The sequence below is a fragment of the Salinispora sp. CH2A1_6 genome (assembly GCF_056820975.1).
Map to the genome: position 1 here is coordinate 1 of NZ_JBXEDG010000001.1, position 57671 is coordinate 57671.

Genomic DNA, 57671 nt, shown 5'->3' on the forward strand with positions numbered 1-57671 from the left:
AGGTGAGAACGTTCGTTCTCACTTGCGTTGGGTAGTACGTTAGAGAACGAACGTTCCCCTGCGCCACTCGGGGCAGCGTGACCGTCACCACACTTGACCCGGGACAAGAGGAAGCCATGCCCCCCACCACCCGAAACCGGACCACATCCCAGACCGAGCAGATCCGCGAACACATCCTGATCACCGCTGACCGGCTCTACTACAGCCGCGGCATAAACGCCGTGGGCATGGACGCTCTACGCAACGAGTCCGGCGTCTCTCTGAAACGCCTCTACCAGCTGTTCCCCTCCAAGGAGAACCTCGTCGAGGCCGTCCTGCACCGCCGGCGCGGTATCTGGAACAGCCTCGTCGAAGCCGCCATCGCCACCGGCAGCGGCACACCCCGGGACCAACTACTCGCCGTCTACGACGTGCTGGCCCGCTGGTTTGACGAGGACGACTTCCGCGGCTGCGTCTTCATCAACACCTTCGGCGAGCTCGGCGGCACCGCACCCCACATCGCCACGCTCATCCGCGAGCACAAGGCGAGTTTCCAGGCACGCCTGGCCGAACTGGTCGCGAATGCCGGCGCCCCCGCCGCACTCGCCCACCAACTCGCCATCCTCGCCGAGGGAGCCCAGACCACCGCCGCCATCGCCGGCACCAACGACGCCGCCCACCACGCCCGCGCCGCCGCCACCACACTCATCGACACCGCACTAGCCACGGACCGGCCACAAGCCACCACGACGGGGTAACCCCCGGGCACCACCTGACCGGGCTCAGAGGAGGCTCACCCCGAGCAGCAGGGTGCCGGCGGTGAGGCTGGCGCCGCCAGCGACGGTGAGCCAGATGAGTTTGTTGGGCTTCGTGTCCCGGGGCCGGACCACCGAGAGGAAGAAGCCGAGCGGCATCAGGATCGGGGCGGCGACGAAGAGCAGCCGGATCAGCGTACGGGTGCCGTCCCCCACGTCGGCCTGTTCGATGTAGGGGAGGGCAACGAGGGCGAAGAGGACCAGCACCCCGGCGTGCGCGTGCCCGGCGGTCCAGAGGCCCCGGCGGACCGGATTGTCCAGATAGCCGGCCGTGCGCCCGGCGAGGTGCCGGAGCAGGGCCAGTCCGCCCAACCCGATCGTCACGACGGTGATCAGCAGGATTCCGGCGGTGTTCAGCGTTGACGGGGACATGCGGACACCTCCAACTAGTCAATGTAAAGATGAACCTCCACCCGAATCTTGTCAACATCTAGATTTCCCCGACGGGCAAGCTCTCAGCGGTCGCCGGCGTCAGAGGTAGGGGAGGTGACCGGTGTCCGAACGCATTGACGGGGAGTTCACCACGTTCGTCAACGAACGGGGTGGTGTTCTACTGCGGGCCGCCTATGCCCTGGCCGGCAGCCAGCACGGCGCCGAGGACCTGCTCCAGACCGCGCTGGCCAAGGCGTACGCCCGCTGGCCACGGATCCGGGGGGACGCCGAGCCGTACGTACGCCAGATCCTCTACCGGGACCAGGTGTCCGGCTGGCGGCGCCGTTCCCGCCGGCCGGAGTTCCCGGTCGCCGTGCCGCCCGACCGGGTCGGCGGACCCGACCGCGGGCACGAGGTCGACCTGCGGCTGCTGCTGCGCGAGGCACTGCTGGCGCTGCCACCACGGCAACGCGCGGTACTGACCCTGCGCTACCTGGAAGACCTGAGTGTCGAGCAGACCGCCGAGCTGCTCGGCTGCCGGGCCGGCACGGTCGCCAGTCAGGCGTCCCGGGCGTTGGCCCGGCTGCGGCAGCTGGTTCCCGCACTCGACGGACACCGCACCGAGGAGCGGAGATGAACGGACCAACCGAACAGGACCTGCGGACCGCCCTGCGGGAACTAGCCGACGAGGCCCGCCCGACGACCAACCTCGCCGACGCCGCGCGAAGCCGGGGCCGACGGCTGCGGCGCCGACGGCGACTCGCCATGACCGGTGGCGCGCTGGCGACACTGGTCGCCCTGGCCGCTCCCTTCGTCTGGCTCCGGCCAACCGCCCCCGAGCCGGGCCCGGCCGCCTGGGTTCCGCCGTCGAGCTCAGCGGCACCGAGCCCATCCCGGATACCGGCACCCACCGGAGACTGGACCCAGCGGCCCCTGCCGCTGCCCGGCGGATGGCTGCTGGTCGGTGCCACCCCAACCGGCACGTCCCACACGCCGGACGGCGAGCGCATCATCCAGCAGGGGTACGCGTTGGACCGCACCCAGGACCAGTACGTCAGCACCGACGAGTACGACGAGATCTGGACCTCGCCCAGCGGTGCGGTCGCGGGGGTGGTGGACTACGACCGGCCGGGCGAGTTCGGGTTACTCGACCTGGACAGCGGCGCGGTCCGCTGGGTGCGTACCGGTCAGCACACCATGACGCCACAGTGGTCACCCGACGGCAGCCGAATCGCCCTGACCATCGGACGACACACGGCCCTCGGCGTGCTGAGTGCCACCGGCGAATGGCAGCTGTTCCCGGTGGACACCGAGAGGTACTTCTGCACCGACTACTGCTACTTCACCTGGACCCGGGACGGCCGGGAGGTGGTGTGGCAACAGACCGACCCCACCGCACCCCGCTCCGAGGCGGCGCCGCACATCCGGCGGGGGGTACAGCTCTTCTCCCCCGACGACGGCCGTCCGACCCGGTTCCTCCCGATCAAGGGGGACCCCACCGGACCGTGGTCCTGGTCGCCGGACGGCGAGCGGGTGGTGGTCAAGGGCCCGCAGGGGCCGGAGATCGTCGAGGTGGCCACCGGGCGCGTGTTCGGGCCGACGGCGAGCGCGGAGGCGGCGTGGGGCCCCGACAACCGATTGCTGTACCAGGACCGGCTGACCGGGGAGATGGTGCTGATCGACCTGGATGGTCGGGAACTCATCCGGCAGGCCCTTCCGGGCGAGGTCGGGCGGCAACTGATCGCTCTGGTGGCACCCCGTTGACAGCGGGCTACTCGACGATTCCCTGCTCGCGGGACCAGCGCAGCAGCTCGGCCTCGGCCTCGTCCCGCCCCAGCGGGCCCCGCTCCAGCCGTACCTCCTTGAGGTGTTTCCAGGCCTGCCCGACGACCGGACCCGGCGGTACGCCGAGCAGCTCCATGATCGCGTTGCCGTCCAGGTCGGGGCGGACCCGGGCCAGATCCTCCTCGGCCGCGAGCCGGGCGATCCGCTCCTCCAGCGCGTCGTAGTCGGCGGCGAGCCCGGCGGCCTTGCGCCGGTTACGGGTGGTGCAGTCGGAGCGGGTCAGCTTGTGTAGCCGCGCCAGCAGGTCACCGGCGTCGGTGACGTACCGGCGCACCGCCGAGTCGGTCCACTCGCCCCGGCCGTACCCGTAGAACCGCAGATGCAGCGCGACCAGTGCGGTGACCTTCGTGGTGGTCTCCCGGGGGAAGCGCAGCGCCTTCATCCGGGCCTTGGTCATCCGGGCACCGACCACCTCGTGGTGGTGGAAGCTGACCCGACCGTCCGGCCCGACCGCCTTCGTCGCCGGCTTTCCGACGTCGTGCATGAGCGCGGCCATCCGGAGGATGAAGTCGCAGCCGTCCTCCTCGTACGAGATGGCGTTGCGCACCACGGTCAGCGTGTGCTCGTACACGTCCTTGTGCTGGGCGTGTTCGTCGATCTCCAGCTTGAGGCCGGTCAGCTCGGGCAGGAAGCGCTCGGCCAGCCCGGTGTCGACCAGCAGCCGCAGGCCGGCGACCGGGTCGGCGCCGCAGAGCAGCTTGGTGAACTCGTCCCGGATCCGCTCCGCCGTGATCCGGTCCAGGTCGGCGGCCATCCGGACCATCGCCGCCCGGACGTCCGGGTGCACGGCGAACCGCAGCTGCGCGGCGAACCGGGCCGCCCGCAGCATCCGCAGCGGGTCGTCGCGGAACGACTCCTCCGGCGCCGCCGGGGTACGGACCACTTTGGCCGCGAGATCTGCCAACCCGCCGTGCGGGTCGGTGAAGCGATGCTCGGGCAGGCTGACCGCCATCGCGTTGACGGTGAAGTCCCGCCGCTTCAGGTCCTCGGCGAGGCTCGTGCCGTACTGCACCACCGGGTTGCGGCTGACCTGGTCATACACCTCCGCACGGAAGGTCGTGATCTCCAGCCGCAGACCGTCGCGCTGCACTCCGATGGTGCCGAACTCCCGCCCGGTCTCCCAGATCGCCTCAGCCCAACCACGCACGATCCGCAGCGTCTCGTCCGGCTGCGCGTCGGTGCAGAAGTCCAGGTCGTCGCCGAGGCGGCCAAGCAGTGCGTCGCGGACTGACCCGCCGACCAGGTGCAGTTCGTGACCGGCGCTCGCGAAGCGGCGGCCTAACTCGTCGGCGACCGGGGAGACCCGGAGCAGTTCGGCCACGGCGGTGCGCTGCGCGGCGGTGAGTTCGCGGCGGTCGGCGGCGTGCGGTGCGGAGTCGGACATGGGAGGGCCAGCCTATCGGTCCGACCGGGCCCGGCGTCCGCCGGGCGCGGATGATGCTCGGCCGACGACTAGTCTGTGTCGAGGCCCTCGCCCACGGACCCATGGTCGGTGCTGGGCACCGACCAGACCCTGGAGGCGACAACGATGAGCGGCCGGCTCTACCGCAGCGCCAACGCGCTGGGCGACGGTGGCCGACCGACGGGTGACGACGCGATCTTCATCTCGGCTGAGCCGCTGAACCAGCCGGCCGCCGAGGCGGTCGCGCCCCCGGATGAGGCGGTGGCTGAGGGGAGCGCCGCGGCGAACAGCCTGGTGATGGCCGCGGGCAGCCTGGTCAGTCGGGGCACGGGTTTCATCCGGAACCTGATGATCGGCGCGGCCCTGGGCAACCTGGTCGGTAACGCGTACACCACGGCGATCTTCCTCCCCAACCAGGTGTACGAGTTCCTGCTCGGCGGAGTGCTCACCAGCGTGCTGGTTCCGGTGCTGGTCCGGCGACGCAAGACCGACCCGGACCGGGGCGAGGCGTACGCCCAGCGGCTGCTCACCCTGGCGGTGGTGGCGCTCGCCGCCGCCGCCCTGATCGCGGTGGTCCTGGCTCCGGTGCTGACCGGCATCTACGCCGGCGGCAAGGACGAGGACTACCGGGGCCTGGTCACCAACCTGTCGTACCTGATGCTGCCGATGTTGTTCTTCACCGGCATCAGCGCGCTGATCGCCGCCGTGCTGAACACACGCGGGCACTTCGCCGCTCCGATGTGGGCGCCGATCCTGAACAACCTGGTGGCCATCGGCACCTTCGGCCTCTACATCTGGGTCTACGGCGCGCAGCCGCTCCAGCCGGGCCAGGTCGGAACGGACCGGATCCTGCTGGTCGGCGGCGGCACCCTGCTCGGGGTGGCGGTGCAGGCCGCGGGTCTGCTGCCCGCGCTACGCAAGGTCGGCTTCCGGTGGAAGCTTCGCTTCGACTTCCGCGCGTTGGGGCTGCGGGAGTTGGCCCGACTGGGCGCCTGGATGTTCTGCTACGTCGCGGTCAACCAGCTCGGGCTCTTCGTGGTGGTCAACCTGCTCACCCGGGTGGCCGGCGAGGACGACGCCGGCCTGCTGATCTACAACAACGTCTTCCTACTGCTGATGATGGCGCACGGCATCATCGCGGTCTCGATCATCACCGCGCTGATGCCCCGGATGAGCGCCGCCGCGGCGGACGGCCGATTCACCGACCTCACGGCCGACCTGTCCCGGGGCACCCGGATGGTCACGGCCGTCCTCGCCCCGGTGGCGGTCTGCTACGCCGTGCTGGCCGCGCCGATCTCCGTGGTGGTGTTCCGATACGGCGCGTTCACCGGGGAGAACGCCACCGCCACCGCCACCGTGCTGCTGGTCGCCGCGATCGGCCTGGTGCCCTTCGCGGTCAGCCAGCTCCTCACGTTCGCGTTCTACGCACTGCCGGACACCCGTACGCCCGCGCTGGTCAACATTCCGGTGGTGGCGCTGCGGGTGCTGCTCCAGGTCGGGCTCTTCGTCGCTCTGCCCGCCACCTTCGCGGCGGCCGGCATGATGCTCGGCAACGCGATCTCGTACCTGGCGGCGGTGGTGCTCTCCGCGCTGCTGCTGCGGCCCCGGGTCGGCCGGATCGGACTGGGCGGGATCATGCGTACGGTGGGCAGGGTGCTGGTCGCCGCGCTCGGAGCCGCGCTGGTCGGCCTCCTGGTGGTCCGCCTGCTGCCGGGCCGCCCGGAGGAGCTCGGGTGGTTCGCGGCGGCGGTCCAGCTGCTGATCGGCGGGGCGGCGATCGGTCTCAGCTACCTCGGGCTCGCCATGCTGCTCCGGATCGGGGAGGTCACCGAGGTGGTCACCATGGTCCGCCGCCGACTCGGTCACTGAGCGTCCCGTTCTGACCGTTTCTCGGGGCGTGGACGATCGGAGCTGCCACCGACGGGAGTGCACTCTGCGTGAACGAGGATCACCAATCTGGGGATACGGCTGTGGATAACTCCCGCCCGGCCGCTCAGTTGCCGCGGAATCCTGTGGATAACCAGCCGGGCGGGGAGGCATGTCCGGGGCGGACCCGGGAACCTGCCCCAGGTGCCCCGCCACCTGACCCCAGCCCCTGCGGCAACTACTAGCGGTCAACCTCTAGATTGGCTAGTACATGCGCCAGCGACACCGCCGACAACGGATATAACCGGACAAGTAACCCGAGCCCGGCAGCCGCTACCGGTGCGGCGGGCAGATGACATGCTGGGGAAGGCCGGGAACCCAGGTAAGGTCACTCTCGACGGGTGTGGCAAGCGTCGGCGCGGGCGCCGACGACGGCCGGCCGGTTCGTGGAGGGCAGAGCGGAAGCCACCATGCCCAGCAACGCTGGTCCATCGATCGACACGATCACCGAGGGAGGACGGGTGACCCAGGTCGGCGAGGGTCAGGAGGCGGACGAGAACGCTCCGCCGATCATGACCTTCGGTGCTCCGATCGCCGGTGATGTACTCGCCGAGCGGTACGAGCTCGTCGCGCACATCAACAACGACAGCGCTGGCCGGCTGCTCTGGCGCGGGGTCGATGTCGTGTTGCGCCGTCCCGTCGCCGTGGTGCTGCGCTACCCGGGCGGCGACTCCGCCACCGAGATGCTCCAGGCCGCCGTCGCGGCCAGTCGGGTCATCCACCCCAACCTGGTCGGAGTCTACGACGCGATCGACGAGGGCGAGCGGGCCTACGTGGTCCGCGAGTGGGTCGACGGACAGTCGCTGCGGGAAATCGTGGCCGCGGGGGCGCTGGATCCGGCTCGGGCGACCGCCGTCGGTAACGCCGTCGCGAGCGCCCTGGCCGCCGTGCACGCCACCGGGATGGTGCACGGCAACGTCCACCCCGGCACGATCATGATCAGTGACGACGGTCGGGTGGTGTTGGCGGACGCCCGCACCGACGGGGCCGACAGCCAGGCCAGCGACATCCGCGCGGTCGGCGGTGTCCTCTACTTCGCGCTGACCGGCCACTGGCCTCACGCCGAAGTCCCGTTACACGGTGCCACCGCCGGACACGGGCGGGCGGCGACCCCGGACGCGGTCCGCGGCCCGGAGGGTGCGCTCGCCGCGCCGCGCCAGGTGCGGGCCGGGGTTCCGGCGTACCTGGACGACCTCGCCATGGATCTGCTGGACGGCTCGCTCCCGCCCCCACCGTCGGATGTCCTCGCCGCGGAGCTGGCCCGGCTGGACGTCCCGGCCGATGAGCACTTCCTGGAAAGCAACGGCCCGCTGCGGTTCACCGCCGAGACCGGAGACGAGCCGTCACCGCTGGCCGCAGCCGGCGGGCGCAAGTTCGCCGTCGGGATCGCCAGCCTCCTCGCCGTAGCGCTCGTCGGCCTCCTGATCGGCATCAGCGTGCTCAGCGGTAGCGGGGACAGCGACCGGGACCCGACGACGGCCGCCAACCCTTCCCCCACCACGACGGCCGGTGAAGACCCGTCCGACCCCCCAGCAGCCGAACCGCCGACCATCACCGCTGCGAAGATCATTGACCCGGACAGCGGGGACCGCGCCGAGGTTCGCGACGCCGAGAAGGTGTTCGACGGCAGCGTGGATGAGGGCTGGGAGACCCAGACCTACAAGGGGCACCCGGATTTCGGCCGGATCAAGCGGGGCATGGGCGTCTGGCTCGATCTCGGCGAGCCTCGCACCCTTACGTCCCTGCAGGTCCAGCTCTCGGCGCGGGGCGCGTCGGCCCGGTTGTTCACGGGCACCAACGAGCACCCCTCCTCGAGCGCGGGCGACAATGCGCTCTTCGAGGAGTACGAGCAGAACCCGATCGGGCCGGCCAAGGAAGACGCCGGCACGACGATGACCTTCGACGCGTTCGACGCGGACACGGAATACCAGTACCTGCTCGTCTGGCTGACCGAGCTGCCGCCGAGTGACGGCGGTTACAAGGTGGGCATCCAGGAGATCAAGGTCTCGTGATCCGCTCACCGCGTCCCCGGCACTGTCTCCGCCGGGCGTGGTGATGGCGCCGAACGGGTCGGCCGAGCGACCGGTGGGCAGTAGCAGCCCGCCGGTAGCCGGCCCCGCCTCCGATCTCGACCTGCTGCGCGCACACGTCGCCGGCGATCGGGACGCCTTTGCCGAGTTACTTCGCCGGCACCGCGACCGGCTCTGGGCGGTGGCGATCCGCACCCTCGGCGACCGGGAGGAGGCGGCCGACGCGCTGCAGGACGCGTTGCTCTCTGCCCATCGGGCCGCTGGGCGGTTCCGGGGTGACTCTGCGGTGACCACCTGGCTGCACCGGATTGTGGTCAACGCCTGCCTGGACCGGATCCGACGCCGCCAGGCGCATCCGACGGTGCCACTGCCGGACGGCGTACGCGACGTGGCAGGTGCCACCGGTGGCGCGGAGCCAGCCGCTCCCGTGCCCGACCACGACACCGCTCTGGTGGTGCGGGAGGCACTGGCCGCGCTCCCGGTCGAGCAACGCGCGGCGCTGCTCCTGGTTGATGTGCAGGGCTACCCGGTAGCCGAGGTTGCCCGCATCCTTGAGGTAGCTGAGGGGACGGTGAAGAGCCGGTGTGCCCGGGGCCGGGCCCGTCTGGCAGCGACGCTCGGCTATCTCCGGACGGCACCGGAGCAGCCATTCTCGGATGGGGGCGTGCCAGCCGTCACGGGACGGAACCAGCAGCCGCGCGGTGGCGTCCGATCGGTGTCGGGGCGACCCCGGCGCGAAGCCAACCAGGAGGAGCTGTGACGACCGGGGGGTTCCGGGAGGTCGACCACGATGTGCTCGCCGACTATGTCGGCGGGGCACTCGCGGGCACTCCCGACGAGGTGACCGTCGCCCGCCTGGTCGAACGGGACACGGCCTGGGCGGACGCCTACGCCCGGCTCGCGCCGGCGGTCGCGGAGGTCCACGCCGCCCTGGTCGCCTATGGGACGGCGGAGGAGATGCCGGCGGCGGTGGCCGATCAGATCCGCACCGCGCTGGCCGCGACCGACGTTGCGACGGCGACCGAGGGCACACCAGCCGAGGGCGTGCCGGCCGGCAGGGCCGCACGCCCTTCGGTCGTGCCGGCTCAGCCGCACGCTGGTTCGCGGCGCCCCGGCGGCACTCCTCGAGTGGCCGCCGCCGGGCCCGGCCGGCGGCGTCGGCGCTGGCAGCGGGTCGGTGCTCCCGTCGCGCTTGCCGCGGTGGCGGTGGCCGCTGTCGGGCTGCTCGGCCTGGACCAACTCGACCGAGGGACAGACGGTCCGGGGCCAGGCACCGGCGCCACGGAGCAGGCCGCCGCCGGGCCGGTGGGCACCGCCGGACCACCGATCCAGACCGGTACGGACTACCAGCGGGAGGACTTGGCGGATCCGGCCTCATCGCCGCAGCAACTCTCCCGCGAGGGCACCACCGAGTCGGAGCCATCCGGCGTGGGCATCACCGAGTCGGAGCCATCCGGCGTGGGAATCCAGGGCGACCGGACGGCGGGGTCGGTCGGGCTCGATCGGCTGGCGGAACCGGGCGCGCTCGAAACCTGCCTGGCCGAGATCGGCACCGAGCACGACGCCGGCCGGTTGGCGGTCGAGCTGGTGGACTACGCCCGCTTCGAGGGCCGACCGGCGCTGGTCGTCCGGTTCACCGATGCGACTGGTACCCGCTGGGCCTGGGTCAGTGGGCCCGAGTGCGGGGTATCCGGGTCGGGCGCGGACACCCAGTACCGTACGCGGGTAGGGTAGAACCCCAACAACGGTCGCGGGGTGTGGTGCCGTGACGTGAGCTGACCCACCGGATGACCGGCTCGGGAATTCCCGGTTCGTACGATGGCGTTCTCTACATCAGCTGCCGATGCCTGATTCAGGGGTATCGGCACCGACTCGCCGTCGGTGCGCGCCGTCGGCGAACACACAGACGAATCGGGAGACGGCAGTGGACGACGTCCGCAACCTGATCATCATCGGCTCCGGGCCAGCCGGGTACACGGCGGCGGTCTACGCCGCGCGCGCGAACCTCGCACCGCTGGTCATCGAGGGGGCGCAGTCCGGTGGCGCGTTGATGACGACGACCGAGGTGGAGAACTTCCCGGGGTTCGCCGACGGCATTCTCGGCCCTGAGCTGATGGACAGCATGCGCAAGCAGGCCGAGCGCTTCGGCGCCGAGTTCCTGACCGACGATGTGACCCGGGTTGAACTCAAGAACACCGGCGAGGTCGGCTCAGACGCGGTCAGCACCGTCTGGGTGGGGGAGACCAGCTATCGAGCAAAGGCCGTCATCCTCGCCACCGGCTCCGCCTGGCGCCCGCTGGGGGTGCCGGGGGAGCAGGAGTACCTCGGCCACGGCGTGTCGTCCTGCGCCACCTGCGACGGCTTCTTCTTCCGCAACCAGCACATCATCGTCGTCGGCGGTGGTGACTCGGCGATGGAGGAGGCCAACTTCCTGACCCGCTTCGCCGAGTCGGTCACGATTGTCCACCGCCGGGACTCATTCCGGGCCAGCAAGATCATGGCCGAGCGTGCGCTGGGCAACGACAAGATCAAGGTCGAGTGGAACGCCGTGGTGGAGGAGATCCTCGGCGCCGATGGCAAGGTTTCGGGCGTCCGGCTCCGCCACGTGCACACCGGCGATACCCGGGTGCTCGACGTGACTGGCGTCTTCGTGGCGATCGGCCACGATCCCCGCAGCGAGCTCTTCCGTGACCAGGTGGACCTGGACGACGAGGGGTATGTGAAGGTGGACGCGCCCAGCACCAAGACCAGCATCCCGGGGGTGTTCGCCGCCGGTGATCTGGTTGACCACACCTACCGGCAGGCCATCACCGCCGCCGGTACGGGCTGCGCCGCTGCTCTGGATGCCGAGCGCTTCATCGCCACGATCCAGGGCTGAAATTCTGAAACACATCCCCCGAGGAGGGAACGTAGTGGGAGCAACCAAGTCGGTCACTGACGCCAGCTTCACCACCGAGGTACTGCAGTCCGACAAGCCGGTTCTGGTGGACTTCTGGGCGGAGTGGTGCGGGCCGTGCCGGAAGGTGTCGCCACTGCTCGAAGAGATCGCCGGTGAGATGGGCGATCAGGTCAGCATCGTCAAGCTCAACATCGACGACAACCCGGAGACCGCCCGTAACTACCGGATCATGTCGGTGCCGACGCTCACCGTGTTCAAAAACGGCAAGCCAGTGCAGTCGATCGCCGGCGCCAAGCCCAAGGGAGAGCTGGTCAAGCTCATCCAGTCCGCGCTCTGACCAGCGCCTGACACACCTGCCCCCCGCATCCGCTCCACCGGGTGCGGGGGGCAGGTCTTTTTCCGGCCGACGCACCTCGGGCCCGGCAAGCGCCTAACCTCAATCCCAGAGACAACACCGCCGGTCGTCGGCGGGGCCACCGGAACAGGCCATCGGCAGTCTCGCCGGGCCATCCGGTCAGCCAGCATCCGTGCAAAAGGGGGTCGAGCGTGCGTCCGATCCGACCCGGCGACCGTGGACCGGCGGTCACCGAGATCCGTAAGGTGCTGGCCGGCCTCGACCTGCTCGTCCCGGCAGCACCGGACAGCGACGAGTTCGACGCCCGCACCGAACGTGCCGTCCGAGCCTTCCAACAGTCCCGCGGGCTGAGCGTGGACGGTCGAGTCGGCACCGAGACATGGCAGGCCCTGGACGCGGCCCGCTGGCGGCTGGGTGCCCGTAGCCTCTACCACTCCGTACCGGAACCCCTCATCGGTGAGGACATCCGATCGCTCCAGGAACGGCTCCTCGAGATGGGCTACGACGTCGGCCGGGCGGACGCCATCTACGGTGTCCGAACAGCCCGGGCGCTCGCCCAGTTCCAACGCGAGGTGGGGCTGGTCCCGGATGGCACCTGCGGCCCCCACACCGTGAACTCGCTGCGACGCCTCGGCCGCAAGGTGGTCGGCGGGCGCCCACAGTGGCTTCGTGAATCCGACGCCATCCGTCAGTCCGGTCCCACCCTGGTCGGGCGGATGGTGGTCATCGACCCGGGGCACGGCGGCATCGATCCGGGCGTGACCGTGCCCGAGGGGCAGTTGCACTGGACCGAGGCCGACCTGGTGCACGACCTCGCCAGTCGCCTCGAGGGGCGACTCGCCGCGGCCGGGGTACGAGTGCAGCTGACCCGCGGTCCGGCACAGCGGGACCGCCTGCCCGACGTTGACCGGGCCGCACTGGCCAACTCGCTCGGCGCGGACGTGTTCATCTCCCTGCACCTCGACGGCCACGTCAATCCGGCCGCCGACGGCGTGGCCACCTACCACTACGGCACTGACAACGGCGTCACCTCCACCACTGGCGAACGCCTCGCCGGCCTCGTACAGCGGGAGATCGTGGCGCGAACCGGGCTGCGCGACTGTCGGTCCCATGCAAAGGCGTGGGACCTCCTCCGGCTGACCCGAATGCCGGCCGTCCGGGTCGAGGTGGGCTACCTGACCTCGCCGGCGGACCGGTCCCGGTTGGTCGAACCACGGTTCCGGGACCGAGTGGTGGAGGCGATCGTCGCGGCCATCCAGCGGATGTACTACCCGATCGAACAAGACGTACCCACCGGTTCGATCGACGTGAGCAAGCTGCGGGCGATGGTGGCGGCCGAGAGCGTGGCCGCCGGGACCGTGGTTGACTGACCGAAGCGGTGCCCGCGGTGGCCCACCGGGGCTGGACCGGGTCGCCGGAGTGGGTCGGACCGGCCGGAGCAGACTCTCCGGGCTCATCGAGCCGAGCAGCTTCTCCAACGCGTACTCGACGTCGGACTTCCAGCTCAGTGCAGTGCGCAACTCCAGGCGCAGGCGAGGGAAGCGCGGATGCGGGCGGACCGTCTTGAAACCCACCGAGAGAAAGTATTCCGCCGGAGCCACGCAGGCCCGCGCCGAGTCGTCAGCGTCGCCGAACTTCGCGTCACCGAACACCTCGATCGCCTTGATTCCGCGCTTCGTCAGGTCCCGGGCGACCCCCTGCACGAGCATCCGACCAAGCCCGCCACCGGCGAAGGCCGGTACCACCTTCGCCGTCATCAACAGCGCCGCGTCGGGGGAGACCGGTGAGGTCGGAAAGGCCATCGATCGCGGCACGTACGCCGGCGGGGCATACAGCACGAACCCGGCGGGCATGTCGTCAACGTAGACCAGCTTGCCGCAGGCGCCCCACTCCAGCAGGGTCTGCGAAACCCAGGCCTCCTTCTCCAGACCCGGATCCCCAGCCCCACGGGCCCGATCGGCCGAGACCGGGTCCAGCTCCCAGTAGACGCACTGCCGGCACGAACGGGGCAGGTCCTCCAGGGTGTCCAAGGTCAGGCTGACCAGACGTCGCGACATTGGCGCATCCCCACAGTAGGCTCGGAGGTAGACCGCCCTTCGGTGTCCCCAACCAACGATCGTACGCCGGATCCGGACACCACGGGAAGGGATACGCGAAACGACCACCGGGCAGGTGACAGCGCGACATGACCGGCACGACGCTCGACGACTACACCGACCGCTACGCCCGACGGGTTCGGGGCATGACCGCATCGGAGATCCGAGCGCTCTTCGCGGTGGCTAACCGGCCGGAGGTGGTCTCACTCGCCGGAGGTGCGCCGTACATCGCTGCTCTCCCCCTGGACGCGGTCGGCGAGATGCTCGGCCGGCTCGGGGCCGACCACGGCATCACCACCCTCCAGTACGGCATCGGTCAGGGCACCCCGGAGCTCCGGGAGCGGATCTGTGAGGTGATGTCGCTCTCCGGCATCGACGCCGCCTGCGGCGCCTCCCCCGACGATGTCGTCGTCACCATCGGCGGCCAGCAGGCGCTGGACCTGGTCGCCCGCCTCTTTCTCGACCCCGGCGATGTGGTGCTCGCCGAAGGCCCGACCTACGTCGGGGCGCTCGGGGTCCTCCAAGCCGCCCAAGCGCAGGTCGTACACGTACCGATGGACAACGACGGGCTGATCCCCGAGGCCCTGGAGACCGCCATCGCCGACCAGGCGCGGGCCGGTCGCCGGATCAAGTTCCTCTACACCATCCCCACGTACCAGAATCCGACCGGCGTGACGCTGACCGAGCAGCGACGCGAACGGATCCTCGATATCTGTGAACGCGCCGGCCTGCTGGTGGTGGAGGACGACCCGTACGGGCAGCTTGGCTTCGAGGGCGACGCCCCGGCACCACTGCGCGCTCGCCGCCGCGACGGTGTCTTCTACCTCAGCACCTTCTCGAAGACATTCGCGCCCGGGCTGCGGGTCGGCTGGATCCTCGCCCCGCACGCGGTGCGGGACAAACTCGTCATCGCCAGTGAGGCACAGATCCTCTGCCCCAGCAGCTTCGCTCAGGCGGCCGTCGCCACCTACCTCGGCACCATGCCGTGGCGGGAACAGCTCAAGGTCTACCGGGAGGTCTACCGGGAACGGCGGGACGCGCTCCTCGCCGCCATGGCCGACCTGATGCCGGCCGGCACGGCGTGGACCCGGCCCGAAGGCGGCCTCTTCGTCTGGGCCACGCTGCCGGACGGGCTGGACTCGAAGGCGATGATGCCCCGCGCCATCGCCGCCCGAGTGGCGTACGTGCCCGGTACCGGCTTCTACGCCGACGGCACCGGTAACGACGCGATGCGGCTCAACTTCTCCTTCCCACCGCCCGAACGGATCCGGGAAGGCGTACGGCGACTCTCCGGGGTGATGGAGCAGGACATCGCCATGCGCCGGGTTTTCGGCGAGGTCGGCCCTCCCGGCACTCGTCGAGGGGCCGGTTCCGACACCCCCGGACCACACTTGGCATGATTCTGACATGGGTACGACCGCTGCCGATCCCGCTGTCCTGACCGACCTGCGCGTGCTGGTACTCGCCGGGGGGCTCTCCTACGAACGAGACGTCTCGCTGCGATCTGGCCGTCGGGTCCTCGACGCGCTGCGCGCGGTGGGCGTGGAGGCGGAGCTGCGTGACGCGGATGTCGCCCTCCTGCCGAGGCTCGTCGCCGACCCGCCAGACGCGGTGGTCATCGCGCTGCACGGCGCGACCGGCGAGGACGGTTCACTCCGGGGGGTGCTGGACCTCTGCGATGTCCCGTACGTCGGCTGCGACGCGCGCGCCTCCCGCCGCGCCTGGGACAAACCCTCGGCCAAGACCGTGCTGCGAGAGGCACACATCCCCACCCCGGACTGGGTGGCCCTACCCCATGACCGCTTCTCCGAACTTGGTGCGGTGGCGGTGCTGGACCGCATCGTCGACCGGCTGGGCCTCCCGCTGATGGTGAAGCCCGCACAGGGCGGCTCGGGTCTGGGCGCCGCCGTGGTTCGGGACACCACCGCCCTGCCGGCCGCGATGGTCGGTTGTTTCGCGTACGACTCCACCGCCCTGGTCGAACGCTACCTGACCGGGACAGACGTGGCGGTATCCGTGGTCGACCTCGGGGAAGGACCGCAGGCCCTGCCGGCGGTGGAGATCGTGCCCCGGAACGGCGTTTACGACTACGCCGCCCGGTACACGGCCGGCCGCACCACGTGGCACACACCGGCCCGGCTGGCCACCGAGGTGGCCAAGGCGGTCGCCGAGCTCGCCGTCGCCGCCCACACCGCGCTCGGGTTGCGCGACCTAAGCCGGGTCGACCTGATCGTTGATGGCGACGGCCAGCCGCACGTGCTCGGGGTGAACGTCGCGCCCGGCATGACGGAGACCTCACTGCTACCGCTCGCGGCCCAGGCCGCCGGTCTCGACTTCGGTCGGATGATCGGCACCCTGGTTTCCCAGGCTGCATCCCGGGCGGCCTGAGCCGGCGAAGCACGGTCGTAGTCAGCCGCCAGCGTCAGGACGGGACCGCATTCGACGCTGACGGCCGCGGCGGGGGAGTGTCACCGGCCTGCTCCAGCACACCCGAGTCGGTGCGGCCCGCAGCTGCACCGCCGGGCGCGGCTGCACTTCCGGCACGGTCCGGAACTCCCTCGCCCTCGGCACGGCCCGGGGTTCCCTCGCCGCCCGCCTGAGGTTCCGGAATCGTAGCGGCTCGGGCTGAGGCCGCCGCGGCCTCCGGAGTGCCATCGCCGTCAGCCGGAACCTCGGCATCAGCGCTAGTCACCGCGTTCCCGGCCGCCCCAGCCGGCACCGCGTCAGCCCCCGCCCCACCGACGCTCTCCGCCGTGCCCGCCCCACCGACGCTCTCCGCCGTGCCCGCCGTGTCACCGCCCTGCGCCGTGCCGCCGCCATCTGTCTCGCCCTGCTGCCCGGCCACGCAATCCGAGTCACCTTCGCCCAAGGCCGCCTGAACGCTCTCCGCCTCCTTGGCCGCCTCCACGGTGTCGGTCTCGGTCCCCAAGTACTCCGCGGTCTCTACCGCACCGAAACTGGCCGGTGCCTGCCACTGGATTCGAGGCGGTTCGGCAAGCTGGCGTCCGCCGAAGTCCGCCAACCATGCGGCGACGAGGGCGAGATTCTCCCGCCAGGTCGACTCGGGAATCGGGGGCAGGATCGAATCCCACAGGGGCAGGAAGGTGCCCCGGAGCTGGAGCTGACCGTACGGCCGGGCGAGGAACCAGAGGTGCAGGTGCGCGGATCCGTCGCCCCAGCGATTCACATGCACCCGGGATACGCCGTCGAGGGACCGGATGGCGCGCTCCAGCCGGACCGTCAGCACGCCGAGTTCGGCCGCGAGCAGGTTCGGCAGGTCGCCTAGATCCCAATGCGAACGGGACTCGAGGATCAACACCATCGGAAGCCCGGTAGGTCTATCCATCGCACGTACCCGCCACCGCTCGCCGACCCAGATGTACGCCTCATCGGGGGCGCCGCAAGCGGTACATTCCCGGTCACCTTCACCGCGACGGGGCGGCTCGGTCACGACCGGATCATCGAGTTGTTTGACGCGGAGATCGCCTTCGAAGGGGAAGGAGGGCCATTGGGTGAAGTTCGGCACTGAGGGAGGGGTGTCGGGCACGAGGTGACCCTAACTGTTTCCAGGACTGCTGTCCCACCTCCTTCGGCCATCAATCCGCCGGATCAACCCACCGCCGGCCCAGCCACCTGCCAGCAGGTTATCCACAGGAGGCCGAGGTTATCCACAACCATCTTCCACAGGTCAACACGGCGGTTGAGGCGCTGTTTCACGTGAAACAGCACCGCCTGTGGACAACTGCTGTGGATAACGTTGGGGACGAGACTTCTGCTACACCTGAGCCGGTATCGCCGCTCCGATTCGGTCGGTTGCCGGTGGGCAGGTGCAGCCGATCGTGGGCCGGCCCTGGGTACGAAAGTAGCCGCCCGCCCGGTCGATCCGGGTTCGCCATCGGCAGTTGAAGGGACAGCTCAAGAAGCCGGCAGGGTCGCAGTGAGCGGGGAGTCAGGCACGTGGCGCAGCCGGGGCGAGTGGATCAGCCGAGGAAGCGTGGTGCGCGGGCTGGGGGCGAGTGGGGCTGAGTCAGGCGGAGCGCGCAAACGACAACCGCCCCCCGTTTCACGTGAAACGGGGGGCGACGCTCTGAGGTGGGGCCGGGCCTTCGGTCAGTCCTCGGGCTGCTCCCGGTCGACTCCGATGATGTCGACGATCCGCTCCAAGTCGTCCACACTGCCAAACTCGATCGTGATCTTTCCCTTGCTCCGGCCGATGTCGACCTTGACTCTGGTGTCGAAGCGGTCGGAGAGCCGATCGGCGAGATCAGTCAGTGCTGGTGCATGCGGCTTCGGCCGACGCTTCGGCGCTTCCTTCTCGCTGGTGCTATCGCTGAGCGAGAGCGCCACCACCTCCTCGGTTGCCCGCACAGACAGTCCCTCGGCAACGATTCGATGGGCGAGCCGCTCCTGCGCCTCCGGGTCATCCAGGCTCAACAGCGCCCGGGCATGGCCAGCAGAGAGCACTCCGGCGGCGACCCGGCGCTGTACCTGGGCCGGGAGGTTGAGAAGCCGGATCGTGTTGGAGATCTGCGGCCGGCTCCGACCGATCCGGCGGGCCAACTCCTCGTGGGTGGCGCCGAACTCATCCAACAATTGCTGATATGCCGCCGCCTCTTCCAGCGGGTTCAGGTTCGCGCGGTGGATGTTCTCCAGCAACGCATCCCGGAGCATCGAATCGTCCCGGGTGTCCCGCACGATCGCCGGAATAGAGCTCCGCCCAACGGCCTGCGCGGCCCGCCAGCGGCGCTCACCCATGACGAGTTCGAACTTCTCGTCATCCAGCTGGCGGACGACGATCGGCTGGAGGAAGCCGACCTCCTGGATTGAGACCTTCAGCTCCTCCAGGGCGTCCTCGTCAAAGACCTGCCGCGGCTGCTTCGGGTTGGGGAGGATCGCGTCAACCGAAATCTCGGCGAAGCGAGCGCCTGGGACGGGGCTGAGTGACTCGGACGCAGGCGGCGGTGTACTCACCGCCGGCAGGTCAGCGGTCGGTGTCACCGCTGGGTTGGCGAATGGGGCGGGCCCGCTGGGCGCCGCCGCCTCGGTAGGAATGAGGGCGCCCAACCCTCGGCCGAGTCCACCCTTGGGACGATTCTTCATGCCTGGCCTCCCCGTGGCCTGTCCGCGCTACGCATTGCGGCTCACCTCGGCCTTGGCGCCCCGCTCAGCAATCTCCTGGGCGGCCTCGAAGTAACTTGTCGCCCCCCGTGACCCGGGATCGTAGGTCATCACAGATTGGCCGTAGCTGGGCGCCTCGGATACCCGGACGTTACGCGGGATGACCGCCTGGAGCACCTTATCCCCGAAGTGGTTGCGAACATCCTGCTCTACGGCATCCGCCAGCCGCGTGCGTCGGTCGTACATCGTCAGCAGGATGGTGGAGACGTCCAGTCGGGGGTTGAGGTGCTGCCGGACGAGGTTGATGTTGTTGATGAGTTGGTTCAACCCCTCCAGCGCGTAGTACTCACACTGGATCGGGATGAGCACCTCCTCCGCGGCCACCAACGCGTTCACCGTGAGCAGTCCAAGCGACGGCGGGCAGTCGATAAGGACATAGTCGAAGTGGCCCGGGTAGCCGGTGATGGCGCGGGCCAGCCGCGACTCCCGGGCAACCACGGAGACCAGTTCGATCTCGGCTCCGGCCAGGTCGATCGTGGCGGGTACACACCACAGACTGGGGATTCCCTCGACCGCTTGGGCGACGTCCTCCAGGGGCAGGCCGTTGATCAGACAGTCGTACACGTCCGGCACTCCGGTGTGGTGCGGGACGTTGAGTCCGGTGGACGCGTTGCCCTGCGGATCGAGGTCGACCACCAGTACCCGGTTTCCGTGCAGCGCTAGCGCCACTGCCAGGTTCACCGTCGTGGTGGTCTTTCCAACGCCGCCCTTCTGGTTCGCGACGCACATGACCCGGGTCCGGTCTGGACGAGGCATCGTCACCTCGCCGCTCGGGTTCAGGATCTGCACGGCGCGCATAGCTTCCATCGCCAACGGTGGGTCATCCTCTTCGCGCGTCGGTGTTTCACGTGAAACGTACGTGTCATCAACCCCGTCCTGCCCGGAGGACAGACTCGGAGCCTTGGTCGGTTCGGCCGGCCGCCCCGGCGTTGCCTGCTGCGGCACAGTCACCTCGATGTGTGTCGACGTGACTGCCTTCCCCCGTCCCGACGCGGCCCGCTCGGCCGCCGGTGGATCGCCAATCCGGGAACCCTCCCGGTTACTGCGGCTCAACGGTACTTCCGGCGACGATGGGCGGGTACGTCCCGGAGTTGACGCCGGTCGCCGGAAGGTCTCGTCCTGCGGCATTCGGGAAGGCGGGCTGACGGAGAGGCTGGAGGTGGCCCACCCGGGGTCGTCGGTTTCACGTGAAACCGGGTCGCCCGTTGACCCGGTCGCGCGCGGATCGTCATACCTGCCGTCGTCATGCACCTGTCATCCCTGCCCGCTTCGGATGGTCGGTCCGCATCCTGTCAACGGGACGCTCGGGCGGTCCACCCGGAGCGTGCGGCCCGTTGGAAGCGGTCGGAATCCGTAAGTACCCGGCACCGCCCGCTCCACATTATCGACGCGCGGCCAGCCTACGGGGATTGGGCGCGGTCGGTCCACGTCGGGCTTCGCATCCGCCTGCCACCCGCACCTGTTCAACGAGGCAGCTACCGCTCCGGCAAGCCGAATCCGTCGATTTCCGCAGACCGCAGAGCGCACCGGTCGTCGGCACCCATGTGGTACCGCCGAATCCGATTCACGAAATCGGAGCAGAGACCATCGATGCGGGGCCGCGCCGACTCAGCGCCGCCGACCACCACGGGAGCGTTTCGCGGACTTGGGTCGCGGCGGTGCCACCACCCGCTCCCGCACAATCTCGATCACCGTCGTCGGTGGCTCGACAATGCCCGCACCGCAGTGGTGCACCTCCGGCATTCCGCCGCCAAGTCGGTCCACGACGGCGGAATGTTCGGCGACCTCCTCCACAGCCGAGGTGCCCTTGAGGGCGACCAGCCGTCCGCCCGGCACAGCCAGCGGAAGGCACCACCGGGCGAGCCGGTCCAGGGGAGCCACCGCCCGAGCGGTCACCACATCGCCGGTGAGCGGCTCGACCCCGCCACCACCGGAAGCGATCTCCTCGGCCCGGCCCCGGACAACCTGGACCGAGGCCGCCAGGTCGAGCTGCGCCACCGCCTCGACGAGGAAGGCGGTGCGACGGGCCAGCGGCTCGACCAGGGTGACCGAGAGATCCGGCCGGGCGATAGCGAGCACGAGGCCCGGCAGTCCGGCACCGCTACCCACGTCAAGCACTGTCGCGCCCGACGGAATCCGCTCCGCCACCACCGCGCAGTTGAGCAGATGCCGGTCCCAGATCCGCGGCGCCTCCCGCGGACCGATGAGTCCTCGGACCACCCCGTCGGTCACCAACAGGCCCGCGTACGCAACGGCCAGGCCCAGCCGGTCACCGAAGAGCGCCCGGGCCTCGGTGGCCAGTTCCGGCGGCGGTACGGCGTCCGCCGCCGGAACTGGCGCGGGATGATCGCTGACAGGCAACGGCCCGGGCGGCGTACCACCCGGGCCGGACGCGAAGCGCGCCGCGTCGTGAGTCACCCGCTCAGCCCGCCGGCCGAACAATGATGCGCCGACTCGGCTCGACGCCCTCGGACTCGCTCGCCACGCCGTCGATGGCGTTGACCACGTCGTGCACACACTTACGTTCGAAGGCGGACATCGGCTCCAGCCGCACCGACTCGCCGTGCTCCTTGACCTTCTCGACGGCGTTCTTCGCCACCGCGGCGAGTTCCTTACGGCGGCCCGCCCGGTAGCCGCCCACGTCGAGCAGCAGTCGGCTGGGGGTGCCGGTCTGCCGGAAGACCGCGAGCCGGGTGAGTTCCTGAAGCGCCTCCAGCGTGGCGCCGCGCTGACCAACCAGGCTCTGTAGTCGGCCGCCAACCACCTCCACGACCGGACGCCCACCGGAGACCAGCTCGTCGATGTCCCCGTCGTAGTCGAGGATGTCGAGCAGGCCCTCCACGTAGTCGGCGGCGATCTCACTCTGCCGGAACAGATCGCTCTCACCAGTGGACCGCTGCTCCGTGCCGCGGTCGGCCTCGGCCGCCTCGGTCTGGCCCTTCGCCGTCGTCTCCGTCCCCTCGGCGTCCTGGGACTCGTCAGCGCGGGGCGTGCTGATCTCGGTCACGGTCTCCTCCGTACTCACTCGGCCGGACCGTCGGGTCCGCTGGTCTCCCGGGCCGGCGGGAACGCCGGTGCCACGGGTAGGTCTATGCGGGCAGTCTCACCCGTGGCCGCGGGGGCGCGGCGGCGTTTTGCCCCTGCCGGCGGTATCAAGGTAGATACCGCCGGGCACCGGGTCGGATCAGCCCTGCCGTTTGGCGGGACGGCCCTTCTGGTTCGCGGGCTGGCCCTTCTTCGGGCCGGCGGCCTGGCCCTTCTGGTTGGCCGGCTGCCCCTTCTGGTTCGCGGGCTGGCCCTTCTTCGGGCCGGCGGCCTGGCCCTTCTGGTTCGCGGGCTGGCCTTTCTTCTGGCTGGTGGGCTTGGCACCCGGCTTCGGGGCGGCGACCTTGGTCGCGGCCGGCTGGGTGGCGGCCGAAGGGGCGGACTTGCCGCGGCCGAAGAGGCCACCGCTCTTCGCCGGCTGCACCGTCTTACCCGTGGTGCTCGACTTGGCGCTCGGCGGCGGTGGGAACTTGCGCAACACCCACTGCTGCTGGGCCAGCGTGAACATGTTGTTGGTGACCCAGTAGATGATCACACCGATCGGGAAGATAGCGCCGGAGATGAGCAGCGACGCCGGGATGCCGTAGAGCATCAACCGCTGGATCATCCGCTGCTGCGGGTCCTCGGCCCAGCCGGTCTTGAGAATCATCTGCCGGCTGGTCAGATAGGTGGTGCCCATCATCACCAGCACCAGAATGCCAGCCATGATCTTGACGGTGGTGCCGTCGGCGCCCAGCGCGGCCAGTTCCTCGGGGGAGGAGCCGAACTTGCCGGCGATCGGCGCGGTGAAGAGCTTCGCGACCGACGCGCTGTCAAACTGGTCAACCGTCCAGCCGTAGAGCGTCTTCTTGTCCTCTGGCTTGTCCGGGTTGAGCCGGCGGAGCACGTGGAACAGGCCGAGGAAGACCGGAATCTGGAGGAACATCGGAAGGCAGCCCATGAGCGGGTTGGCCTTTTCCTTCCGATAGAGCTCCATCATCTCCTTCTGGAGCGTCTCCCGGTCACCCTTGTGCTTCTCCTGCAGCGCCTTGACCTGCGGTTGCAGCGCCTGCATCGCCCGCTGTGACTTGATCTGCTTGACGAAGACCGGGAAGAGGATCACCCGGACGGTGACCACCAGGAAGATGATGGCCAGGATCCAGGACCAGTTGGTGCCGAGTACCACGCCTTCCGGCACCCCGATGGCGTCCCAGAGCTGGTGCCAGCGCAGCAGGATCCACGAGATCGTTAGATAGATAGGGTCGAGCAATTCTCAGACTCCAGTCACATCGGCGCGGCGGCGACCATCCGGCTCCGGCACCGGATCGAATCCACCCGGATGGAAGGGGTGGCAGCGCATCAGCCGCCGGGCCGTCAGGCCGGCTCCCCGAACCGGGCCGTGGCGGGTCACCGCCTCCAGGGCGTATGCGCTGCACGACGGGTAGAACCGACAGCGGGCCGGCAACGCCGGACTTATCCACCGACGGTACGCGATGATGGGCCCAGCCAGCACGCGGGCACCGAGTGAGATCGGCTGTGCGGGATCTGGTGCCGAACTCACCGGGACCGCCGCCCGCGGGGGGCGCGTGCGGCCGCGATCGCGGCGTCGAGATCGACACCGAGTCGTTGGTACGACCGGTTCGCCGCGGCGGGCAGGGCACGGACGACGAGGGTACTTCCGGCCGGCAGCCCGGGGAGGCGCTCCCGGACCAGGTGCCGCAGCCGGCGTCGGACGGTGTTGCGGACGACGGCGTTGCCAACCGCCTTGGAGACAACGAAGCCGGCGCGGGCCGGTGCGGATGTCTGCTCCGCACCTTCGTCCCGCGCCGGCTTCGGCGAAGAGATCTCCGGCGGGGTGCTAGGCGAGGTCAGATGGACGACGACCACGCCGCGCCCGACGCGTCGGCCACCACGGACCGCCGCGGCGAAGTCGGTGCTGCGCCGCAGACGCTGCGCGGCGGTCAGCACGACTCTCCACGCCCTGCCGATCGGACCTGGTGGCCTCAGGCCGCCAGGCGAGCGCGGCCCTTGGTGCGTCGGGTCGAGATGATGGCGCGGCCGGCACGGGTGCGCATGCGCAGCCGGAAGCCGTGGGTCTTCGCGCGCCGGCGGTTGTTCGGCTGGAAGGTGCGCTTGCTCACGTCAGGCTCTCCGTTGTCCTACCCCTGGGCGAGGGATCGCCGGGGTCGCGTCTGGTCCGAGGTCGTCCCGGTTGCAGTTCGTGTCACGATCCAGGTCGTGTCATGATCCGAACCAGGTCATGATCCGGAACACCTGCACGGCGCTCCCGATCAACGCTGCCCGACGCTGCGGACAGCAAACGTCCATCACCCTAGCAGAGGGGAAGCGAGCAGCCGTTCCAGCGTACGCAGGGGGTACAACGAGCGTCAACGCTCTCACCGGCCGCCCCGGCGCAGGCAGTTCCGACGTTTTCGCTGCTGCCGCCGACGGTCGGCATCCCTCCGCTGTTGATGGCGTCCGGACATCGCTGTTACCGTGCCCGATTGCGGTGCAGGGCTGTTGGCCCGAATCGCGGTGAGTGGCTGTCGGAAGCCCGGGGTCGGTCCGGCTGTGGTCGGCGCCGGCAGGCAAGACCGAATCGGGCGGTGGATCGTTCGGCAAGATGACCCACTTCAGCGCCGCCCGTACCGGGTGAGGTCTGACCCACGTTCGGTGGGCGGCCACAATCGGTACGCACACAGGCTGTGGATAACTTGTGGACAAGGACCGGTCGGTCAGCCGGGGTGGGGAAGCATCGCGTGAACGCGGCGGGCCCGGGACGGCCGACGGGGAGGACGGCGGCGTCCGGGAACAAAGGCGAGGGGGTGGCACGACGGTGACGGGTACAACCGAACTCGCCGCGGTGTGGACGGCAACGACCGACGAGCTCGCCGACGAGATCGTCTCCGCACAGCAGCGGGCTTACCTGCGGCTGACCCGGCTCCGCGCCATCGTCGAGGACACCGCGCTCGTCTCCGTCCCGGACGCCTTCACCCGAGATGTCATCGAGTCCCGGCTCCGCCCGGCGATCACCGAGGCGCTCACCCGCCGACTGGGGCGGCCCATCCAGGTCGCTGTCACGGTGCGAGCGCCGGAGGACGGCTCCGGCCGCCCGGCGGGCACCATCTACCACAGCGCCCCGAGCCCGGAGGCGGGCGGCTTGCCCAGCGACACCACCGGCGATGTCGCGGGAGGCGGCCCGGACGACGGCGTGGACCAACGAATCCCGCTGATTCCCGGGCAGGCTCAGCCGGAGCGCCGCGCTTCAGTGCCCGCCGGCCCGTACGGCGAGCAGCCGACGCCGGTGTCCCGGGACGGCCAGGAGCCGCTGTTCAGCTCCGCCTTCACCGGCCCACCCCGAGCCGAGCGACACGATGTTGACGAGCAGGCCCGGCTTGGCCCGCCGATGACCGAACGCCCGTTCGACGGCCGCTACCGAGCAGAGGCAGTGGACCAACACGGTGGGCCGGTGCTGCCCCGGGATCCCGGCACCGACAGCGGGCCAGGGCGGGTGGACCACCACCGGCCCGGTGGCCGCGAGGACCGTCGGCTGCCAGCACCCGCCGACGGCGGTGGCAACCGGCTCAACCCGAAGTACATGTTCGAGACGTTCGTCATCGGTTCGTCCAACCGTTTCGCCCACGCGGCTTCGGTGGCGGTCGCCGAGTCGCCGGCCAAGGCGTACAACCCGCTGTTTATCTACGGCAGCTCAGGGTTGGGCAAGACGCACCTGCTGCACGCAATCGGCCACTACGCCACGACGCTCGGCAACGCCAACTCGGTCCGGTACGTCTCGACCGAGGAGTTCACCAACGACTTCATCAACTCGCTGCGTGACGACAAGACCAGCGCCTTCCAGCGCCGGTACCGGGATGTCGACATCCTGTTGATCGACGACATCCAGTTCCTGGAGAACCGGGAGCGGACGCAGGAGGAGTTCTTTCACACCTTCAACACGCTGCACAACGCCAACAAACAGATCGTGATCACCTCTGACCGGTCGCCGAAGCAGCTGGCGACCCTGGAGGACCGGTTGCGGACCCGGTTCGAGTGGGGTCTGCTCGCCGACATCCAGCCACCAGACCTGGAGACCCGGATCGCGATCCTGCAGAAGAAGGCCGCCCAGGAGCGGCTGTTCGCTCCGCCGGACGTCCTCGAGTTCATCGCGTCCCGGGTGTCGAACTCGATCCGAGAGCTCGAGGGCGCGCTGATCCGGGTTACCGCCTTCGCCAGCCTCACCCGGTCGTCGGTGGAACTGTCGCTGGCCGAGGAGGTGCTGCGGGACTTCATCCCGGACGGCACCGGGCCAGAGATCACCGCCGACCAGATCATGGTGGCGACCGCCGACTACTTCGGGGTGAGTCTGGAGGACCTGCGTGGGCACTCCCGCTCACGGGTGCTCGTCAACGCTCGCCAGGTCGCCATGTACCTGTGCCGAGAGCTGACCGACCTGTCGCTGCCCCGAATCGGGCAGGCGTTCGGGGGTCGCGACCACACCACGGTGATGCACGCCGATCGTAAGATCCGTCAGCAGATGGCCGAGCGGCGGTCGCTCTATAACCAGATCGCCGAGTTGACCAACCGGATCAAGCAGAACACCTGAGGCACCCGCCGAGCCACCGCCCGAAGCCACCGAACCACCCGCCGAATCGCCGAAACCGGCGCCCTGGCGGCCTCCCTCGGTGCTCCACCACCCCCCACGGACCGGACGACGGCCCTCGGATCCGGGCGGTGGATCGAGTCGGGGTGTCCCCGTCGGCTCCGCGTAACCGCGCTCGTTGTCCACAGCTTCAGCTCCCCTCGGTGGAGAACGTGAGGCCGCCGACCCCTCGTTACCCACAGGCTGTGGAAAACCCTGGGGGTAGTGCTGTGGACGCTTGGGGATAACGATGTCGTTGTCCACGGGCGGCGGACCGGGTGTGGACGGGCTGTTGAAGGTTCTGGGGATAACCCGGGTCGAGCTGCGAGCCGTCATCCACAAGCCTGGGGAAGAAGTCCGTGGATAACCGGTGGATAACCGGTGGACAACGGTGGACAGGCTGGGGGTAACTCTGGCCTGTGGATGACGGCCCGGGTTTTCCCCCGGCTTCTCCACAGGAAACCCACCGGTGTGTTCCCGGGCTGACCTGCGTCAACGCGGGTTCTCCACAGTTTGCACAGGTGCGACGAAGACGATGAGTTAGATCTCTAAAGACAACAAAAACCAATCATCACCGTTGGACTTCCTGTGGATCGAGTCGCAGACCGCCGCTGCCGGTCAGCGGCACCTGGACACGCATGGGGCCGGCCGTACCGCCGATGCCCACGCGCCCTAAGGTGCCAGGAGAACCGGCACGCCCCGGCGGGTCGGCAGGCAGCGGTCGGCATGAGAGAGTTGGCGCTGACGTTGACGCGGAGGCATTGATGAAGTTCCGAGTAGAGCGCGACGCGCTCGCCGAGGCCGTGGCCTGGACCGCGAAGAGCCTGCCGAACCGGCCGTCGGTGCCGGTGCTCGCCGGAGTGCTGCTGCGGGTCACCGACGGCAACCTGCAGGTCTCCGGCTTCGACTACGAGGTCTCCAGCCAGGTGACCGTCGAGGTGCAGGGGGATGCCGACGGCGCCGCCCTGGTCTCCGGCCGGCTCCTCGCCGAAATCACCAAGGCGCTGCCGGCGAAGCCGGTCGACATCGCGGCGGTCGGTGCCCACCTCGAGCTCGTCTGCGGCAGCGCCCGGTTCACCCTGCCCACCATGCCGGTCGAGGACTATCCTCCGCTCCCGGAGATGCCGGTCAGCGCTGGCACCATCGACGCCGCCGCGTTCGCCGCCGCCGTCGCCCAGGTAGCCGTGGCAGCCGGCCGGGACGAGACCCTGCCGATGATGACCGGCGTCCGGCTGGAACTCTCCGGCGGCACGTTGGCCATGCTCGCCACCGACCGCTACCGCCTCGCCCTGCGCGAGATCGAGTGGAACCCGGAAGACCCGGAGGTCAGCCTCAACGCCCTGGTACCGGCCCGTACGCTGCACGACACCGCCAAGGCCCTCGGACCACTTGGCGGCCAGGTAACCATGGCGCTCTCCCAGGGAGCGGCGGGCGAGGGCATGATCGGTTTCGTCGGCGGCCCCCGGCGCACCACCAGTCGACTCCTCGACGGCGCCAACTACCCGCCGGTGCGCTCACTCTTCCCCGCCACCCACAACTCGCAGGCCCAGGTGCCGGTCAGTGCGCTCATCGAGGTCGTCAAGCGGGTCGCGCTCGTCGCCGAACGGACCACTCCGGTGCTGCTCAGCTTCAGCGGCGACGGCCTGGTCGTCGAGGCTGGTGGCACCGAGGAGGCCCGTGCCAGTGAGGCGATGGAGGCCAGCTTCAGCGGTGATCCGCTGACCGTTGGTTTCAACCCGCAGTATCTGATCGACGGTCTCTCGAACATGGGGACCCAGTTCGCTGTCCTGTCGTTCGTTGACGCCTTCAAGCCGGCGGTGATTTCCCCCGTTGACGAGGATGGCGAGGTCGTGCCCGGGTACCGCTACCTCATCATGCCGATCCGCGTCTCCCGCTGATCGCACCGAGACGACCCACAACGCACGGAGGTACGGACAATGCAGCTCGGCCTGGTAGGGCTCGGCCGCATGGGCGGCAACATGCGGGAGCGGCTGCGCGCCGCCGGGCATGAGGTGATCGGCTACGACAACCAGGCTGAGCTGAGTGACGTCGCGAGCCTGGCGGAGCTGGCGCAGAAGCTGGACGCACCGCGCGCGGTGTGGGTCATGGTCCCCGCCGCCGTCACCGACGAGACCATCAACAAGATGGCGGAGGTGCTCGACGCCGGCGACATCATCGTCGACGGAGGCAACTCGCGGTTCAGCGACGATGCCCCGCGCGCCGAGCGGCTGAACGAGCGTGGCATCGGGTACGTCGACGCCGGGGTCTCCGGTGGTGTCTGGGGCCGGCAGAACGGGTACGCCCTCATGGTCGGCGGTGCCCAGGAACACGTTGACCGGTTGATGCCGATCTTCGAGGCGTTGAAGCCGGCCGGAGACTTCGGCTTCGTGCACGCTGGTCCGGTCGGTGCCGGGCACTACGCCAAGATGGTGCACAACGGCGTCGAGTACGGTCTCATGCACGCCTACGCCGAGGGCTACGAACTGCTGGCCAAGTCCGAGCTGGTCACCGATGTCCCCGGTGTCTTCAAGTCCTGGCGGGAGGGCACGGTCGTCCGCTCCTGGCTGCTCGACCTCCTCGACCGGGCACTCGATGAGGACCCGGAGCTGGCCGAGTTGAGCCCCTACACCGAGGACACCGGCGAGGGGCGGTGGACCGTGGACGAGGCGGTCCGGCTCGCCGTCCCGATGAACGTCATCGCCGCGGCGCTCTTCGCCCGTTTCACCTCCCGGGAGGACGACTCGCCCGCGATGAAGGCCGTCGCCGCACTGCGCCAGCAGTTCGGCGGGCACGCCGTTCGCAAGCGCTGACGGCCCCACCACCCGTGTATGTCCGCCGGCTGGAACTCGTTGACTTCCGCTCGTACGAGCGGGTCGGGGTGGATCTCGAACCGGGGGCGAACGTCCTGGTCGGTCCGAACGGGGTCGGCAAGACCAACCTGATCGAGGCGCTCGGCTACGTGGCGACCCTGGACTCCCACCGGGTCGCCACGGACGCCCCGCTGGTCCGGATGGGTGCCGCCGCGGGGGTCATCCGCTGCGCCGTGGTGCACGAGGGGCGGGAGCTGCTGGTCGAGTTGGAGATCGTGCCGGGGCGGGCCAATCGGGCCCGGCTCGGCCGCTCCCCGGCTCGGCGGGCCCGGGACGTGCTCGGTGCCCTGCGGCTGGTGCTCTTCGCCCCGGAGGACCTGGAGCTGGTCCGGGGCGACCCGGCGCAGCGGCGCCGCTACCTCGACGATCTGCTGGTGCTCCGGCAACCCCGGTACGCCGGAGTGCGGGCCGACTACGAACGGGTGGTTCGGCAGCGGAACGCCCTGCTGCGCACCGCCTACCTGGCGCGTAAGACCGGCGGGACCCGCGGCGGCGACCTCTCCACGCTCGCGGTCTGGGACGACCATCTCGCGCGGCACGGTGCCGAGTTGCTCGCCGGCCGGCTCGACCTGGTCGCCGCGCTCGCCCCCCACGTCACCCGGGCGTACGACGCGGTGGCCGCCGGTAGGGGCGCGGCCGGCATCACCTATCGATCGTCGGTCGAATCGGCCAGCCCAACCGCTGACCGGGCGGAGCTGACCGCGGCGTTGAGCGACGCGCTCGCCGCCGGCCGGGCAGCCGAGATCGAGCGGGGGACTACCCTGGTCGGCCCGCACCGGGACGACCTCGACCTCACGCTGGGGCCACTGCCCGCGAAGGGGTACGCCAGCCATGGCGAGTCCTGGTCGTTGGCGTTGGCGCTTCGGCTGGCCGGATACGACCTCCTGCGCGCCGACGGGATCGAGCCGGTGCTGGTGCTGGACGATGTCTTCGCCGAGCTGGACACCGGCCGGCGGGATCGCCTCGCCGAGCTGGTCGGCGAGGCGAGCCAGCTTGTGGTGACCTGTGCGGTGGCAGAAGATCTCCCCGCGCGTCTACACGGAGCACGTTTCGTGGTCCGCGAGGGGGAGGTACAGCGTGTCGGATGAGGCGGAACCCGTCGCCGGTCCCAGGGCGACGGCGGTGACTGGCGTGGACGGGGCCGTCCGGCCACCGGACGCTGGGGCGGAGGCACCAACCGAGGCGTCCGGGCCGCAACTCGCGCGGGCGGTGCTGGATGCGGCGAAGGCTCGCCGTCAGGCTGTGCAGCCCCAGCGGCGCAGCCGCAGCGGTGGGGCGAGCGGTGGGGGGCGACGGCCGCGGGGCTACTCCGGCCCGGGGCCGGACCCGCGGGACCCGCAGCCGCTCGGTGCGGTGCTGGACCGGCTGGTCAAGGCACGGGGCTGGCAGCGACCGGCGGCCGAGGCCACGGTCTTCGGCGCCTGGGAACGAGTGGTCGGCCCAGACGTGGCCCAGCACAGCCGGCCGGTGAAGCTGGAAGGGGGTGAGCTGACCGTGGAGGCGCGCTCGACCGCCTGGGCCACCCAGCTCCGGCTGCTCGCCGCCTCGCTGCTGCAGCAGATCGCTCGCGAGGTGGGCCACAACGTCGTACGCCGGCTACACATCCACGGTCCGGCCGCGCCGTCCTGGTCGCGTGGCCCTCGTCGAGTGCGGGGCCGCGGTCCCCGGGATACCTACGGCTGAACGGCCCGGCGGGGTGCCACCGAATCGGCGTAGACCGCGAAGCCCCGCTCGGCGCAGCGGCGGTAGAACGCCGCGAGGACGCTCAGCTCCGCGCAGGTGAAGGTCCACTGCGGCGGAGCTCCGCTGTCGTCGCGGAGCCGGTCCAGCCGGCTGTCCAGCCAACGGAGCTGCTGCTCGGCCAGGCGTCCGTTGCCGAGTAGCGCGCGGAGCACCTCGCTGACGGTTTCGAAGGTGACTGCCTCACCGACTGCGCGGTGCCGTGTTACGAATCGCTCGACTCCGTCGGCGATCCACCCGCAGCCATCCGGGTCGATCACCGGGTCCTCGTCCTCTTCCGAGTTCTCTGTGGCGTACAGCACATTCTCCAGGCCGAGGATCAGATCGACCAGCTCGGTGTACGCGGTTGCCCGGACCGTGCCGGTCTTGGCGATCAGCTCGGCGAGCGCGGCGGTTGGCGCGGAAATCTGCGGCATGTCGACGATTTCGCCGAAGTCCACGAACTCTGCCGGTGCGACCGGGTCGTAGAAGCGGCCGGTCCGCGGCCAGTTCACCACGACGTTGTCCAGCCCCATCTGGTGTCACCTCTCAAGCCCATGTCCGTACGAACGGGTCGATCGTCCGGTTCCAGCCGGCAAAGATCAAGCCGGTGTTCATCGCGAGATGGACACACATTGGTCGGGGGTGGCGCCGGCCGGTGCGAGCCTACGGTCGGCTCGGTGTGCGTAGGGGGAGTCGTGGAATGAGCGGTCGGCCGGCTACGGAGGTCTCAGCCGCCGCGCAAGGGGTGCCGAGTGGTGGATCTGTCGCCGACGCCCAGTAGGATTGGGCTGAGACGAAGACCCGGTGCGGAGCGATGAAACCCGGGGCCAGCACGGGCCCGAGATCATCGTTCCACATCAGGTCGAGCCGATCGCGATCCGCGGACAACCGCGGCGGCCGGCGCGTTTGACCCCCGGCCCGGACCATTCTCCGGTGCCGGTCCGCGCGCCCGACGTCGCGTTCTGTCCGCCGAACCCCGTGACCGGTCGCGCCAGTGGTGTGGCCGACGCGAGAAAGTGGCCGAGGGTGGCAGCGCAGGACAAGCAGGAGTACGGCGCAGAGTCGATCACCGTCCTCGAAGGGTTGGAGGCGGTCCGTAAGCGCCCCGGTATGTATATCGGGTCCACCGGCGAACGCGGTCTGCATCACCTGGTGTGGGAGGTCGTGGACAACGCGGTGGATGAGGCGCTGGCCGGGCACTGCGACACCATCGATGTGGTGCTGCTCGCCGATGGTGGGGTTCGCGTCACCGACAATGGCCGTGGCTTCCCGGTCGACCCGCATCCGAAGCTCAAGAAGCCGGGTGTGGAGGTGGCGCTGACCGTGCTGCACGCCGGCGGCAAGTTTGACGGCAAGGCGTACGCCGTCTCCGGTGGCCTGCACGGCGTCGGTGTGTCGGTCGTGAACGCCCTCTCCACCCGGATGGCTGTCGAGATTCAGAAGGACGGCTACTTCTGGCGGCAGTCGTACACGGACTCGAAGCCGACGCCGCTGGAGAAGGGGGAGCCGACCGACGCCACCGGCTCGGCGGTCTCCTTCTGGCCCGACCCGAGGGTCTTCGAGACCGTTAGCTTCGACTTCCAGACCATCTACCGCCGGCTCCAGGAGATGGCCTTCCTCAACCGGGGGCTCACCATCCACTTCCTCGACGAGCGAGTCGACGAGGGTGATGACGGCAAGATGCGGGAGGTCACCTTCTGCTATCAGGGCGGCATCGCCGACTTCGTCCGGCACCTCAACGCCTCGAAGACCTCGATCCACAAGTCTGTGGTCGAGTTCGGGACCGAGGAAGACGGCATGTCGGTCGAGATCGCCATGCAGTGGAACGAGTCGTATGGCGAGTCGGTCTACACCTTCGCCAACAACATCAACACGCATGAGGGCGGCACCCACGAGGAAGGCTTCCGGTCGGCGCTGACCAGCGTCATCAACCGGTACGGTGCGGAGAAGCGGCTCCTCAAGAGCGACGAGAAGCTCTCCGGGGAGGACATCCGGGAGGGGCTGGCGGCGATCATCTCGGTGAAGCTGACCAACCCGCAGTTCGAGGGGCAGACCAAGACCAAGCTGGGCAACACCCCGGTCAAGAGCTTCGTGCAGCGGGTCTGCAACGAGTGGCTGGTTGACTGGCTGGACCGGAATCCGGCCGAGGCGAAGGTCATCATCACCAAGGCCTCCCAGGCCGCGCGCGCCCGGGTGGCCGCCCAGCAGGCCCGCAAGCTGGCCCGCCGTAAGTCGTTGCTGGAGTCCGGCTCGATGCCGGGCAAGCTGGCCGACTGCCAGTCGACGGATCCTCGTGAGTGCGAGGTCTTCATCGTTGAGGGCGACTCGGCGGGCGGCTCCGCCAAGCAGGGGCGCGACCCGCGGACGCAGGCGATCCTGCCGATCCGCGGCAAGATCCTCAATGTGGAGAAGGCGCGGATCGACCGGGTCCTGAAGAACAACGAGGTCCAAGCGCTGATCACCGCGCTCGGCACCGGCATCCACGACGACTTCGACATTGAGAAGCTGCGATACCACAAGATTGTGTTGATGGCCGACGCGGACGTCGATGGTCAGCACATCCAGACGCTGCTGTTGACCCTGCTATTCCGCTTCATGCGACCGCTGGTCGAGCTGGGGCACGTCTATCTGGCCGCTCCACCGCTATACAAGATCAAGTGGAATCGGAAGGGGGATGATGCGCAGTACGCGTACTCTGACCGAGAGCGGGACGGGCTGATCACGCTGCGGCAGCAGAAGAAGCCCAACGCAAAGCCGGACGACATTCAGCGGTTCAAGGGGCTCGGTGAGATGAACTATCCCGAGCTTTGGGAGACCACGATGAATCCCGCTACGCGTACCCTGCGCCAGGTCACGCTCGACGACGCGGCGACCGCGGACGAGCTGTTCAGCGTGCTGATGGGGGAAGACGTCGAGGCTCGTCGCTCGTTTATTCAGCGTAACGCCAAGGACGTGCGGTTCCTGGACATCTGAGGCCAACTCGGAATCGACCGGTCCGTCGTCCGCGGCGACCACGGCTCCTCCACAGAGTTATCCACAGCCAGGTCGGTTTCCACAGCGGTTATCCACAGCACAAAAGCGACTCTGAGTCTGATAAGGGTTAACAAGTGACCGATACCCCCGAGTCCACACCGAACGAGCCCGACGCCCCCGAGGCCGCCGGCGCCGTCGTGGCGCACGACCGGATCGAGCCAGTCGGGCTCGAGGTGGAGATGCAGCGCTCCTACCTCGACTACGCCATGAGCGTGATCGTCGGGCGGGCGCTGCCGGACGTCCGGGACGGGCTGAAGCCAGTCCACCGCAAGATCCTCTACGCGATGTTCGACTCGGGGTACCGGCCCGACCGGGGGTACGTGAAGTGCTCGCGGGTGGTCGGCGACGTGATGGGCCAGTTCCACCCACACGGCGACTCGGCGATCTATGACGCGCTGGTCCGGATGGCCCAGCCCTGGGCGCTGCGTTACCCGCTGGTGGACGGCAACGGCAACTTCGGTTCACCGGGTAACGACCCGGCCGCGGCGATGCGGTATACCGAGTGCAAGCTCCAACCGCTGGCGATGGAGATGCTGCGGGACATCGACGAGGACACCGTCGACCTGCAGGACAACTACGACGGCCGGGCCAAGGAGCCCACGATCCTGCCGTCCCGGATCCCCAACCTGCTGGTCAACGGCTCCGAGGGCATCGCGGTCGGGATGGCCACCAAGATCCCACCGCACAACCTGCGGGAGATCGGTGCGGCGGTGCAGTGGTGCCTGGAGCACCCGGAGGCCGACGAGGCGAGCACCCTGGAAGCCCTCCTGGGGATCGTCAGGGGGCCAGACTTCCCGACCCACGGCCTGATCGTCGGCCAGGCGGGGATCCAGGACGCCTACCGCACCGGTCGTGGCTCGATCCGGATGCGCGCCGTGGTCGAGGTCGAGGAGGACAAGCGGGGCCGGCCGGCGCTGGTGGTCAGCGAGCTGCCGTACCAGGTGAACCCCGACAACCTGGCCGAGCGGATCGCCGAGCTGATCAAGGAGGGGAAGCTCGGCGGGATCGCCGACATTCGGGACGAGTCCTCCGGACGCACCGGCCTGCGGCTCGTGCTGGTGCTCAAGCGCGACGCGGTCGCCAAGGTGGTGCTGAACAACCTCTACAAGCACACCCAGCTGCAGGAGACCTTCGGCGCGAACATGCTGGCGCTGGTGGACGGCGTGCCGCGCACGCTGAACCTGGCCCAGTTCATCCGCTACTACGTCGATCACCAGATCGAGGTGATCCGTCGGCGGACGGCGTACCGGCTGCGTAAGGCCGAGGAGCGGGCGCACATCCTGCGGGGTCTGGCCAAGGCGCTGGACGCCCTCGACGAGGTGATCGCGCTGATCCGGCGCTCGCCGACGGTGGATGACGCGCGGCAGGGCCTGATCCGGTTGCTGGACATCGACGAGATCCAGGCGACCGCGATCCTGGACATGCAGCTGCGCCGGCTGGCCGCGCTGGAGCGGCAGCGGATCCTCGACGACCTGGCGAAGCTGGAGTTGGAGATCGCCGACTTCAAGGACATCCTGGCGAAGCCGGAGCGGCAGCGGCGGATCGTCTCGGATGAGCTGGGCGAGATCGTCGCGAAGTGGGGCGATGAGCGACGCACCCAGATCATCCCGTTCGACGGCGAGGTCTCGATGGAGGACCTCATCGCCCGTGAGGACGTCGTGGTCACCATCACCCGAACCGGGTACGCCAAGCGCACCAAGGTGGACGCGTACCGTTCGCAGCGGCGGGGCGGCAAGGGGGTCAGCGGCGCCACGTTGCGGCAGGACGACATCGTCAGCCACTTCTTCGTGTGCTCGACGCACGACTGGATGTTGTTCTTCACCAACAAGGGCCGGGTGTACCGGGCCAAGGCGTACGAGCTCCCGGAAGCCAGTAGGGTGGCCAAGGGCCAACACGTGGCCAATCTGCTCGCCTTCCAACCAGACGAGCAGATCGCACAGATCATCGAGATTTCCGATTACCAGGTCGCCCCCTACCTGGTTCTGGCCACCAAGAACGGAGTGGTAAAGAAGACGAGGCTCGAGGAGTTCGACTCCAACCGGTCCGGCGGCATCATCGCGATCAACCTGCGCGAGGACGACGAACTGGTCGGCGCCGCCCTGGTGGCGCCGGAGCAGGATCTCCTGCTGGTGTCGAAGAACGCCCTGGCGATCCGCTTCAACGCCTCCGACGAGGCGCTGCGACCGATGGGGCGGGCTACCTCGGGTGTGATCGGGATGCGGTTCAGCGAGGACGACGAGTTGCTCGCGATGGAGGTCGTCCGGCACGGCTTGGACGTCTTGGTCGCCACCAATGGTGGTTACGCGAAACGTACTCCGATTGAGGAATACCCGGTCCAGGGCCGGGGAGGTAAGGGCGTGCTGACTGCGAAGATCACCGAGCGGCGCGGTGGTCTGGTCGGTGCTGTGGTGATCGACCCGGACGACGAGCTCTTCGCTATCACCAGTAACGGTGGTGTCATTCGGACTCCGGTGAAGCCTGTACGCCGTACGCGCGACCGGAACACAATGGGGGTCAAGCTGATGGACCTTCCGGATGGCGTAACCATCGTGGCGATTGCTCGCAATGCCGACGAGCCTGACGAACAGGACTAGTTGCATGACGGAGACACAGGCGAAGTCGGGGAACGCGGGGAACTCGGCTAACCCGGTCGACGAGGACGGTGCCACGAGCGGTGCCTCAGCCGCCGGCCGTGCGGCAGTGGGCCGGGCCACCGTCCCCGCCGACGCGCCGGCCCCGAAGTTCACCAGGGCTCCCGGGATGGCCCCGCCGCCGGACAAGCCGGCCAAGGAGTCGGAACCCAGCGAGGAACCAGCTGAGGCCACGAAGATCGAGACACCGCGCACCGATGGTGCCGCCGCTGAGAAGGCCGCCGGGGCCGCCCCCCCGCCGCCGACCCCTGGCGGCGCTGGACCGGCCAGCCCGGTCGCCGGGAGCGCGGCTGGCCTTGGGAGCGCGACTGCCCCCGTCGGTGCGAACGGCGTCCCCCGACTCGGTGACACCGGAAGTCAGTCCCGGGTCACCGGGACCGCCCGCCCGCAGCCGAACTCCGCCGGCCGGCCCCAGGGCGGTGGCCTCCCACCGGGAATCAGCGGGGTGGCGGCCATCGGGGCGGCACGCGTCGGGGAGGCGGTACGCGCCGCGCGTACCGCGGTCAGCTCTGCCGCGTCTCGTGGGCCGCGCCGGGCCCGGCTGAATCTGCGGCGAATCGACCCCTGGTCGGTGATGAAGTTCGCCTTCGCGGTTTCGGTGGTGATCTTCATCGTCGTCGTGGTCGCAACCTCGGTGCTGTACCTGGCGCTGGACGCGATGGGCGTGTTTGCCAGCGTCAACGACAGCTTGAATGATCTGGTCAACGCGGGCGGCGGCCAGAGCGCCGACGGCTTCCAGATCACCGCCCGTGGCGTGATCCTGAGTTCCGCGTTGATTGGCTTGGTCAACGTTGTGTTGTTCACGGCACTGGCAACGCTGGGCGCGTTCGTCTACAACGTCTGTGCCGACCTGGTAGGCGGAATCGAGCTGACGCTCGCCGAGCGCGACTGAACACGTCAGCGGGACCCGGGCCGCCGCCCGGGTCCCTGAACCGCCGGTGCTGGGAGCACGCCCGGAGCCACCCCCCGATTTTGGGTCGGCCGGGCCGATGGGTTAACCTTGCTCGTCGCAACACGGGGCTATAGCTCAGTCGGTTAGAGCGCAGAGCTGATAACTCTGAGGTCGCTGGTTCGATTCCAGCTAGCCCCACCTCCCGCTCGGTCCTCACATTCTGAGGGCCGAGTTTTTCGTAGGGCCGACTGAGGTATCCACTCCGCACCCGGCCGCTGCGCGCTGATTCCGGGAAGCGCTCTGCTCGCCGAGGTGCCAGAAACCCAGCAATCGCCGGCCGGACAACCTGGGTGCCGGCGGCGAGACGCCGGCACCGCGGCATGTGGCGAAAGTGTCGTGGCCCACTTCTAGTCTGGCACCCGTTCGACGTCCTGTCCCGGCCCGATTCCCACTGGGTCGGTTCGCCTTCGAGGAGGTCCGGTGCTCAATCACCTCGGCATTCAGGTGCGTGATTTCGATGCCAGTCTCGCCTTCTATGATGCTGTCCTGGCCCCACTTGAGGGGCGTCGCCTGATGGAGTTTCCGGAGGCGGTGGGCTATGGCAGCAGCACTCCTGACTTCTGGCTCAGCCCGGTGGGCGGTGCAGCCGGGGGCGTCGAGGCGCACATCGCCTTCACCGCGCCGGACCGGGCTGCAGTGCAGGCGTTCCATGACGCCGCGGTGGCGCTCGGGGTGGAGGTGCTGCACGCGCCCCGAGTCTGGCCGGAATATCACCCGACCTACTTCGGTGCTTTCGTCCGCGATCCGGATGGCAACAACGTCGAGGCGGTCTGCCATCGGCCGGAGTGATCGCGCCCGAAGCGTCGGCTGGGGGGCGGGATACGGTGCTGAGCCGTCCGGGGCCTCGGTGGGCCCGTTTACCGCCGCTTGCCTCCGGCTGATACGGTCCTTGGGTAGGTCCGACGGCACTGTCGAGCGTGAGGGGTTGCCCTAATGTTCAAGAAGCTGCTGATCCTCGTCGGTATCGTCGGTGTGGCGGCAGTCGTGGCCAAGCGGGTCAAGGAGACCAACGACGAGCGTGCCCTCTGGCACGAGGCCACCAACGCGCCCGACCTGCGCTGACCCTCACCGGTCAGCGTTCGGCGGCACGGACCGCTTCCGGGGCCCTAGCTCAACTGGCAGAGCACTGCCTTTGCAAGGCAGGGGTTAGGGGTTCAAGTCCCCTGGGCTCCACTTATCAAGCCTGTGACCAGGCATGACGTAGTTTCCAGAGTGATTGACCTACCATCGGTGCGTGTGGGAGCAGCGGGCCTCGCCCATTCCCGAGATCCGGACAGTCTGGCGTGCCTACGTCGAGGAGGCCGCCGGTTACATCGACGAGGCGAGCGAGCACTGGGGCCTGTCGTTCATCCGTCGCCCCGATGGATCGCTGGCGGCCGAGCTGGCGGGTCCGCGGATCACGGGTCTGCCGATTCGCTCACATGCCGGGGAGTCCTACTGGGGCGTCGAGCTCGCCGCCGACGTGGTGATCCCATGCGTGGACAAGGCGTTGCTGCGCGGTGCGATTGCTGAGCTGCCGGTCGCCGACGGGCAGGTAGCGCTCGGGGGCCGCCGCTGTCGCGTTCCTGGGTGGGAGGAACTTGAGTCCTTCGTCGCGCGGCTGGTGGCGGACGGCGTGTTGGTGGCGGATGCCGACATCCGGCGGGCGCTCAACGGCGACGACCGTGGACTGTCGCGACGGAGCTGGCAGCGGCGTTTTCGATCGATCACGGGCCTGTGCCGCAAGGAAATCGAGCGGCTCGACCGTGCGCGTCATGCCTACCATCTGCTCAGTGAGGGAGTGCCGCCGGCCGAGGTCGCTCTCGCCCTGGAGTATGCCGATCAGGCGCATCTCACCCGAGAGCTGCGGCACATCCGGGGTGAGACGCCGGCTCGCATCCGCGCGGCGGCGACTGCCTGACTCGGCGTTTTTGTTCAAGACCTCTGGGCGGCCAGTCAGCGAGGGTGGGGACACGGATCAGCCGACCTTGCGCAGGAGGACGACACATGAACGCCATCGCCACCCCGACCGGGTTCGCCACACTGAATCCGTTCTTCGTCGTCCATGATGCCGACGGGCTGATGACCTTCCTGCGGGAGGTGTTCGGGGGCGCAGAGCACCTCGGGGCCCGTACTGTGGACATCGACGGTCTGCTGTTGCATGCGGAGCTCGAGATCGGCGGTACGACGTTGTTGTTCGGCGAGCGAAAGCCGGGCTGGCCGTTCCTGCCGCAGCTGACTCAGATCTACGTCGATAGCGTGGACAGCGTGCTCGCGCGGGCCGTGCAGCGTGGCGCGCGGATCGTCACTCGGCCGACCGACTTTTTCGGCACGGTCTTTTCTCGGATGCGTGACCCGTGGGGCAACCTGTGGTGGGTGTACCAGCACGCCGAGGCCCCGGAGCTGGACTGGGACGGCGGTGGTGGCAGCGACACGGGCGCCACCGAATGGTCCGACCCCGACCTCGCCTACATCCACCGAACCCTCGTGGAGGCGATGCCGCGGCTGGACATCGAGCCCAGCGGCGAGCGTTAATTCATATAGCGGGCCGACAATGATGGTACTGAGGTGGTCGCGGACCGGGAGGGCGCGCCGTGCTGAGCTGTCTACACACCCGAGTGTCTGCCTACTCGCTCGTCGGGCTCGTCCTGCCGATGGCCTTCCTGTCCGGTTGTGGGGAGGACAGCCCAGGGCGGACCGTGGCGGCGAACGGCGTCATCACGTTCGTGGCGCCGGAGGCCGATGGAGGCCGAGACGCCCAGATCATCGGTGAACTTGTGGTGGGCAAGGGCCAGTGCCTGGCCGTGCAGACCGCGGAGAATCAGACACTGGTCGTCGTCTGGCCGGCGGGAAGCGACCTGAAGACCGGCGACGGCACCACCGCGGTCGAGGTGCCCGGCGTGGGCACTGTCCAGGTCGGTGCCACTTTCACGGCAGGTGGCGGCTACGTCACCCCACCGCTCGGTGACGACATGCCCAGCATCCCCGAGACCTGCGCCAGCGGTGCGGAGCAGATCGCGGTCCTCGACAACCTTCACCGTAGGTAGCGCCCGGCTACGGGATGACGCAGGATCTTTCTCTGTCGATGTAGCCTGGCGCTGGTGAGCGATGCCGAAGATCGCGGGAGCAGTTCGAGTCGGGCAGGCGGGGCTGCTACGACGCAGTTGGTGGCGGCGCGGGCCGGTGACGGCGATGCCTTCGGACGGTTGGTGGAGCCGTTACGGGATGGGCTACGCGTCCACTGCTACCGGATGCTGGGGTCGGTCCACGACGCGGAGGACGCGGTCCAGGAGACCCTGGATCGGGCGTGGCGCAGCCTGAAGCGCTTCGACGATCACGGGTCAATTCGGCCGTGGCTGTACAAGATTGCGACGAACCGGTCGCTGACGATTATTGAGCGTCGGGGTCGGCGCGAGTTGCCCACGGATCTCAGTCCGGGGGGTGTGCCGCTGACCGAGGCGGCGTGGCTGGAGCCGTACCCCGATCGGCTCATGGACTGGACGGCGCGGCTGAGTCCCGAAGCCCGCATCGTGGCGCGGGAGAGCGTGGAGTTGGCGTTCGTCGCCGCCCTGCAGCATCTGTCGGCGTCACAGCGAGCGGTTCTGTTGCTGCGCGACGTGCTCGGCTACACCGCCGGTGAGGTCGCTGAGGTGTTGGACACCACGGTTGTCGCGGTCAACAGCGCTCTGCAGCGGGCCCGCAAGGTCGTCGTGAAACTTCGCCCCGAAGCCAGCCAACAGCAGACCCTGCAGACGCTCGGCGACGCGGAACAACGAAAGGTGGCCCGGCGGTACGCGACCGCCTGGGAGGCTGGCGATGTTGACGCCATCGTGGCGATGCTGACCGAGGACGCACGATACTCGATGCCGCCGCTGACCAGGTGGTACGCCGGCCCGGCAGACGTTCGCGGGTTCCTGGTCGAGGCGGTGCTGCGACATCGCTGGCGGTTCGTGCCGGCGTGGGCGAACGGGCAGCTCGCGTTCGGCACCTACCTGTGGAGTGACGAGCGGGGCGCGTACGTCCCGGCGGGTCTGGATGTGCTGACGCTGCGCGGGCGGCGGGTGGCCGAGGTGGTCTCGTTCCTGGACGCCGACTTCCCGGCCTTCGGCCTGCCGGCCCAGCTGTGGGAAGAGAATTTTGCCGGCGCGCGATGATTTTGCGGACTGGCCCGGGTTGTAGTTCTGACGGACGCATCAAACCGGAAGGACCAAGCCGACCATGGCTACCAACGAGGAGCAAATCCGCACGCTCATCGAGCGCTGGGCCGAAGCGGTCCACCACGGTGATCTCACCGGGGTCCTCGCCGACCACACGAAGGACATCGTGATGTTCGACGTGCCGCCGCCGCAGCAGGGGGTGCGGGGTCTCGATTCCTACCGCGAGACCTGGCCACCATTCTTCCAATGGCAGGCCCAGGGGGCTTCGTTCGACATCGAGTCGCTGGAGGTCACCGCGGGCGAGGACGTCGCCTTCGCGTACGCCCTGCTGCGCTGCGGCACCGAGCGCGACTTCACCGACAATCCCGACAACCGGCTGCGGCTGACGTTCGGTCTGCGCAAGCAGGCCGGCCGGTGGGTCATCGCCCATGAGCATCACTCATTTCCGCTCACCGACGGGTCCACCGCGGCCGAAAACCCCACTCCGGACCAGGACCACGCTGCCGTCGAGCAGGACGACGCTGCCGCCGAGCGGGACCTGCGCCGGCTGCACCAACGCTGGTTCGCCAGCACAGCAGCCAGAGACCTCGACGGCCTGATGGCCCCCATCGCCGACGACGTCGTCTCCTACGAACACGACCAGGCGCTGCAGTGCATCGGGGTCGACGCTGTCCGCGAGGTCTGCAAGGCCGGGCTCGACGCGGCTGGCGACAGCAGCGTCACCTGGCAGGTTCCCGACCTGAAAATCCTGGTCAACGGTGATCTCGCCGTCGCCTGGGGGCTCAACCACGTCGAGGTCTCCGCCGGCAGCCAGTCAGTGGACACCTGGTCCCGCGGGACCCGCATCTTTCAGCGCAGAGACGGCGCCTGGTCGATGACCCACCAGCACCTCTCCTACCCCTTCGACCCCGCCACCGGCTACGCCATGACCGACCTACGCCCGTAGCGTGAACGGCGCGTCCAGCACGGTGGGCCCGAGCTCGGCGGGCCAACACTACAGCGACCGGTCGTTATTCTGACCGGTCGCTGTAGTGGCTGTTATGGAGACCGTACCGATCACCGAAGCTAAGGCTCGGATCGCCGAACTTGCCGACCGGGTCGCCCGAGAGCACGATCACTTCACCATCACCCCGCAACGGCCGCGCCGATGTCATGCTGATCTCGGTAGCCGAGTACGAGTCGATGCGGGAAACGCTGGATCTGCTCTCCGACGATGAAGCCCTCGCCGACCTGCGTCAGTCGCGGGAGGATTTCGAAGCCGGCGACACCTTCTCGATGGATGAGGCCCGCGTCGAGCTGGAGCGACGTCGGAGCGGGTGGACGACGGCACCGACGAACCGTCCAGCTCCTACACGGTGATGCTCTCCCGACAGGCGCGGCGCAACCTGCACGAGGACCTGCCGTTGGAGGTGGCGATCGCGGCGACGGAGACCATCCAGCATGCGATCGCGATCAGTCTCTACCGTGTTGGCAAGCCACTGGACGAACCTGTCGACGGATTCCACTCCGCCCGCCGCGGCACATACCGAATCATCTACCGGATCAACGAGGCCAAGCGGGTCGTGGAGATTCATTCGATCCGCCACCGGCGTGACGCCTACCGCTCGTAGGGCACGTATCGATCTCGCGGTACCTGAGCTCGCCCCACCTCCTGTCTCAGCAGGTCAACAGCTGCCCTGATATGCATGCTCTGCTGCGCAGCATCGCCGCCGGGCACAGGTCTCAGCCCGGGCCCCGTCAGCCGAGTGTGATCTCCGGCGTCAACGGAGTGTCCGCCTCGGCGGTGTCGACCTTCCGTACCACCCCCGCTGCCCGAACATCCCGGCTGACCTGAGCGAAGGCAGCGAGGTCGGTTGCGCGCCCGCGGAGGGTGAGCTGGGCTACCGGCGCCCGCATCGACTGCTTTGCCTCGGACTTCGCCCGGCGGATGGCGGCGAGCACATCGGCGGCGAGCCCGAGCAATTCCGCCCCGGCTCCGATGGGGTCATGAGATTCCGCGGCCCCACGGGCGTCGGTGGAGTCGTCGGGGCTGACGAGCTCCTGCCGAGTCGGCCACGCCGCCCGGTGCACCGAACCCTCCTGCCACCACGACCAGGCTTCCTCGGTGACGAAGGGCAGCATCGGCGCGAAGAGCCGCAGCAGCGTGTGCAGCGCCAGCGCGAGCGCGGCGTGGGCCGAACGGACGGCCGGATCGTCCGGTTCCCCGTACGCGCGCTCCTTGACCAGCTCCAGGTAGTCGTCGCAGAACGACCAGAAGAACTGCTCCGTGCACTCGAGCGACCGGGTGTAGTCGTACTGGGTGAACCCGGCCGTGGCGGAGTCGACGACGGAGGCCAGGCGGGCCAGCATCGCACGGTCGAGCGGTTCGGTCACCTGCGCCAGGTGGGGTGCCAACAGCGTCGGGGACTCGAACCGCAGCACGAACTTGGTGGCATTAAGGATCTTGATGGCGAGTCGGCGGCCGATCTTCATCTGCCCGGTGTCGAAGGCCGTGTCGGTGCCCGGCCGGCCGCTGACCGCCCAGTACCGGACGGCGTCGGAGCCGTACTCCTCCAGGAGGGCCATCGGCGTGACCGTGTTCCCCTTGGACTTCGACATCTTCTTGCGGTCCGGGTCCAGGATCCAGCCCGACAGCAGCGCGGTCTTCCAGGGCAGGCGGTGGAACTCCTGGTGCGACCGGAGCACGGTGGCGAACAACCAGGTCCGGATGATCTCGTGCGCCTGCGGGCGGAGGTCCATCGGGAAAACCCGGGCGAAGAGGTCGTCGTCAACCGTCCACCCGCCGGCGATCTCCGGGGTGAGCGAGGAGGTGGCCCAGGTGTCCATCACATCCGGGTCCGCCGTGAAGCCGCCCGGTTGGTTGCGCTGGCTCTCCTGATAGCCGGTCGGGGCGTCGCTGCTGGGATCAACCGGTAGCGCCTCGCCGTCCGGCAGGATGGGGTGCTCGTAGTCGGGCTCGCCCGAGTCGTCGAGCGGGTACCAGACGGGGATGGGCACCCCGAAGAAGCGCTGTCGACTGATGATCCAGTCCCCGGAGAGACCCTCAACCCAGTTCTCGTACCGGCTGCGCATGAACTCGGGGGACCAGTTCAGCTCGCTCCCCCGGCGGACCAGCGCGGCTCGCAGTTCGGTGTCCCGACCCCCGTTGCGGACGTACCACTGTCGGGTGGTGACGATCTCCAGTGGCTTGTCACCCTTCTCGTAGAACTTGACCGCCTGGGTGGTGGGGCGGGGCTCGGTCTCGAGATTCCCGGCGGCGCGCAGCAGCTCCACGATCTTCGCTTTCGCGGAGAACGATGTCAGGCCGGCGAGCATCCGGTACGCCGCCACCGCGTCGGCGTTGACGACCCCGGGTGGTGGCTCGGGAAGCAGGCGGCCGTCGCGACCCATCACCGGCCGGGTCGGCAGGTCCAGCTCCCGCCACCACAGCACGTCCGTCAGGTCGCCGAAGGTGCAGATCATCGCGATGCCGGAACCCTTGTCCGGCTGGGCCAGCGCGTGTGCCCTGATCGGCACCGCGACACCGAAGATCGGCGTGACGGCGGTGCTACCGAACAGATGTTGGTATCGCTCGTCATCCGGATGGGCGACGAGCGCGACGCAGGCCGGCAGCAGCTCGGGCCGGGTGGTCTCGACGTAGATCTTGTCTCCGGTCGCCGAGTGGAAGGCGAGCCGGTAGTAGTTGCCCTGGCGTTCGCGGTCCTCCAACTCGGCCTGCGCGACGGCCGTGCGGAAGGTGACGTCCCAGAGGGTCGGGGCGTCCGCCAGGTACGCCTCACCCCGGTCCAGGTTGCGGAGGAAGGCCCGCTGGGAGATCGCCCGACTCCGGTCATCGATCGTCGCATATGTCAGGGACCAGTCGACGGAGAGGCCCAGGTGCCGCCAGAGGGCCTCGAACGCCTGCTCGTCAAGCTCGGTGAGGTTCCGGCACAGCTCGACGAAGTTACGCCGGGAGATCGGTTGCGGCCGGCTCGGGGGCTCGGCCGGTGGCGTATAGCCCGGGTCGTACGGCAGGGAGGGGTCGCACCGCACCCCGTAGTAGTTTTGCACCCGCCGCTCGGTGGGCAGACCGTTGTCGTCCCACCCCATCGGGTAGAACACCGTCCGGCCCTGCATCCGCTGGAACCTCGCGATGGCGTCGGCGTGGGTGTAGGAGAAGACGTGACCGACGTGCAGCGCCCCGCTGACCGTCGGTGGCGGGGTGTCGATCGAGTAGACGTCGTCCCGGGTTACCGAGCGGTCGAAGCGATAGGTGCCGTTCTGCTCCCATACCCGTGACCAGACCTTCTCGATGCCCTCCAGGGACGCCTTGGCCGGCACGGCTAAACGCTTCGTGGTGTTCTCGGTCACGGTCGGACTATATGCCGCTGGTCCAATGATTTCCGCCCGCTGATCGGGTCGGCGACGGGGGAGCGGGCCCGGCAGGTTAGCGTCGGGGCGTGAGCACGCCGCGAGTATTGCCCGCTGACAGCGGTGTCATCGAGGCCGCTGCCGTCCTACGGGCCGGTGGTCTGGTGGCTCTGCCCACCGAGACGGTGTACGGCCTGGGCGCGAACGCGCTGGACGCCCCGGCGGTGGCTCGGATCTTCGCGGCCAAGGCGCGGCCGAGCTTCGATCCGCTGATCAGTCACCTGGCCGAGGCGGCGGAGCTGGAAAAGCTGGTGGGTACGGTGCCGGCGGCGGTGGCGGTGCTGGCCGAGCGATTCTGGCCCGGCCCGCTGACGCTGATCGTGGACCGGCCGGCGGTCATCCCGCCGATCGTCACCTCCGGGCTGGAGACGATGGCGGTGCGGGTGCCGGACCACGCGGCGACGCGCGAGTTGATCGCGGCGGCCGGGGTGCCGGTGGCGGCGCCGAGCGCGAACCGGTTCGGTCAGCTCAGCCCGACGCGGGCCGCGCACGTGGTGGCGGGGCTGGGGGCGGCGGTTGACGTGGTGCTCGACGGTGGGCCGACCCGGTGTGGGATCGAGTCGACGATCGTGGACGCGCGGGGCGACCGTCCGGTGGTGCTGCGGTTGGGCGCGCTGCCGGTGGAGTCGCTTCAGGAAGCGGTCGGTCCGGTGCTGGTCCGGCCGGGCAGTTCGGGGCAGCCGGTGGCACCGGGGACGCTGGCGGCGCACTACGCCCCGCGTACGCGGCTGCGGTTTGTCACCGATGTCGAGCCGGCGGACGGCGGCGTTGCCCGGCGAGGGTTCCTGGCCTTCCGCGGCGCTCCGGCGGGGGACTGGGCGGCGGCGGAGGTGCTGTCCAGCAAGGGCGACCTGACCGAGGCGGCGGCCCGCCTGTTCGACGCGCTACATCGACTGGATGGGGCCGGCGTTGACGAGATCCTGGTGGAACCAGTGCCCGAGGTGGGGGTGGGCCGGGCCATCAATGACCGGTTGCGCCGCGCCGCCGCAACCTGGACGTAGCCGCGTGCGGAGACGACCTTCGTCCCGGCGCTAGCTGCCGTGCCCACGGAGGCGGGCGAGCAGGTCGTGCAGGTCCACCCCGGGGCGGGGCGGGGCCGGTAGCTGCTCCACCAGGCGGGCGACCGTGCCGTTGGCGAGGGCGGCGCCGGCCGCGGAGCCGGTGGCGATCGTCCAGCTGATCGGGCCGAGCGGGGTGCAGCCGAAGAAGTGGCTGAGGCCGGGAGTCTGCACGACCAGTACGAGCACCCCCACCGAGCCGGCGGTGGTGAGCAGGACGCCCCGGGTGGTGCCGCCGGCCAGCAGGGTCTGGCCGAGTTGGGTGCCGATCAGCGACACCAGGGCTACCGTGCCGGCCCGACGGGGTGACGCCGCCGCCCACCGGGACAGCACCCAGCCGGCGGTGGCACCGAGCGCGGTGGAGGTGGCGCGGACGCCGAGTTCCCGGTTGAGGGTGGCGCCGAGGGAGGTGTCTGGCCCTTCCCGGAGCAGGTTCTCGCTCTGCTCCGGCGGGGGCGGCCGGACCGCTACGGCCAGGGCGGGGGCCAGATCGGTGAGCAGGTTGACGAGCAGCAGTTGCCGGCCGTTGAGCGCGGAGCGGCCGTCCGCGGCGGCGGTGACGATGCTGAACGCGATCTCGCCAAGGTTGCCGCCGAACAGGATGCTCAGCGCGTGGCGGACCGATGACCACATGGCCCGTCCTTCGGCGAGGGTGGCGATGATGGTCTCCAGTCGGTCGTCCAGGACCACCAGGTCGGCTGCCGCGCGGGCCGCGGGGGTGCCACGTTGTCCGAGGGCGATGCCCACGTCGGCGAGGCGGATGGCGGGTGCGTCGTTGGCGCCGTCGCCGGTCATCGCCACGGTGCGACCGCAGGTCCGGAGCGCCTGGATCATCCGTACCTTGTGGGCCGGCGTGCACCGCGCTACGACATCGGTGGTGACCAGGCGTGCCGCCAATGCTTCGTCGTCGAGGTCCACAAGGTCGTTGGCGGTCGCCACCCGCTGGCCGTCACCGGGGCTGATCACAGCGGCGATCGCTTCGGCGGTGGCCGGATGGTCACCGGTGATCATGATGGTGTGCACCCCCGCCTTGCGGATGCTCTCCACCGCCGGTGCGGCGCTGGCCCGGATCCCGTCGGCCAGCGCGAGGATGCCGACGAAGGTCAGGCCCTGGACGTCGTCGTCAGCGATGGACTCGTCGGACACGACCCGTTCGGCCAGGGCCAGCACCCGCTGGCCGGCCCCGGCGTGCCGGAGCAGCTCCTGCTGGACCGCCTCCCGGGTCGCGTCGTCCAACGGCGCCACCCCGGCCTCGGTCCGCCGGTTACGGCAGCGGGGCAGGACGGTCTCCGGGGCGCCCTTGACGCTGAGGACCAGGCCGGCGTCGCAGGCGCCGACGGTGGCGTGGTAGCCGCGGGACGGTTCGAAGGGAAGCCCGCCGGCGGGACACCAGTCCTCAGCACCGGTCTGCTCCACCGTGTTGGTCTCCTGGGCCGCCCGGCGGATCGCCCGGTCGGCCTGCTCGGGAAGCTGTTCCGGGTCCTCGGCGTTTGGAGTGGCGCGCAGCGCGACGGCGAGGATCATGCGGAGGTGGTCGTCGAGCTGGTCAACGGTGGCGAACCGCGCACCGTCGCCGACCCCGGAGAGCACCAGCCGCCCCTCGGTCAGGGTGCCGGTCTTGTCGAAGCAGAGCACGTCAACGCGCCCCAATGCCTCGATCGTGCGGGGGTTACGCACCAGGGCGCCACGTTCGGCCAGACGTCGGGCCGCCGCCAGCTGCGCGGCGCTGACCAGGAACGGTAACCCCTCGGGCACCGATGCGACGGCCAGGTTTGCGGCGGTTGAGGCGGTCTCCGCCAGCGGTATGCCACGTGCGACGCCGGCACCGGCGACCGCGACGGCGGATCCGAGCGCGAGCGGTATCGCCGAGCCGGTGAGTCCGCCGAGTCGCGCTTCGACGCCGCCGCTGGGTCGGGCCTGCCGCGCGAGGCTGAGGCTGCGCCCGGCCTCCGTGTCGGTACCGGTGGCGACGACCACGGCCAAGCCGTGACCGGCGGCGACGGTGGTGCCTTCGTACAGCATCGAATGGCGATCGGCGATGTCCGAGGCGGCCACCGGTCGGTCGGTCTTGCCGACCGGCAAGGACTCGCCGGTGAGCGAGGACTCGTCTGCCTCCAATCCCGTGGCCTCGAGGATCCGGCAGTCGGCCGGTATGGCGTCACCTGGTTCCAGGATGATCACGTCGCCGGGGACCAGGCCGTCGGCGGGCAGCTGCTGCTCGGCGCCGCCCCGTCGGACCCGGGCGGTGATCGCGGTGCGGGACAGTAACTCGGCCAGCGACCGTTCGGTGTTGCGCTGGTGTACCGCCCCGACCAGGGCGGAGCCGCCAACCACACCACTGACCAGGGCGGCGTCAACCAGGGAGCCGAATGACGCGGACAGCACCGCCCCGGCCGCGAGGACCGGGGTCAACGGGTTGGCCAGCTCGTCCAGGAAGGCGCGGAGCAGAGTCGGAGTCGGACCGCCGTCGGCGACCGGGGCGGAGCGTCGGCGGTCGGCCTCCGTCGGATCCAACCCGTCGAAGCTGCTGCCCAACTCGTCGAGGACGGTTCCTACTGGCATCAGATGCCACGGGACCGTCGACCGCCCGGTGGGGGCCTCGGTCGGGTCGGGCAGGTGGTGGGCCCGCCACACGCCGTGGCTGAACGCCAGTGCCGCCGTCCCGTTGACCGCGGCCTGGGTTCGGTCCGGGAGCTGTTCCCGTGCGGCGGTGAGTGCGGACAGCGCCCCGAGACCGGCGCCACCGAGCCCCAGCCGGATGTTCTGCCTCGTCATCCGGCGGGCCACCCCGGCTGCCTCGACCACCAGCGCGGCGGCCCCGAGGTCGGTTCCGACCAGTAGGTGCGCACCCCAGGGCGGCAGCTCCTCGTCGATGGTCAGGCCGAGGCCGCAGTCGGCTGCCGTGAGCGCCCCTCGGTCACCGGAGAGCAGCATCACGACCGCGCCGTCGCGTTGCAGCTGGCGAACCGTTTCGGTGAGCCGGGCACCGCCGGCGAGGACGATGTCGGCGAAGGCGTACCGGCCCGGGTCGTCGTCCGCCACGACCAGCCGTAACCCCGCGCGTCGCGCGGCGGCCGGCAGGAGGTCCACGCCGGGGGCCGGCTCGGCCTCGACCCGCAGCAGCGCGACGAGCCGACCGCCGTGGGCCAGGCCGAGGAGTTGGCTGCCGGATGCCCGAAGTCGGTCGCTGTGCAGGGTGTCGCCCGGGTCAGTCGCGTCGAGGCGGTCCAGTGGGCCGAGAGCCCAGCCCTCGCCGTGCTGGACCGTAGCTGGCTGATGGGAGTCGAAGAGGGCAAACGCCCGGGCGCCCACCTCGCCCAACTCCGCGTCGCCCAGTGGCGCCAGGTCGGTGAGGACGCCGCGATCGGAGCCGAGGATTGTGGCGTCCAGCACCAACGTGTCGATCCGGTCGAGTTCGCGGAGCACGCGGCGGTCCATGGCGATGACGCCGCGCCGCGCGAGCAGGCTACCAAGCTGGGCGGCGTACCCCTCCCGGCCGGCGCCGCTGGCCTTCGGAAGCGCGGCGAGGCCGAGTGCGGCGGCGCGTTTCGGACCGGCCACCGGGGCTGCTGCTGCGGCGGCTGCCGCGCCGGCGTGGAGCATCCGGGTCACGTACGTCTCGGCCGGTCCATCCGGCTTCGGGCAGGGCCGTTCGGCTGACAGGACGGGGGCAGCGGCCCGGCCGGGGGCGCCGGTGAGCCGGGGTTCGGCCGTTGTCCACGCGGCGAGCTGGGCCCGCGCCTCGCCCCACTGCACCACCCGCTGGAGGCTGTCCAGGACGATGCCGGTCCAGCCGCCCGCGAGGCCCTGCGTCACCGCCTCGGCCAGGGGGAAGAGGAGGTCGGCGCGGGGGTCGGCGCGCACTCCCCGGTCGGCGAGGGCGTGCAGCCTCGGGTGCAGGTCAACCGCGTTGAGGAGGCCGGAGACCTCACCCGGCACCGGGGTGAAGGGCAGGATCCGGGTGGCGGCGGAGATCGTCAGACCGAGCGCGTCGGAGGCGAGGGCGCCGAGCGTGCGGGGGGTGCGGGGGCCCTCCTCCGGCGGGTGTGGCGGTGGGATCTCCGGGTCCGGTTCGTGCGGGCTGATGCGTTCGGCGCGGGCCACGGTGGCGATCAGATCGCGCAGCCTCGGCTCGGGGGAATCGACGGCGACCACCACCCGCCCCGAGGGGGCGTTTACCCGTGCCCAGCTCACGCCGGGCACGCGTTCCAGCGCCGCTTCGACCTGCCGGGCGAGCTGTTCCCCGCCGTCCTGGCAGACACCGTGCACCTCGATGTGGTGTCGGCCGTAACGGGACCAGACGCGGCGGCTGGTCAGCCCGGTGAGTCGCGCGGCCCGGGCAGCGGCGGATCCGAGATTGCGGGCCGCCTGCCCCATCAGCGGTGGCACGGCTGGCACGCGCACGCTGCCAGCGACGCGGCCCAGCGGGATCATCGAGGCGTGCGGCGTGACTCGTGTCGGCCCGATCCCCCGGTGTCGCTCTTCCCGTACGCCATCCCGCCTCCCACGCCGTGTGTCCCGGCGGTCTGACTTCCCGCCCGGCCGTCCGTTATGCCCCTGAACAGTGGCGAAGTTCTACCGGCCACGCCGGCATGGCGGGCGACGACGGTGGAAAACCACGGCGGTCACCGCCGTTTCTGGGAGGTCGAGATGAGTATGTTGACCCGGGATCTCAGTGGGAGTCGGGACATGATCCGGACTTTCACCCGCCGAGTGGAGGTACCGGTACTGGGGGAGGTGGCCATCCCGCCGCCAGACAAACTGGCGTATTACGCGGGCGTGGGTCTGCTCACCCTCTTGCAGGTCATCGAATGGCCGGTGGCGTTGGTGGTGACCGCTGGTCACGTGCTCGCCGATCAGCATCTGTCTGGGTTGGCCAAGGGGCTCGGGGAGGCATTGGAGACCGCCTGATCACCGCGGTCCGGGGTGACCCTCGGCTGGCTCCGGCCGGGGCGGGCGGTGAGCGCTGGACACGTACGGGGGAACCCGGCTGCGGCCACCGGCCCGCCCGGCTTGGACGAACCTACGGTGGTCTCATGTTTACCCTGGTCACCACCGTGATTCTGTACGTCGGAGGGTTCGTCTTCCTATACGGAGTGATCCGCCTCGCGATCCGGCACTCCCTGGAGGAGGCGGAGGTGCGTCGGATCGAGGCCCAGCGGGCCGAGGAGCTGGCCGCCCACCGGGATCGGGCCCTGCTGGAGGGGAAGGGCTACCTCGCCGGGAGCTGACCTGGTGGTAGCGGCGTCCGCATCACCAGGTAGCTGTGGTTGTCAATGTTGTTGCACGTGAAACATCAGGACGGTCGATGCCTGGGGTTGACTTCGGCGTATCCCATCAGACCCCGGTCGCCAGGTGCCGCTGGGCTTCGGTCAGGGCGGCAAGCAGGGCTGACGATTCCTGCGCGCCGCTCACCGCGTACCTGCCGGCGAGAACGTAGGTCGGCACGCTCGTGATGCCGAGTTCCCGTGCGGTGGCCAGCCGGGCGTGAACCTCGGCCACCTGACCGTCGGATTCGAGGAAGGCGTCGGCGGCCGCAGCGTCCAGGCCGACTTCGCCGGCGATCGTCGCCAGGGCCGGCCGGGAGCCGATATCGACGCCGTCGCGGAAGTGGGCCCGGTGTAACGCCTCGACCGTCTCGGCGGCCCGGTCCCGCTCGGTCGCCCAGGCGACCAGCCGATGTGCGTCGAAGGTGTTCGCGGCGAGCGCACGGTCGAAGTCGAAGTCAATGCCGTCTCCGGCGGCGGCCCGAGTGACCTGGTCCGCCATCTGCCGGGCGCGTTCCCGGCCGCCGAACTTTGCGCCCAGCGTGTCCAGCAGCGGCAGCGGCTCGGGAACCGGCGCCGGGTCGATCTGGAACGGTCGGTAGCTGACGGTCACGGCGCCGTCGTAGGACGCGAGTGCCCGCTCCAGCCGGCGCTTGCCGAGATAGCACCAGGGGCAGACCAGATCGCTGTAGATTTCGATCTCCATAACCGAAGGAAACCCGGTGGTCAGCCCGTCTGTTCCCGGACCTGACGTTTGAGTCGGGCCAGCACCGCGGTGCCGCCCCGGATCCGTAGCGGACTTACCGCCTGGGCCAGCCCCATCTGCTGGTACAGGTCGTCGGGTACGGCCAGCACCTGCGCTGGCTGAGCTCCGGCGAGCCCTTCGGCGAGGATCCCCGCGAAGGCGCGGGTGGTGGCCGCCTCGGGCGGGCAGTCGAAGACGGTCTCGACGCTGCCCTCCGGAGTCACCCGGGCGCGCAGGAAGAGTGCCGTCTGGCACTCCGGGACCTGCTCCATCTCCGCGCGGTCGGGGTGCCCGGCCGGCAACGGCCCAACGGCGTCGGCGTACTCCAGTAGCAGTTCCAGCACGATGTCACGGGGCGCGGTGGCGAACTCGTCCACGATCTCGACCAGCCGGGGAGGCATCTCGGGCATCCCGCCAGGCTACCGCCGCCCGGAACCAGGACCAGGCGGTGTGACGACGGAGCGTACCCATCTCACGGCCGGGCGTTCCTACCTCACGGCGTCGGGGCCTGCCCACTGAGTTGGCCGAGCGCCGACTGGGGGTCGAGCCGCAGGGCGAGGTCACCGAGAGAGATGATGCCGACCAGCTTCCGCTCGTTGTCGCAGACCAGCACTCGCCGTACGCCCCGATCTCGCATAAGGGCCGCCGCCTCGCTCGTGGTGCAGTTCTGTTCGATCATCACCACCTCACGGGTGATGATCGATTCAATCGTGGTGCGGGCCGGGTCGCTCCGTTGGGCGACGGCCCGGACCACGATGTCCCGGTCCGTGAGTATCCCGGCGAGGGTGGCACCGTCGGTGGCGACCACGTCTCCGATATCGGCCTCCTTCATCACCCGTGCGGCTTCATCCAGAGTGGTCTCCATCGGTAGATAGATGACCTGCTTTGTCATCACGTCGCTGACCCGGAAACTGGTCATGGGACTCCTTCGGAAGCGATCCAGCCCGATCGGGACGCGGTTCCCCGTTCTACCCTTACTACACCTATCTCTGTGGTCAGCCCTGTGGCCAGAGGCGGTCCGGCGCCCCGTCGCCTCGATGTCACCTGGCCCGACCCAGGGGCACCAGTAGAAGCACTATTGGTGAGAAACTATCGCTTCTCAGGCAGGGCTCGCCGCTACTGGAGGCGGAGACACGGGCCCTTCCCAACCCTGGAGGGTGTAGTGGGCTGGCGCAGTTTCGTGGCGGTCGGGGACAGCTTCACCGAGGGCCTGAATGACACCCACCCGGACGGCGGCTTTCGGGGCTGGGCCGACCTGGTGGCCTCCCGGCTCGCCGTGGAGGCCGGGTCGGAGTTCCGGTACGCGAACCTCGCTATTCGCGGCCGGCTCTTTCCCCGGGTGGTGGACGAGCAGGTTCCCGCCGCGTTGGCGATGCAGCCGGATCTGATCAGTTTCGCGGCAGGTGGGAACGACGTGCTGCGCCGAAGCTTCGACCCGGCTGCCCTGATCGCACGTTTCCACGACGTGGTGGGGCGGCTGCGCGCAGGCGGGGCCGACGTGATCCTGTTCCGTTTTGCCGACGTCATGGCACGCCTGCCCGGACAGCGGCTGGTCGCCCCCCGTGTGCGGTTACTCAATCAGGCGGTCGGGGACACGGCGGACCAGCACGGAGCGATCCTGGTCGACCTGTACGGCGACGATGCGTACCTGAACCCGATGCTGTGGAGCACTGACCGGCTGCATCTCTCTTCGGCCGGGCACCGGCGGGTGGCCGCCCAGGTGCTGACCGCGCTGGGGGTCAGCTGCGCTGAGGAGTGGCTGCTGGCCCCTGAGCATCCGCTGCCCAAGCCGTGGCTGACAGCCCGCACTGACGATCTCCGATGGGCCACCCAGCACCTGGCGCCCTGGCTCACGCGTCGCCTCACGGGTCGCAGCTCCGGCGACACGGTCACCGCCAAACGCCCCGTCCTGGCCCCGTTGACGGACTGACCGGCCCCGCTCTCCCAGAGCGGATCCACCGCGCCCGGTTAGCGGCCCGGCCGGCCCTCGGGAACCCGAGGGCCGGCCGGGCCGCTGCATGCAGGGAGTCTGCGGACTACGCTTTCCCCCGTGACGGTGCAGCAGTCGCCCAGAGCGGCGAACGGCGATACGGGCGGCGGCCGGCGGCGGTCCCGCAAGGAGGAGATCCTCGAGATCGCGGTCGGGCTGTTCGCCGCCCGGGGCTACCACGGCGTGTCAATGGATGACATCGGGGCCGCCGCCGGGGTGACCGGTCCGGCGCTCTACCACCACTTCGCCGGTAAGGAGGCGATGCTGGTCGCCGCGCTGATCCCGGTCAGCGAAGGGCTGCTCGCCGGCGGCCGGGAGCGGGCCGCCGCCCACCCCGACGATCCCCGCGCCGCACTGGAGTCACTGATCGACTTTCATGTCGACTTCGCGTTGGCCCAGCCGGCGGTGATCGCCCTACACCTGCACGAGCTGGACCGACTGCCTGATCAACCGCGTCGCCGCATTCGCCGGCTCCAGCGGCTGTACGTCGAGGAGTGGGTCAGCGTACTGACCGCGTCGCACCCGGGCCTGCCCGACAACGAGGCGCGGGTGTTGGCCCACGCCGCCTTCGGCCTGATGAACTCGACCCCGTTCCTCGGTGGCGTGGTGGACCGGCAACGCCGAGCCGAGCTGCTCCGGGGCGCGACGCTGGCTGCTCTGTTGGCACCGACCGCTCGCTGAGTACTGGGCCCGGGCCCGAGTTTGCCTCAGGCTGGATCGAGGGGCTGTGCCGCACACTGACTCGTCAGTAACCGGGGTGGCATGGTTCCCTGGCTTTCCGTTCGACCCCGGGACGCTGGAGGAAACATGATCGAGTCACTGTTGGTCGTCAATCGGGGCGAGATCGCCCGCCGGATCATCCGGACCGCGAAGCGGCTCGGTGTCCGGGCGGTGGCGGTGCACTCGGAGGCGGACGCCGGCCTGCCGTTTGTGACCGAGGCCGACGAGGCGGTCTGTGTCGGTCCGGCGAACCCGGCGCAGAGCTACCGGAACGTCGAGGCTGTCCTCGCCGCCGCAAAGGCGACCGGCGCGCAGGCGATCCACCCTGGCTACGGCTTTCTGTCGGAGAACGCCGACTTCGCCCAGGCTGTCACTTCGCGCGGTCTACTCTGGGTCGGGCCCGGCCCGGAGGCGATCACCGCGATGGGTGACAAGATCAATGCCCGGAATCTGATGGCGGCGGCCGGGGTGCCGGTCGCGGCGGGTACCACGGAACCGGCGGCGGACCTTACCGCGGCGGTCAATGCGGCGGCGGAGATCGGCTACCCGGTGATGGTCAAGGCCGCCGCTGGCGGGGGCGGTATGGGCATGGGAATCGCGAACGACGAGGCCGCGCTCCGGACCGAGTACGACAAGGTGCGCGCGTTCGCCGAGCGGATGTTCGGGGACGGCTCCGTCCTGATCGAACGGTATTTCCCCCGGGTGCGCCACGTTGAGGTGCAGATTCTCGGCCTGGCCGACGGCCGGGTGGTGGCGCTCGGCGAGCGCGAGTGCTCGGTGCAGCGACGGAACCAGAAGCTGGTCGAGGAGTCCCCCTCGCCGGCGGTCACCCCGGAGCTTCGGTCCCGTCTGTTGGCCGCGGCGGTGCGGGCGGGCGAGGCGGTCGGCTACCGCAACGCCGGCACGGTCGAATGCCTGCTCGACCCCACCACCGGCGAATTCTTCTTCCTGGAGATGAACACCCGCCTGCAGGTCGAGCACCCGGTCACCGAGCTGGTCTACGGGGTTGACCTGGTCGAGGAGCAGCTGCGGGTGGCCGCTGGGCTACCGCCGACGTTCGACCCGGATGCCTTGGCGCCGCGCGGGCACGCGATCGAGCTGCGGATCAACGCCGAGGACCCGAAGCGTTTCCTGCCTGGGCCGGGGACGATCACCACCTGGACCGAACCGACCGGCGAGGGCATCCGCGTCGATTCGGGGTATGTCGCCGGTAACACGGTGACCCCGTTCTACGACAGCCTGATGGCCAAGCTCATCGTCAGTGGCGTGGACCGCGCCGAAGCGATCAGTCGGGCACGGGCCGCGGTGGCGCAGTTCCAGCTGGCCGGGCCGAAGAACAACCTGCCCTTCTTCGCCGAACTGCTGGACAACCCGGAGTTTCTCTCCGGCGACTACGACACCGGCATCGTCTCCCGGATGCGCTGACCGCATCCGACGCCGGACGTTCGACCCCGGGGTCGAGATACTGACCCCGGGGTCGAGATACTGACCCCGGGGTCGAGGAGAGCTGATCCCCGACCGGGCTGGCGGGGTCGCCGCACTGCGTCGACTGCCGTG

At 69.6% G+C, this 57671-nt stretch carries 50 protein-coding genes, 2 tRNA genes and 3 pseudogenes; 37 read left to right on the plus strand and 18 right to left on the minus strand.

Annotation, left to right across the window (positions count from 1 at the left end; genetic code table 11):
- The first annotated feature begins 116 nt into the window (after positions 1-116).
- Complete coding sequence (locus AC1UKG_RS00005) at positions 117-737, plus strand: TetR/AcrR family transcriptional regulator (RefSeq protein WP_018743509.1); 621 nt, start codon at positions 117-119, stop codon at positions 735-737.
- A 24-nt stretch (positions 738-761) separates the two neighbouring features.
- Here the strand turns inward: AC1UKG_RS00005 and AC1UKG_RS00010 are convergent, their stop codons facing one another.
- On the minus strand, positions 762-1166 hold the full coding sequence (locus AC1UKG_RS00010) for a hypothetical protein (protein WP_018743510.1): 405 nt from the start codon (positions 1164-1166) through the stop codon (positions 762-764).
- Positions 1167-1287: 121 nt separating this feature from the next.
- Here AC1UKG_RS00010 and AC1UKG_RS00015 point away from each other — a divergent pair, with 121 nt between their 5' ends.
- Positions 1288-1803 (plus strand): SigE family RNA polymerase sigma factor, encoded by a 516-nt coding sequence (locus tag AC1UKG_RS00015; RefSeq protein ID WP_018743511.1) that lies wholly within the window; start codon positions 1288-1290, stop codon positions 1801-1803.
- Positions 1800-2930 (plus strand): PD40 domain-containing protein, encoded by a 1131-nt coding sequence (locus AC1UKG_RS00020; protein ID WP_018813948.1) that lies wholly within the window; start codon positions 1800-1802, stop codon positions 2928-2930. The genes AC1UKG_RS00015 and AC1UKG_RS00020 overlap by 4 nt, the downstream gene beginning before the upstream one ends.
- A gap of 7 nt (positions 2931-2937) precedes the next feature.
- Here the strand turns inward: AC1UKG_RS00020 and AC1UKG_RS00025 are convergent, their stop codons facing one another.
- Positions 2938-4395 carry a CCA tRNA nucleotidyltransferase gene (locus AC1UKG_RS00025; RefSeq protein WP_018743513.1) on the minus strand — a complete coding sequence of 486 codons (1458 nt, stop codon included), beginning with the start codon at positions 4393-4395 and terminating at the stop codon, positions 2938-2940.
- A gap of 144 nt (positions 4396-4539) precedes the next feature.
- Between AC1UKG_RS00025 and murJ the strand changes: the two genes are divergently transcribed.
- From murJ to AC1UKG_RS00060, 7 genes are all read left to right on the plus strand, one after another.
- Positions 4540-6282: a murein biosynthesis integral membrane protein MurJ gene (gene murJ / locus AC1UKG_RS00030; protein WP_482642892.1), complete on the plus strand. Its 1743-nt coding sequence runs from the start codon at positions 4540-4542 to the stop codon at positions 6280-6282.
- Between the two features lie 467 nt (positions 6283-6749).
- Complete coding sequence (locus tag AC1UKG_RS00035; RefSeq protein ID WP_018813946.1) at positions 6750-8351, plus strand: protein kinase family protein; 1602 nt, start codon at positions 6750-6752, stop codon at positions 8349-8351.
- Between the two features lie 43 nt (positions 8352-8394).
- Positions 8395-9129 carry an RNA polymerase sigma factor SigM gene (gene sigM, locus AC1UKG_RS00040; protein ID WP_482642821.1) on the plus strand — a complete coding sequence of 245 codons (735 nt, stop codon included), beginning with the start codon at positions 8395-8397 and terminating at the stop codon, positions 9127-9129.
- Positions 9126-10103: a hypothetical protein gene (locus AC1UKG_RS00045; RefSeq protein WP_026271308.1), complete on the plus strand. Its 978-nt coding sequence runs from the start codon at positions 9126-9128 to the stop codon at positions 10101-10103. Before sigM ends, AC1UKG_RS00045 begins: the two co-directional genes overlap by 4 nt.
- A gap of 190 nt (positions 10104-10293) precedes the next feature.
- Complete coding sequence (trxB, locus tag AC1UKG_RS00050) at positions 10294-11247, plus strand: thioredoxin-disulfide reductase (RefSeq protein ID WP_018730981.1); 954 nt, start codon at positions 10294-10296, stop codon at positions 11245-11247.
- 34 nt (positions 11248-11281) lie between these two features.
- Positions 11282-11605, plus strand: coding sequence for a thioredoxin (gene trxA / locus AC1UKG_RS00055; protein WP_018730980.1), 324 nt, complete (start codon positions 11282-11284; stop codon positions 11603-11605).
- A gap of 209 nt (positions 11606-11814) precedes the next feature.
- Positions 11815-12993, plus strand: a complete 1179-nt coding sequence (locus AC1UKG_RS00060; RefSeq protein WP_018743518.1) for an N-acetylmuramoyl-L-alanine amidase — start codon at positions 11815-11817, stop codon at positions 12991-12993.
- Between the two features lie 24 nt (positions 12994-13017).
- On the opposite strand, the pseudogene AC1UKG_RS00065 reads toward AC1UKG_RS00060, so the two are convergent.
- Positions 13018-13680 (minus strand): annotated as a pseudogene (locus AC1UKG_RS00065) (GNAT family N-acetyltransferase); the annotation flags it as partial.
- 128 nt (positions 13681-13808) lie between these two features.
- Between AC1UKG_RS00065 and AC1UKG_RS00070 the strand changes: the two are divergent.
- Positions 13809-15119 (plus strand): aminotransferase-like domain-containing protein, encoded by a 1311-nt coding sequence (locus AC1UKG_RS00070; RefSeq protein ID WP_018743520.1) that lies wholly within the window; start codon positions 13809-13811, stop codon positions 15117-15119.
- Positions 15120-15126: 7 nt separating this feature from the next.
- Complete coding sequence (locus AC1UKG_RS00075) at positions 15127-16107, plus strand: D-alanine--D-alanine ligase (RefSeq protein WP_018813942.1); 981 nt, start codon at positions 15127-15129, stop codon at positions 16105-16107.
- Positions 16108-16141: 34 nt separating this feature from the next.
- On the opposite strand, the gene AC1UKG_RS00080 is transcribed toward AC1UKG_RS00075, so the two are convergent.
- From AC1UKG_RS00080 to rpmH, 9 genes are all read right to left on the minus strand, one after another.
- Complete coding sequence (locus AC1UKG_RS00080) at positions 16142-17041, minus strand: hypothetical protein (RefSeq protein WP_482642891.1); 900 nt, start codon at positions 17039-17041, stop codon at positions 16142-16144.
- Between the two features lie 788 nt (positions 17042-17829).
- Positions 17830-18819: a ParB/RepB/Spo0J family partition protein gene (locus tag AC1UKG_RS00085; RefSeq protein ID WP_018813940.1), complete on the minus strand. Its 990-nt coding sequence runs from the start codon at positions 18817-18819 to the stop codon at positions 17830-17832.
- A 27-nt stretch (positions 18820-18846) separates the two neighbouring features.
- Complete coding sequence (locus AC1UKG_RS00090) at positions 18847-20148, minus strand: ParA family protein (protein ID WP_482642820.1); 1302 nt, start codon at positions 20146-20148, stop codon at positions 18847-18849.
- A 357-nt stretch (positions 20149-20505) separates the two neighbouring features.
- Entirely contained in the window at positions 20506-21258 is a 753-nt protein-coding gene (gene rsmG, locus AC1UKG_RS00095) for a 16S rRNA (guanine(527)-N(7))-methyltransferase RsmG (RefSeq protein ID WP_482642890.1), read from the minus strand.
- 61 nt (positions 21259-21319) lie between these two features.
- Entirely contained in the window at positions 21320-21922 is a 603-nt protein-coding gene (locus AC1UKG_RS00100) for a R3H domain-containing nucleic acid-binding protein (RefSeq protein WP_018743527.1), read from the minus strand.
- A 159-nt stretch (positions 21923-22081) separates the two neighbouring features.
- A complete protein-coding gene (gene yidC / locus AC1UKG_RS00105; protein WP_018743528.1) occupies positions 22082-23191 on the minus strand; it encodes a membrane protein insertase YidC in 1110 nt (369 codons plus the stop codon).
- A 3-nt stretch (positions 23192-23194) separates the two neighbouring features.
- Complete coding sequence (yidD, locus tag AC1UKG_RS00110; RefSeq protein ID WP_026271305.1) at positions 23195-23482, minus strand: membrane protein insertion efficiency factor YidD; 288 nt, start codon at positions 23480-23482, stop codon at positions 23195-23197.
- Positions 23479-23889, minus strand: coding sequence for a ribonuclease P protein component (gene rnpA, locus AC1UKG_RS00115; RefSeq protein WP_018743529.1), 411 nt, complete (start codon positions 23887-23889; stop codon positions 23479-23481). Before rnpA ends, yidD begins: the two co-directional genes overlap by 4 nt.
- Positions 23890-23924: 35 nt before the next feature.
- Positions 23925-24062: a 50S ribosomal protein L34 gene (gene rpmH, locus AC1UKG_RS00120; protein WP_018730967.1), complete on the minus strand. Its 138-nt coding sequence runs from the start codon at positions 24060-24062 to the stop codon at positions 23925-23927.
- Positions 24063-24757: 695 nt separating this feature from the next.
- Here rpmH and dnaA point away from each other — a divergent pair.
- From dnaA to AC1UKG_RS00145, 5 genes and pseudogenes are all read left to right on the plus strand, one after another.
- Positions 24758-26524: a chromosomal replication initiator protein DnaA gene (dnaA, locus tag AC1UKG_RS00125; RefSeq protein WP_018813935.1), complete on the plus strand. Its 1767-nt coding sequence runs from the start codon at positions 24758-24760 to the stop codon at positions 26522-26524.
- Between the two features lie 800 nt (positions 26525-27324).
- On the plus strand, positions 27325-28458 hold the full coding sequence (gene dnaN, locus AC1UKG_RS00130) for a DNA polymerase III subunit beta (RefSeq protein WP_482642819.1): 1134 nt from the start codon (positions 27325-27327) through the stop codon (positions 28456-28458).
- A 21-nt stretch (positions 28459-28479) separates the two neighbouring features.
- Positions 28480-29370 (plus strand): annotated as a pseudogene (gene gnd, locus AC1UKG_RS00135) (phosphogluconate dehydrogenase (NAD(+)-dependent, decarboxylating)); the annotation flags it as partial.
- Between the two features lie 14 nt (positions 29371-29384).
- Complete coding sequence (gene recF, locus AC1UKG_RS00140; protein WP_018743532.1) at positions 29385-30518, plus strand: DNA replication/repair protein RecF; 1134 nt, start codon at positions 29385-29387, stop codon at positions 30516-30518.
- Complete coding sequence (locus tag AC1UKG_RS00145; protein ID WP_482642818.1) at positions 30508-31113, plus strand: DciA family protein; 606 nt, start codon at positions 30508-30510, stop codon at positions 31111-31113. The genes recF and AC1UKG_RS00145 overlap by 11 nt, the downstream gene beginning before the upstream one ends.
- Here the strand turns inward: AC1UKG_RS00145 and AC1UKG_RS00150 are convergent.
- Entirely contained in the window at positions 31104-31685 is a 582-nt protein-coding gene (locus AC1UKG_RS00150) for a hypothetical protein (RefSeq protein WP_482642817.1), read from the minus strand. The genes AC1UKG_RS00145 and AC1UKG_RS00150 overlap by 10 nt on opposite strands.
- 493 nt (positions 31686-32178) lie before the next feature.
- On the opposite strand from AC1UKG_RS00150, the gene gyrB reads away from it, so the two are divergent.
- The 14 genes and pseudogenes from gyrB to AC1UKG_RS00220 all read left to right on the plus strand — a co-directional run bounded on the left by gyrB (position 32179) and on the right by AC1UKG_RS00220 (position 43534).
- Positions 32179-34125, plus strand: a complete 1947-nt coding sequence (gyrB, locus tag AC1UKG_RS00155) for a DNA topoisomerase (ATP-hydrolyzing) subunit B (protein ID WP_026271304.1) — start codon at positions 32179-32181, stop codon at positions 34123-34125.
- A gap of 134 nt (positions 34126-34259) precedes the next feature.
- The gene (gene gyrA, locus AC1UKG_RS00160; RefSeq protein WP_018743536.1) at positions 34260-36779 is read left to right on the plus strand and encodes a DNA gyrase subunit A; all 2520 of its coding nucleotides are present in this window, start codon (positions 34260-34262) and stop codon (positions 36777-36779) included.
- Between the two features lie 4 nt (positions 36780-36783).
- Complete coding sequence (locus tag AC1UKG_RS00165; protein ID WP_018813933.1) at positions 36784-37728, plus strand: DUF3566 domain-containing protein; 945 nt, start codon at positions 36784-36786, stop codon at positions 37726-37728.
- Between the two features lie 124 nt (positions 37729-37852).
- Positions 37853-37926, plus strand: a tRNA-Ile gene (locus AC1UKG_RS00170).
- A gap of 282 nt (positions 37927-38208) precedes the next feature.
- The gene (locus tag AC1UKG_RS00175; protein ID WP_018730957.1) at positions 38209-38577 is read left to right on the plus strand and encodes a VOC family protein; all 369 of its coding nucleotides are present in this window, start codon (positions 38209-38211) and stop codon (positions 38575-38577) included.
- Between the two features lie 144 nt (positions 38578-38721).
- Positions 38722-38850 (plus strand): DLW-39 family protein, encoded by a 129-nt coding sequence (locus AC1UKG_RS00180; protein ID WP_018221871.1) that lies wholly within the window; start codon positions 38722-38724, stop codon positions 38848-38850.
- Positions 38851-38888: 38 nt separating this feature from the next.
- A tRNA-Ala gene (locus AC1UKG_RS00185) sits at positions 38889-38961 on the plus strand.
- A 61-nt stretch (positions 38962-39022) separates the two neighbouring features.
- Entirely contained in the window at positions 39023-39688 is a 666-nt protein-coding gene (locus AC1UKG_RS00190; RefSeq protein ID WP_482642816.1) for a helix-turn-helix domain-containing protein, read from the plus strand.
- Positions 39689-39774: 86 nt separating this feature from the next.
- Positions 39775-40302 carry a VOC family protein gene (locus AC1UKG_RS00195; protein ID WP_018813931.1) on the plus strand — a complete coding sequence of 176 codons (528 nt, stop codon included), beginning with the start codon at positions 39775-39777 and terminating at the stop codon, positions 40300-40302.
- 59 nt (positions 40303-40361) lie between these two features.
- Positions 40362-40814 carry a hypothetical protein gene (locus AC1UKG_RS00200; protein ID WP_026271303.1) on the plus strand — a complete coding sequence of 151 codons (453 nt, stop codon included), beginning with the start codon at positions 40362-40364 and terminating at the stop codon, positions 40812-40814.
- A gap of 120 nt (positions 40815-40934) precedes the next feature.
- Positions 40935-41921: a sigma-70 family RNA polymerase sigma factor gene (locus AC1UKG_RS00205; RefSeq protein WP_482642889.1), complete on the plus strand. Its 987-nt coding sequence runs from the start codon at positions 40935-40937 to the stop codon at positions 41919-41921.
- 64 nt (positions 41922-41985) lie between these two features.
- A complete protein-coding gene (locus tag AC1UKG_RS00210) occupies positions 41986-42870 on the plus strand; it encodes a YybH family protein (RefSeq protein WP_482642815.1) in 885 nt (294 codons plus the stop codon).
- Positions 42871-42964: 94 nt separating this feature from the next.
- A pseudogene (locus AC1UKG_RS00215) lies at positions 42965-43283 on the plus strand (type II toxin-antitoxin system Phd/YefM family antitoxin).
- Positions 43241-43534 (plus strand): type II toxin-antitoxin system RelE family toxin, encoded by a 294-nt coding sequence (locus AC1UKG_RS00220; RefSeq protein ID WP_482642814.1) that lies wholly within the window; start codon positions 43241-43243, stop codon positions 43532-43534. The pseudogene AC1UKG_RS00215 and the gene AC1UKG_RS00220 overlap by 43 nt, the downstream one beginning before the upstream one ends.
- Before the next feature lie 127 nt (positions 43535-43661).
- Here AC1UKG_RS00220 and valS read toward each other — a convergent pair whose 3' ends face one another.
- The gene (gene valS, locus AC1UKG_RS00225; RefSeq protein WP_482642888.1) at positions 43662-46244 is read right to left on the minus strand and encodes a valine--tRNA ligase; all 2583 of its coding nucleotides are present in this window, start codon (positions 46242-46244) and stop codon (positions 43662-43664) included.
- Between the two features lie 137 nt (positions 46245-46381).
- On the opposite strand from valS, the gene AC1UKG_RS00230 reads away from it, so the two are divergent.
- Positions 46382-47335: an L-threonylcarbamoyladenylate synthase gene (locus AC1UKG_RS00230; protein WP_018743548.1), complete on the plus strand. Its 954-nt coding sequence runs from the start codon at positions 46382-46384 to the stop codon at positions 47333-47335.
- A gap of 30 nt (positions 47336-47365) precedes the next feature.
- On the opposite strand, the gene AC1UKG_RS00235 is transcribed toward AC1UKG_RS00230, so the two are convergent.
- Positions 47366-51826: a cation-translocating P-type ATPase gene (locus AC1UKG_RS00235; protein ID WP_482642813.1), complete on the minus strand. Its 4461-nt coding sequence runs from the start codon at positions 51824-51826 to the stop codon at positions 47366-47368.
- Positions 51827-51943: 117 nt separating this feature from the next.
- Between AC1UKG_RS00235 and AC1UKG_RS00240 the strand changes: the two genes are divergently transcribed.
- Both AC1UKG_RS00240 and AC1UKG_RS00245 read left to right on the plus strand, forming a co-directional pair.
- Positions 51944-52303, plus strand: coding sequence for a hypothetical protein (locus AC1UKG_RS00240; protein WP_018743550.1), 360 nt, complete (start codon positions 51944-51946; stop codon positions 52301-52303).
- 125 nt (positions 52304-52428) lie between these two features.
- Positions 52429-52623 (plus strand): hypothetical protein, encoded by a 195-nt coding sequence (locus AC1UKG_RS00245; protein ID WP_018730945.1) that lies wholly within the window; start codon positions 52429-52431, stop codon positions 52621-52623.
- A 106-nt stretch (positions 52624-52729) separates the two neighbouring features.
- On the opposite strand, the gene AC1UKG_RS00250 is transcribed toward AC1UKG_RS00245, so the two are convergent.
- The 3 genes from AC1UKG_RS00250 to AC1UKG_RS00260 form a co-directional block, all read right to left on the minus strand.
- Positions 52730-53365 carry a DsbA family oxidoreductase gene (locus tag AC1UKG_RS00250; RefSeq protein ID WP_018743551.1) on the minus strand — a complete coding sequence of 212 codons (636 nt, stop codon included), beginning with the start codon at positions 53363-53365 and terminating at the stop codon, positions 52730-52732.
- Positions 53366-53385: 20 nt separating this feature from the next.
- A complete protein-coding gene (locus AC1UKG_RS00255) occupies positions 53386-53814 on the minus strand; it encodes a SufE family protein (protein ID WP_018743552.1) in 429 nt (142 codons plus the stop codon).
- An 83-nt stretch (positions 53815-53897) separates the two neighbouring features.
- Positions 53898-54323: a CBS domain-containing protein gene (locus AC1UKG_RS00260; protein ID WP_018743553.1), complete on the minus strand. Its 426-nt coding sequence runs from the start codon at positions 54321-54323 to the stop codon at positions 53898-53900.
- Positions 54324-54566: 243 nt separating this feature from the next.
- On the opposite strand from AC1UKG_RS00260, the gene AC1UKG_RS00265 reads away from it, so the two are divergent.
- The 3 genes from AC1UKG_RS00265 to AC1UKG_RS00275 all read left to right on the plus strand — a co-directional run bounded on the left by AC1UKG_RS00265 (position 54567) and on the right by AC1UKG_RS00275 (position 57539).
- Entirely contained in the window at positions 54567-55334 is a 768-nt protein-coding gene (locus tag AC1UKG_RS00265; RefSeq protein ID WP_018813925.1) for an SGNH/GDSL hydrolase family protein, read from the plus strand.
- 120 nt (positions 55335-55454) lie between these two features.
- Complete coding sequence (locus tag AC1UKG_RS00270) at positions 55455-56075, plus strand: TetR/AcrR family transcriptional regulator (RefSeq protein WP_018743555.1); 621 nt, start codon at positions 55455-55457, stop codon at positions 56073-56075.
- Between the two features lie 126 nt (positions 56076-56201).
- Entirely contained in the window at positions 56202-57539 is a 1338-nt protein-coding gene (locus AC1UKG_RS00275; RefSeq protein ID WP_018743556.1) for an ATP-binding protein, read from the plus strand.
- Positions 57540-57671: the final 132 nt, after the last annotated feature.

Excerpts from the sequence above, each read along its gene's own strand:
- AC1UKG_RS00035 (WP_018813946.1), top strand. The coding sequence starts at position 6,750 with ATGCCCAGCAACGCTGGTCCATCGATCGACACGATCACCGAGGGAGGA.
- AC1UKG_RS00075 (WP_018813942.1), top strand. The coding sequence starts at position 15,127 with ATGGGTACGACCGCTGCCGATCCCGCTGTCCTGACCGACCTGCGCGTG.
- AC1UKG_RS00085 (WP_018813940.1), bottom strand. The coding sequence starts at position 18,819 with ATGAAGAATCGTCCCAAGGGTGGACTCGGCCGAGGGTTGGGCGCCCTC.
- AC1UKG_RS00150 (WP_482642817.1), bottom strand. The coding sequence starts at position 31,685 with ATGGGGCTGGACAACGTCGTGGTGAACTGGCCGCGGACCGGCCGCTTC.
- AC1UKG_RS00005 (WP_018743509.1), top strand. The coding sequence starts at position 117 with ATGCCCCCCACCACCCGAAACCGGACCACATCCCAGACCGAGCAGATC.
- AC1UKG_RS00080 (WP_482642891.1), bottom strand. The coding sequence starts at position 17,041 with ATGGTGTTGATCCTCGAGTCCCGTTCGCATTGGGATCTAGGCGACCTG.
- AC1UKG_RS00240 (WP_018743550.1), top strand. The coding sequence starts at position 51,944 with ATGCCCCTGAACAGTGGCGAAGTTCTACCGGCCACGCCGGCATGGCGG.
- AC1UKG_RS00165 (WP_018813933.1), top strand. The coding sequence starts at position 36,784 with ATGACGGAGACACAGGCGAAGTCGGGGAACGCGGGGAACTCGGCTAAC.
- AC1UKG_RS00255 (WP_018743552.1), bottom strand. The coding sequence starts at position 53,814 with ATGCCCGAGATGCCTCCCCGGCTGGTCGAGATCGTGGACGAGTTCGCC.
- AC1UKG_RS00010 (WP_018743510.1), bottom strand. The coding sequence starts at position 1,166 with ATGTCCCCGTCAACGCTGAACACCGCCGGAATCCTGCTGATCACCGTC.
- murJ (WP_482642892.1), top strand. The coding sequence starts at position 4,540 with ATGAGCGGCCGGCTCTACCGCAGCGCCAACGCGCTGGGCGACGGTGGC.
- AC1UKG_RS00210 (WP_482642815.1), top strand. The coding sequence starts at position 41,986 with ATGGCTACCAACGAGGAGCAAATCCGCACGCTCATCGAGCGCTGGGCC.
- AC1UKG_RS00195 (WP_018813931.1), top strand. The coding sequence starts at position 39,775 with ATGAACGCCATCGCCACCCCGACCGGGTTCGCCACACTGAATCCGTTC.
- AC1UKG_RS00275 (WP_018743556.1), top strand. The coding sequence starts at position 56,202 with ATGATCGAGTCACTGTTGGTCGTCAATCGGGGCGAGATCGCCCGCCGG.
- AC1UKG_RS00020 (WP_018813948.1), top strand. The coding sequence starts at position 1,800 with ATGAACGGACCAACCGAACAGGACCTGCGGACCGCCCTGCGGGAACTA.
- dnaN (WP_482642819.1), top strand. The coding sequence starts at position 27,325 with ATGAAGTTCCGAGTAGAGCGCGACGCGCTCGCCGAGGCCGTGGCCTGG.
- AC1UKG_RS00260 (WP_018743553.1), bottom strand. The coding sequence starts at position 54,323 with ATGACCAGTTTCCGGGTCAGCGACGTGATGACAAAGCAGGTCATCTAT.
- AC1UKG_RS00180 (WP_018221871.1), top strand. The coding sequence starts at position 38,722 with ATGTTCAAGAAGCTGCTGATCCTCGTCGGTATCGTCGGTGTGGCGGCA.
- AC1UKG_RS00070 (WP_018743520.1), top strand. The coding sequence starts at position 13,809 with ATGACCGGCACGACGCTCGACGACTACACCGACCGCTACGCCCGACGG.
- sigM (WP_482642821.1), top strand. The coding sequence starts at position 8,395 with ATGGCGCCGAACGGGTCGGCCGAGCGACCGGTGGGCAGTAGCAGCCCG.
- AC1UKG_RS00250 (WP_018743551.1), bottom strand. The coding sequence starts at position 53,365 with ATGGAGATCGAAATCTACAGCGATCTGGTCTGCCCCTGGTGCTATCTC.
- AC1UKG_RS00245 (WP_018730945.1), top strand. The coding sequence starts at position 52,429 with ATGTTTACCCTGGTCACCACCGTGATTCTGTACGTCGGAGGGTTCGTC.
- AC1UKG_RS00025 (WP_018743513.1), bottom strand. The coding sequence starts at position 4,395 with ATGTCCGACTCCGCACCGCACGCCGCCGACCGCCGCGAACTCACCGCC.
- AC1UKG_RS00235 (WP_482642813.1), bottom strand. The coding sequence starts at position 51,826 with ATGATCCCGCTGGGCCGCGTCGCTGGCAGCGTGCGCGTGCCAGCCGTG.